This is a genomic window from Roseateles sp. (genome assembly GCF_047654785.1).
Classification (GTDB): domain Bacteria; phylum Pseudomonadota; class Gammaproteobacteria; order Burkholderiales; family Burkholderiaceae_C; genus Pelomonas.
The window spans coordinates 1-54993 of the sequence record NZ_JASGKQ010000001.1; the positions used below are offsets into that span (position 1 = coordinate 1).

52 protein-coding genes, 4 pseudogenes and 1 riboswitch (1 of these 57 only partly in view) are annotated in these 54993 nt (G+C 71.7%); of the genes and pseudogenes, 18 read left to right on the top strand and 38 right to left on the bottom strand.

What is annotated here, in order from left to right; translation table 11 throughout:
• On the top strand, nt 1-525 hold a 525-nt coding region (locus QM788_RS00005), incomplete at its 5' end, for an SDR family NAD(P)-dependent oxidoreductase (protein WP_415659444.1).
• A 173-nt stretch (nt 526-698) separates the two neighbouring features.
• On the opposite strand, the gene QM788_RS00010 is transcribed toward QM788_RS00005, so the two are convergent.
• Both QM788_RS00010 and QM788_RS00015 read right to left on the bottom strand, forming a co-directional pair.
• Entirely contained in the window at nt 699-1307 is a 609-nt protein-coding gene (locus tag QM788_RS00010; RefSeq protein ID WP_415660322.1) for a hypothetical protein, read from the bottom strand.
• A gap of 25 nt (nt 1308-1332) precedes the next feature.
• Nucleotides 1333-1968 (bottom strand): annotated as a pseudogene (locus tag QM788_RS00015) (hypothetical protein); the annotation flags it as partial.
• A gap of 294 nt (nt 1969-2262) precedes the next feature.
• Between QM788_RS00015 and QM788_RS00020 the strand changes: the two are divergent.
• Nucleotides 2263-2556, top strand: a pseudogene (locus tag QM788_RS00020) (efflux RND transporter permease subunit); the annotation flags it as partial.
• A 109-nt stretch (nt 2557-2665) separates the two neighbouring features.
• On the opposite strand, the gene QM788_RS00025 reads toward QM788_RS00020, so the two are convergent.
• From QM788_RS00025 to QM788_RS00050, 6 genes and pseudogenes are all read right to left on the bottom strand, one after another.
• A complete protein-coding gene (locus QM788_RS00025; protein WP_415659445.1) occupies nt 2666-4201 on the bottom strand; it encodes a TolC family protein in 1536 nt (511 codons plus the stop codon).
• Complete coding sequence (locus QM788_RS00030; RefSeq protein WP_415660323.1) at nt 4198-4899, bottom strand: hypothetical protein; 702 nt, start codon at nt 4897-4899, stop codon at nt 4198-4200. Before QM788_RS00030 ends, QM788_RS00025 begins: the two co-directional genes overlap by 4 nt.
• 55 nt (nt 4900-4954) lie before the next feature.
• A pseudogene (locus QM788_RS00035) lies at nt 4955-5311 on the bottom strand (FUSC family protein); the annotation flags it as partial.
• Nucleotides 5208-6149, bottom strand: coding sequence for a hypothetical protein (locus QM788_RS00040; RefSeq protein WP_415659446.1), 942 nt, complete (start codon nt 6147-6149; stop codon nt 5208-5210). The gene QM788_RS00040 and the pseudogene QM788_RS00035, both read right to left, overlap by 104 nt.
• Nucleotides 6133-7245, bottom strand: a complete 1113-nt coding sequence (gene mdtN / locus QM788_RS00045) for a multidrug transporter subunit MdtN (RefSeq protein WP_415659447.1) — start codon at nt 7243-7245, stop codon at nt 6133-6135. The genes QM788_RS00040 and mdtN overlap by 17 nt, the downstream gene beginning before the upstream one ends.
• Nucleotides 7187-7513, bottom strand: a complete 327-nt coding sequence (locus QM788_RS00050) for a YtcA family lipoprotein (protein WP_415659448.1) — start codon at nt 7511-7513, stop codon at nt 7187-7189. Before QM788_RS00050 ends, mdtN begins: the two co-directional genes overlap by 59 nt.
• Nucleotides 7514-8133: 620 nt before the next feature.
• Here QM788_RS00050 and QM788_RS00055 point away from each other — a divergent pair.
• Complete coding sequence (locus QM788_RS00055; protein ID WP_415659449.1) at nt 8134-9357, top strand: linear amide C-N hydrolase; 1224 nt, start codon at nt 8134-8136, stop codon at nt 9355-9357.
• Between the two features lie 45 nt (nt 9358-9402).
• On the opposite strand, the gene QM788_RS00060 is transcribed toward QM788_RS00055, so the two are convergent.
• The 3 genes from QM788_RS00060 to QM788_RS00070 form a co-directional block, all read right to left on the bottom strand.
• Nucleotides 9403-9789 (bottom strand): SH3 domain-containing protein, encoded by a 387-nt coding sequence (locus QM788_RS00060; RefSeq protein ID WP_415659450.1) that lies wholly within the window; start codon nt 9787-9789, stop codon nt 9403-9405.
• A gap of 98 nt (nt 9790-9887) precedes the next feature.
• The gene (gene mbfA, locus QM788_RS00065; RefSeq protein WP_415659451.1) at nt 9888-10844 is read right to left on the bottom strand and encodes an iron exporter MbfA; all 957 of its coding nucleotides are present in this window, start codon (nt 10842-10844) and stop codon (nt 9888-9890) included.
• Between the two features lie 304 nt (nt 10845-11148).
• Entirely contained in the window at nt 11149-12420 is a 1272-nt protein-coding gene (locus QM788_RS00070) for a D-amino acid dehydrogenase (RefSeq protein ID WP_415659452.1), read from the bottom strand.
• A 355-nt stretch (nt 12421-12775) separates the two neighbouring features.
• On the opposite strand from QM788_RS00070, the gene QM788_RS00075 reads away from it, so the two are divergent.
• Together QM788_RS00075 and QM788_RS00080 are read left to right on the top strand one after the other, a co-directional pair.
• Nucleotides 12776-13525 (top strand): MetQ/NlpA family ABC transporter substrate-binding protein, encoded by a 750-nt coding sequence (locus QM788_RS00075; protein WP_415660287.1) that lies wholly within the window; start codon nt 12776-12778, stop codon nt 13523-13525.
• A gap of 14 nt (nt 13526-13539) precedes the next feature.
• Nucleotides 13540-13938, top strand: a complete 399-nt coding sequence (locus QM788_RS00080) for a cupin domain-containing protein (protein WP_415659453.1) — start codon at nt 13540-13542, stop codon at nt 13936-13938.
• Nucleotides 13939-13981: 43 nt separating this feature from the next.
• Here QM788_RS00080 and QM788_RS00085 read toward each other — a convergent pair whose 3' ends face one another.
• From QM788_RS00085 to argS, 8 genes and pseudogenes are all read right to left on the bottom strand, one after another.
• Nucleotides 13982-14389 (bottom strand): SDR family NAD(P)-dependent oxidoreductase, encoded by a 408-nt coding sequence (locus QM788_RS00085; protein WP_415659454.1) that lies wholly within the window; start codon nt 14387-14389, stop codon nt 13982-13984.
• A 1399-nt stretch (nt 14390-15788) separates the two neighbouring features.
• Nucleotides 15789-16661: pseudogene (locus QM788_RS00090) on the bottom strand (filamentous hemagglutinin N-terminal domain-containing protein); the annotation flags it as partial.
• 194 nt (nt 16662-16855) lie between these two features.
• A complete protein-coding gene (locus QM788_RS00095; protein WP_415659455.1) occupies nt 16856-18349 on the bottom strand; it encodes an RNA polymerase factor sigma-54 in 1494 nt (497 codons plus the stop codon).
• A gap of 119 nt (nt 18350-18468) precedes the next feature.
• Nucleotides 18469-19230 carry an LPS export ABC transporter ATP-binding protein gene (gene lptB, locus QM788_RS00100; RefSeq protein ID WP_415659456.1) on the bottom strand — a complete coding sequence of 254 codons (762 nt, stop codon included), beginning with the start codon at nt 19228-19230 and terminating at the stop codon, nt 18469-18471.
• Nucleotides 19227-19859 carry a lipopolysaccharide transport periplasmic protein LptA gene (lptA, locus tag QM788_RS00105; protein ID WP_415659457.1) on the bottom strand — a complete coding sequence of 211 codons (633 nt, stop codon included), beginning with the start codon at nt 19857-19859 and terminating at the stop codon, nt 19227-19229. The genes lptB and lptA overlap by 4 nt, the downstream gene beginning before the upstream one ends.
• A gap of 32 nt (nt 19860-19891) precedes the next feature.
• Nucleotides 19892-20560, bottom strand: a complete 669-nt coding sequence (locus QM788_RS00110) for a thiol:disulfide interchange protein DsbA/DsbL (protein WP_415659458.1) — start codon at nt 20558-20560, stop codon at nt 19892-19894.
• 28 nt (nt 20561-20588) lie between these two features.
• Entirely contained in the window at nt 20589-21251 is a 663-nt protein-coding gene (locus tag QM788_RS00115; RefSeq protein ID WP_415659459.1) for an SPOR domain-containing protein, read from the bottom strand.
• The gene (gene argS, locus QM788_RS00120) at nt 21248-22981 is read right to left on the bottom strand and encodes an arginine--tRNA ligase (RefSeq protein ID WP_415659460.1); all 1734 of its coding nucleotides are present in this window, start codon (nt 22979-22981) and stop codon (nt 21248-21250) included. The genes QM788_RS00115 and argS overlap by 4 nt, the downstream gene beginning before the upstream one ends.
• A gap of 78 nt (nt 22982-23059) precedes the next feature.
• On the opposite strand from argS, the gene QM788_RS00125 reads away from it, so the two are divergent.
• Nucleotides 23060-24397: a serine/threonine-protein kinase gene (locus QM788_RS00125; RefSeq protein ID WP_415659461.1), complete on the top strand. Its 1338-nt coding sequence runs from the start codon at nt 23060-23062 to the stop codon at nt 24395-24397.
• Between the two features lie 119 nt (nt 24398-24516).
• Nucleotides 24517-24822, top strand: a complete 306-nt coding sequence (locus tag QM788_RS00130) for a PsiF family protein (protein WP_415659462.1) — start codon at nt 24517-24519, stop codon at nt 24820-24822.
• Nucleotides 24823-24968: 146 nt separating this feature from the next.
• Here the strand turns inward: QM788_RS00130 and QM788_RS00135 are convergent, their stop codons facing one another.
• The 9 genes from QM788_RS00135 to QM788_RS00175 form a co-directional block, all read right to left on the bottom strand.
• On the bottom strand, nt 24969-26009 hold the full coding sequence (locus QM788_RS00135) for a dipeptide ABC transporter ATP-binding protein (protein WP_415659463.1): 1041 nt from the start codon (nt 26007-26009) through the stop codon (nt 24969-24971).
• A complete protein-coding gene (locus QM788_RS00140) occupies nt 26002-26958 on the bottom strand; it encodes an ABC transporter ATP-binding protein (protein WP_415659464.1) in 957 nt (318 codons plus the stop codon). Before QM788_RS00140 ends, QM788_RS00135 begins: the two co-directional genes overlap by 8 nt.
• Entirely contained in the window at nt 26955-27848 is an 894-nt protein-coding gene (locus tag QM788_RS00145) for an ABC transporter permease subunit (RefSeq protein WP_415659465.1), read from the bottom strand. Before QM788_RS00145 ends, QM788_RS00140 begins: the two co-directional genes overlap by 4 nt.
• On the bottom strand, nt 27848-28861 hold the full coding sequence (locus QM788_RS00150; protein ID WP_415659466.1) for an ABC transporter permease: 1014 nt from the start codon (nt 28859-28861) through the stop codon (nt 27848-27850). Before QM788_RS00150 ends, QM788_RS00145 begins: the two co-directional genes overlap by 1 nt.
• Nucleotides 28861-29745: an N-acetylmuramoyl-L-alanine amidase gene (locus QM788_RS00155; protein WP_415659467.1), complete on the bottom strand. Its 885-nt coding sequence runs from the start codon at nt 29743-29745 to the stop codon at nt 28861-28863. Before QM788_RS00155 ends, QM788_RS00150 begins: the two co-directional genes overlap by 1 nt.
• Nucleotides 29746-29882: 137 nt before the next feature.
• Nucleotides 29883-30449 carry a DUF2894 domain-containing protein gene (locus QM788_RS00160; RefSeq protein ID WP_415659468.1) on the bottom strand — a complete coding sequence of 189 codons (567 nt, stop codon included), beginning with the start codon at nt 30447-30449 and terminating at the stop codon, nt 29883-29885.
• Between the two features lie 8 nt (nt 30450-30457).
• Nucleotides 30458-31111 (bottom strand): OmpA family protein, encoded by a 654-nt coding sequence (locus tag QM788_RS00165; protein ID WP_415659469.1) that lies wholly within the window; start codon nt 31109-31111, stop codon nt 30458-30460.
• Nucleotides 31104-33335, bottom strand: a complete 2232-nt coding sequence (locus tag QM788_RS00170) for a hypothetical protein (RefSeq protein ID WP_415659470.1) — start codon at nt 33333-33335, stop codon at nt 31104-31106. The genes QM788_RS00165 and QM788_RS00170 overlap by 8 nt, the downstream gene beginning before the upstream one ends.
• Complete coding sequence (locus QM788_RS00175) at nt 33332-34042, bottom strand: DUF3348 family protein (protein ID WP_415659471.1); 711 nt, start codon at nt 34040-34042, stop codon at nt 33332-33334. The genes QM788_RS00170 and QM788_RS00175 overlap by 4 nt, the downstream gene beginning before the upstream one ends.
• Nucleotides 34043-34166: 124 nt before the next feature.
• Between QM788_RS00175 and dmeF the strand changes: the two genes are divergently transcribed.
• Nucleotides 34167-35111 carry a CDF family Co(II)/Ni(II) efflux transporter DmeF gene (dmeF, locus tag QM788_RS00180; RefSeq protein ID WP_415659472.1) on the top strand — a complete coding sequence of 315 codons (945 nt, stop codon included), beginning with the start codon at nt 34167-34169 and terminating at the stop codon, nt 35109-35111.
• A gap of 69 nt (nt 35112-35180) precedes the next feature.
• Here dmeF and infA read toward each other — a convergent pair whose 3' ends face one another.
• Complete coding sequence (gene infA / locus QM788_RS00185; protein WP_415659473.1) at nt 35181-35453, bottom strand: translation initiation factor IF-1; 273 nt, start codon at nt 35451-35453, stop codon at nt 35181-35183.
• A gap of 307 nt (nt 35454-35760) precedes the next feature.
• Nucleotides 35761-36075 (bottom strand): quaternary ammonium compound efflux SMR transporter SugE, encoded by a 315-nt coding sequence (gene sugE, locus QM788_RS00190; RefSeq protein ID WP_415659474.1) that lies wholly within the window; start codon nt 36073-36075, stop codon nt 35761-35763.
• A gap of 224 nt (nt 36076-36299) precedes the next feature.
• On the opposite strand from sugE, the gene QM788_RS00195 reads away from it, so the two are divergent.
• Both QM788_RS00195 and QM788_RS00200 read left to right on the top strand, forming a co-directional pair.
• Nucleotides 36300-37823 carry an aldehyde dehydrogenase family protein gene (locus QM788_RS00195; protein WP_415659475.1) on the top strand — a complete coding sequence of 508 codons (1524 nt, stop codon included), beginning with the start codon at nt 36300-36302 and terminating at the stop codon, nt 37821-37823.
• A 59-nt stretch (nt 37824-37882) separates the two neighbouring features.
• The gene (locus QM788_RS00200) at nt 37883-38290 is read left to right on the top strand and encodes a DUF779 domain-containing protein (RefSeq protein ID WP_415659476.1); all 408 of its coding nucleotides are present in this window, start codon (nt 37883-37885) and stop codon (nt 38288-38290) included.
• Here QM788_RS00200 and QM788_RS00205 read toward each other — a convergent pair.
• From QM788_RS00205 to QM788_RS00220, 4 genes are read right to left on the bottom strand one after another with little or no spacing between them, the layout of a single operon-like run.
• Nucleotides 38266-39561 carry a glycoside hydrolase family 10 protein gene (locus QM788_RS00205; RefSeq protein WP_415659477.1) on the bottom strand — a complete coding sequence of 432 codons (1296 nt, stop codon included), beginning with the start codon at nt 39559-39561 and terminating at the stop codon, nt 38266-38268. The genes QM788_RS00200 and QM788_RS00205 overlap by 25 nt on opposite strands.
• A gap of 3 nt (nt 39562-39564) precedes the next feature.
• Complete coding sequence (locus tag QM788_RS00210) at nt 39565-40698, bottom strand: acyltransferase family protein (RefSeq protein ID WP_415659478.1); 1134 nt, start codon at nt 40696-40698, stop codon at nt 39565-39567.
• Nucleotides 40695-41975, bottom strand: a complete 1281-nt coding sequence (locus QM788_RS00215) for an MFS transporter (protein ID WP_415659479.1) — start codon at nt 41973-41975, stop codon at nt 40695-40697. The genes QM788_RS00210 and QM788_RS00215 overlap by 4 nt, the downstream gene beginning before the upstream one ends.
• Nucleotides 41972-42853 carry an N-acetylmuramic acid 6-phosphate etherase gene (locus QM788_RS00220; protein ID WP_415659480.1) on the bottom strand — a complete coding sequence of 294 codons (882 nt, stop codon included), beginning with the start codon at nt 42851-42853 and terminating at the stop codon, nt 41972-41974. The genes QM788_RS00215 and QM788_RS00220 overlap by 4 nt, the downstream gene beginning before the upstream one ends.
• 160 nt (nt 42854-43013) lie before the next feature.
• Here QM788_RS00220 and QM788_RS00225 point away from each other — a divergent pair, with 160 nt between their 5' ends.
• The 5 genes from QM788_RS00225 to QM788_RS00245 all read left to right on the top strand — a co-directional run bounded on the left by QM788_RS00225 (nt 43014) and on the right by QM788_RS00245 (nt 48069).
• Complete coding sequence (locus QM788_RS00225; RefSeq protein ID WP_415659481.1) at nt 43014-43562, top strand: peroxiredoxin; 549 nt, start codon at nt 43014-43016, stop codon at nt 43560-43562.
• 41 nt (nt 43563-43603) lie between these two features.
• Nucleotides 43604-43679: riboswitch (SAM riboswitch) on the top strand.
• Between the two features lie 47 nt (nt 43680-43726).
• The gene (gene metX / locus QM788_RS00230; RefSeq protein ID WP_415659482.1) at nt 43727-44866 is read left to right on the top strand and encodes a homoserine O-succinyltransferase MetX; all 1140 of its coding nucleotides are present in this window, start codon (nt 43727-43729) and stop codon (nt 44864-44866) included.
• On the top strand, nt 44863-45438 hold the full coding sequence (gene metW, locus QM788_RS00235; RefSeq protein WP_415659483.1) for a methionine biosynthesis protein MetW: 576 nt from the start codon (nt 44863-44865) through the stop codon (nt 45436-45438). Before metX ends, metW begins: the two co-directional genes overlap by 4 nt.
• A gap of 71 nt (nt 45439-45509) precedes the next feature.
• Nucleotides 45510-46985, top strand: a complete 1476-nt coding sequence (locus tag QM788_RS00240; protein WP_415659484.1) for a M20 family metallopeptidase — start codon at nt 45510-45512, stop codon at nt 46983-46985.
• Between the two features lie 136 nt (nt 46986-47121).
• The gene (locus QM788_RS00245) at nt 47122-48069 is read left to right on the top strand and encodes a LysR substrate-binding domain-containing protein (protein ID WP_415659485.1); all 948 of its coding nucleotides are present in this window, start codon (nt 47122-47124) and stop codon (nt 48067-48069) included.
• On the opposite strand, the gene QM788_RS00250 is transcribed toward QM788_RS00245, so the two are convergent.
• Nucleotides 48070-48630 carry a hypothetical protein gene (locus QM788_RS00250; protein WP_415659486.1) on the bottom strand — a complete coding sequence of 187 codons (561 nt, stop codon included), beginning with the start codon at nt 48628-48630 and terminating at the stop codon, nt 48070-48072.
• Nucleotides 48631-48818: 188 nt separating this feature from the next.
• Here QM788_RS00250 and QM788_RS00255 point away from each other — a divergent pair, with 188 nt between their 5' ends.
• Genes QM788_RS00255 through rsmA form a run of 3 tightly spaced genes read left to right on the top strand, consistent with a single transcriptional unit; the run spans nt 48819 to nt 53190 of the window.
• Entirely contained in the window at nt 48819-51077 is a 2259-nt protein-coding gene (locus QM788_RS00255) for an LPS-assembly protein LptD (protein WP_415659487.1), read from the top strand.
• Nucleotides 51074-52378, top strand: a complete 1305-nt coding sequence (locus QM788_RS00260; RefSeq protein ID WP_415659488.1) for a peptidylprolyl isomerase — start codon at nt 51074-51076, stop codon at nt 52376-52378. The genes QM788_RS00255 and QM788_RS00260 overlap by 4 nt, the downstream gene beginning before the upstream one ends.
• 41 nt (nt 52379-52419) lie before the next feature.
• Nucleotides 52420-53190 (top strand): 16S rRNA (adenine(1518)-N(6)/adenine(1519)-N(6))-dimethyltransferase RsmA, encoded by a 771-nt coding sequence (gene rsmA / locus QM788_RS00265; RefSeq protein WP_415659489.1) that lies wholly within the window; start codon nt 52420-52422, stop codon nt 53188-53190.
• A 275-nt stretch (nt 53191-53465) separates the two neighbouring features.
• Here rsmA and QM788_RS00270 read toward each other — a convergent pair whose 3' ends face one another.
• From QM788_RS00270 to QM788_RS00280, 3 genes are all read right to left on the bottom strand, one after another.
• Nucleotides 53466-53861: a barstar family protein gene (locus tag QM788_RS00270; RefSeq protein WP_415659490.1), complete on the bottom strand. Its 396-nt coding sequence runs from the start codon at nt 53859-53861 to the stop codon at nt 53466-53468.
• Nucleotides 53862-53917: 56 nt separating this feature from the next.
• Nucleotides 53918-54340, bottom strand: a complete 423-nt coding sequence (locus tag QM788_RS00275) for a ribonuclease domain-containing protein (RefSeq protein WP_415659491.1) — start codon at nt 54338-54340, stop codon at nt 53918-53920.
• A gap of 213 nt (nt 54341-54553) precedes the next feature.
• A protein-coding gene (locus QM788_RS00280; RefSeq protein WP_415659492.1) for an NADP-dependent malic enzyme crosses the window boundary here: on the bottom strand, nt 54554-54993 show its 3' end. It continues 1858 nt past the right edge of the window; only the last 440 of its 2298 coding nucleotides appear in the window; its start codon lies off the right edge, out of view — the gene reads right to left on this strand; its stop codon occupies nt 54554-54556.

The following is a 54993-nucleotide window of genomic DNA, read 5'->3' on the forward strand; positions in this document are numbered from 1 at the left end:
CCGCCTGCCCGACGGCCGAGGCTCAACACGCTGGTCAACAACGCCGGCATCTCGCCCAAGGGGCCGGAAGGGTCGCGGCTCGGCGTGCTCGAGTCCGACCGCGACACCTGGAACGCGGTGTTCAGCGTCAACATCTTCGCCGTCGCCCTGCTGGTGCGCGGCCTGATCGACGTGCTGTCGGAGGCACAGGGCGCGGTGGTCAACGTCACCTCCATCGCCGGCTCCCGCGTGCACCCCTACGCCGGCGCCGCCTACGCCTGCTCCAAGGCGGCGCTGCTCACCCTCACCCGCGAGATGGCGGCCGAGTTCGCGCCCCGCAACGTGCGCATCAACGCCATCAGCCCCGGCGAGATCGATACCGCCATCCTCTCCCCCGGCACCGTCGCCTTCGCCGAACGCGAGGTCCCGATGCGCCGCCTCGGACGCCCCGAGGAAGTCGCCGACGCCATCCAATTCCTGTGCGGACCCCAGGCGAGCTACGTCACCGGCTCGGAACTGCACATCAATGGCGGGCAGCACGTCTGAGCGTCACGAGGATTTGAGAAAAAAAGAAAGAGTGTTCTTTTTTGAAAAAAAGAACCAAAAAACTTTCATTCATTTAAAGTCATACGGCTGCACCACCTGGACTCCAAACGAATGAAGTCTTTTTGCTTCTTTTTCTTCAGAAAAAGAAGACTCTTCCTCCCCTCCACCCGCCCTCACTCCGGCGGGAAGCGCCGCAGGATGTAGAGCATCGTCATCATCCCCGGCAGCGCGCAGGCCATGGCCAGCATGTAGAACACCGGCCAGTCCACCGACGCGGCGATGAAGCCCGAGAAGCCCCCCACCGTGTGGGAGGCGAGGGCGGCGAGCGAGGTGAGCAGGGCGTACTGGGTCGCGGTGAAGGCGGTCGAGCAGAGGCCCGACAGGTAGCTGATGAAGGCGGCGGTCGCGAGGGCCTGCACGAACGCCTCGGTCATGACGGTGGTGAACAGCACCGCGTGGTCGCCGTGGGAGTAGGCGAGCCACACGTACATGCCCATCGCCCCCATCTGGGCGAGGCCGGTCGAGATCAGCGCGCGGGCCAGCCCGATCCGCGCCACCAGCCAGCCCCCCACGGCGATGCCGGCCATGGTGCAGGCGAGCGCGGGCACGCCGGTCGCCGCCGCCACCGCGGCGCGGTCGAAGCCGAGGGAGCGGTAGAACGGCGCGAGCATCACCCCGGCCATCGCCTCGCCGAGATTGAACAGCGCGACATAGGCAAGCACCACCCCCGCCCCCGGCCGGCCGAGGAACTCGCGTAGCGGCTCCAGCACGGCGGCCTTCACGCGGGCCGCGAGGCCGGTCGCGAAGTCTCGGGCGCGGGACGGTGACGGGCTCGGCGACGGCGAGCGTCACCGGGATGGCGAGGGCGAGCAGGCAGGCGACGACGAGGAACGACCCCTGCCAGCCGAGCCAGCCCGCCGCCGCGATGACCCCCGCCCCCGACACCAGCATCGCCACCCGGTAGCCCCAGACATAGGCGGCCAGCGCCGCGCCCTGGAGCCGCTGGGGGAAGGTCTCGATGCGCCAGGCGTCGATGGCGATGTCCTGGCTCGCCGAGAGGAAGGCGACGAGCGCCGCCGCCGCCATGGTGAGCGAGAGCGGACCGCCCCCGCTGAGGGCGAGCAGCGCCACCGCCCCGGCCAGCACCGGTTGGATCGCCAGCAGCCAGCCGCGCCGCCGGCCGAACCGGGCGAGGCCGAGGGGCGGCGTCATCTGGTCGAGCAGCGGCGCCCACAGGAACTTCAGCGTATAGGCGAGGCCGATATTGGCGGTGAGGCCGATGGCGGCGAGCGAAATCTCGCGCTCGGACAGCCACTGCCGCAGCGTGAACCCCGACAGCGACAACGGCAGGCCGGCGGCGAACCCGAACGCCATCATGTACCACAACCGGCGGTCCGACAGGAGGACGCGGGCGGGTCCTGGCGCGGCGACGGCATTCGACATGCGGCATCCTCTGCGGCGAGAGCCCACCCCTCCTGCGGCGCCGCGCCGCGCCGCGTCAACCGCGGAATGGCCTCCGCCCCGCCCCTGCCTTCATCCCCGCCCCTGGCAAGCCTCCCCCCCACGCCCCCGACAAGGACCACCGGACCGTCTCCTCGACGCGGCGGCGTGCTGCCCGGCCGGCTCAACGGCCCGATCCTCTACCGGATCGAGCAGGATATCCCGCTCTGGGGACGGCGCGACCTGCGCCGCAAGGTCGGCAGCGCCGAGGCGCTCGGCATGCGGGCGCGCCGCCGCGACGGACGGGCCATGACACGGGCCGATGTCCACGCCGCCATCATGGACGGCGCGGTGGAACGGGTGCGACCGAAAATGATGACGGTCACCGCCATCACCGCCGGATTGCTGCCGATCCTGTGGAGCACCGGCACGGGATCGGAAGTGATGCGGCGCATCGCCGTGCCGATGATCGGCGGCATGGCCTCGTCCACCGTGCTGACACTGGCGGTCATCCCGGTGCTGTACGCCCTGCTCAAGGATCGTGAACTGAGCAGGGGGAAACGAAAGGACACCGTTCTGGCGGAGGGATAGCGGGGCGGAGTCCCGGTCGGCGGGAAGACAGGGAAAAGTCTTCTTTTTCTGAAGAAAAAGAAGCAAAACAGTCATGGAAAGCTGTTGCGCCCGGACCTGGAAACCGCCCTCACCTCCCCATCCACGGCGCGGGAGCCTCGCGGGAGGTCATGTCGCCGAGCACGAAGGCGAGGTTGGCGGCCGCGACCAGGGAGGCCGCGTGCGCGTCCGCCTGTGCCTGCCGCGCGGTGAGGAGGGCGCTGTCGGCGGCGGTCGCGGCGGTGAGGGTGCCGACCCCGGATGTGTAGGCGTCGAGCGCCGCGTCATAGGTCACGGCGGCCGCCTTGACGAGGGCGGTCGCGGCGGTGTGGGCGGCGAGCGCCGAGCGCAACGTGTTCGCGCCGACGACGATCTCGCGCGCCGCCGTGTCGCGCACCTTGTCGAGGGTGGCCTCGCTCGCCGCCGCGAGTGATTCCGCGGTCCTGAGCCGCGCCGCCCGCAATCCGCCGTCGTAGAGCGGCACGGTCGCGCCGACCAGCACGCCGGCCGCCGAGGATTGCTGGCCGATGGTGGGCAGTCCCCCGGCGCTGAAATTGGTGTTGCCGCCCACCGCCACGGCGCTGAGAAACACCTTCGGCAGGAACTCGGCCTGCGCCGCGAAGATGCCGGCCTGGCTCGCCTTCAGGGCCGAGAAGCTCGCGAGCACATCGGGACGCTGGGCCAGCGCGGCGGTGATCAGCGCCTCGGTCGGCACGGCCACGGTGTCCGGCAACGGGCGTCCGCTCGCCTCGCGTATCTTGATCGTGGTCACCGGCGAGACCCCCATGGCGGCGAGGAGCGCCTGATAGGCATCGTGCCCGGCGCCCTGGGCCTGCACCAGGGCGAAACGAGCCTGCGCCACCTGCTGGTTGGCCTGGGCCAGTTCCACGGTGGTGCCGAGACCCTTGCGCATCCGCTCCTCGGCCGCGTCCTGGATCCTGCGGCTGTTGGCCAGGGCCTGCGCGGCGATGCGCTCGCGGCTGAGCGCCGCGCCGTGGAGGGCATAGGTCCGCGTCACGTCGAAGATGATTTTCTGATGCGCGGCGTTGAAGAGAATGTTCGCGGCCGTCGCGTTGTGCTGGGCCGCCGCGTGCAGCGCGCCGCGCTGGCCGAAATCGAACACCAGCCATTGCAGCGCCACCTGCGGGGAGATGCCCTCCAGGTCCGAGTCCACCTTGTTGATGGTGCCGATGGGCAGCGGCAGGGAGTTGGTGATTTTCTGATGCCCGCCGATCACGCTCGCCGAGATGAACGGCAGGTAGGTCGCCTCGACCATGCCGGCGGCGAGCGCCGCCTGGCGCGCCTGCTGCCAGGCGACACGGGTGAGCGGGTTGTTGGTCTGGGCGATGTCGATCAGTTCGGGAAGGCTGTAGGCCTTGTCACGCACGATGCCCGGCGTCGGGATCAGCACCGCGACCGCGCGATCGGCCGGCACCCGGAACCCGGGCGCGGCGGCGGTCCCTCCGGCCTCCGTGGCCGGCACCCAGGGGGTGGATGGGCTCTGGGGGGCGCTGTCGAGCGCGCTGAGCGCGCAGGCCGACAGCGCGGCGCAGGCCAGCGCGAACGCGCCGCCCCGCGCGAGGGAACGGGCGGCCCGCGCGCGGGGAGACACACGGCGGGCCGTCATGACCGCCCCGCCGCCAGGCGCTCAAGACGGCGCAGACGCGCGGCAAGGCCGCTGTCCGCCGCGTCCGCCCCCTCGCCATCCGCCCCCTCGCCATCCGCCCCCCCGCCATCCGCCCCCTCGCCATCAGCGTTGGCGGGAGGGGCCGGGGCGCCCGCCGGCCGGCCGGTCATCCGCCCGGCGAGGCGCGCGAGGCGCTCCGCCATGTCCTGCGTCCGCTCCTGGGAGACCATCAGCGCCGGCGGCATCGCCCGCGTCTCGGCGACGAGCGCCTCAAGCCGGACGATGCCGCGGGGGGACAGGCGCGACGCGGCCGGCTCGAGGGGCAGGACCCGCAACTGCTCGCGGGCGGTGGCCATCTCCGTCTCCACCACGGCCGCCTCGCCGATGGCCATGACGCGCGCGGAGGGCTCGAGCCGCGCCAGCCGCGCCAGGGCCGCGAGCGCGCGGGACAGGCGCTCGCGCACATCGACGACGACGCTCTTTGGCCAGATGCCGGTGAAGATCAGATAGACCACCAGATTGCCGAGCAGGATGCCGATCACTCGATCCCGCCCCGAATCCATGCTCAGGCTGCGCGAGAAGCCGTGGAGAATGGTGAGGAGGAAGGCGAGCCCGATCTGAACCCCGGCATAGGAGATGCGCGCGTTGCCCGAGGATACCCACGCCGCCGGCAGGATCCCGGCGAACACCAGCACCATGAGCCCGCCCACCGAGTCGAGATGTGGAATGACGAACAGGATCGGCGAGGATCCCCATCGCCGCGCCGACAAGGCAGCCGCAGATGCGCAATACCAGCTTGTGCACCGTCTCCCCGGTGGTGCCGAGGGCGGCGACGTAGCAGGTGATCATGGCGGTATGGATCCCCTGCCAGCCGATCAGCGAATAGATGAGGTAGCAGATCACCGCCGCGGCCGTCGTCTTCAGCGCGTAGCGTTGGTAATCGGGGTTGGTGAGGGCGTCGGCGGCGAGGAACGGCCGCGCCGCCGGCCTGGCGTCGGTGCCTCCATCAAGGCGCGCGAGACCGGCCAGCGCCGCGTGCGCGGCATCGAGCGCCGCGATGCCGGACGGCGGCGGGGGCGGAGAGGCGGCGGGCCGCCGCCCGGTGGCCACGGCGGCGGCGGCGGCGCGGCACTGGCGCGCGAGCGCCGCGCGGACCTCCTCCGTCACCTCGCCCGGCAGGGCGGCGATGGCGAGGAGCAGGCGATAGCTCGTCGCGGCGGCGCCGTTGAGCCAGGTCACGCGGGCGCGCGGCGCGGTGTGGAAGAGGCGCGCGAGCGTCACCTGCTTGTCGCTGTCCGCCGTGCCCTCGGCGAGCCGGTCGGCGAGGCTCCCCCGGGTGGGCAAGGATGCCCTCCAGCGCCTCGGCGCCGGCCGCGAGGCGACCCGCGATGGTGTCGCGGAGCAGGCGGTGCGGCCCGGTGCCGAGCAGCAGGTTGAAGACGATCATCAGCGCCATGGGCATGGACGTCATCTGCCACGCATAGAGCAGGCCCCGCGTCACCACCTCGCCCGCCGGCACGTCGTCCACCAGCGTCAGAATGAAGGCGATCACCAGCGCGATGATCGAGCCGATCTCGCCGAGCTGGGAGGCGGCGCCGAGGAAGACGAAAGCGAAGGAGGTCGCCGCGATCACCGCGATGCGGAGCAGGGGGTCGTCGGCGGTGACCTGGATCACCGGCGCGAGGGCCAGCACCACGATGCTGGCCAGCACGATGAGGCCAATGGCCTGGCCCACGCATTCCGCGCCGTCGGGCCGGGCGAGGAAGATCACAAGGTAGCAGCCGATCGCCGCTTCGGGAACCTTGTAGAGCATGGCGGCGCCCGCCACGAGCATGCACAGCAGGGCCACCCGCCAGGTCATGGCGAGGCGCCCCGGAAAGGGCATCAGGTCGGCCCGGACCTGCCGGATGGCCCACAGCCAGAGCGGAAGCTCAGCAGCGTGTGCCACGATGCACGGTCGCAGTGGCCGACGCGCCGATCCGCATCAGGTCATCCGGTGGGTCGATGAGGTGGATGCGGACGGGAAAGCGCTGCGCCACGCGCACCCAGTCGAGGGATTTGGGCACAATCGGCATGCCGCGCGGCAAGGTGATCGCCACGTCGGACATGACCCCCCAGCCGATGCCCTCCACCCGCCCCCGGATCGGCAGGACGCGGTCGGCGAGCACGTAGACGGTGGCGCAGTTGCCCACGGCGATGCCCGGCAGCTCGGTCTCCACGAAGGCGGCGGAGGCGAACCACGCGCCCGTATCGATCAGGGTGAAAATCGACTGTCCCGGCAGGACGTATTCCCCCGCCGCCGTCGACAGGCCCACCACCTTGCCGTCGAACGGCGCGCGGAAGGTGGTCTCGGCGAGGGCGCGCTCGGCGAGGGCGAGGGCGGCGCGGCGCGCCTCCACCAGGGCGGCGGCGGCGGCGGCGTCGCTCACCAGCACCCGGGCGGCCTCCTCCTGCAGGAGGGCCTGCCGCAGGCTCACCTCCGCGTCGCGTCGCGCCGTCGCGGCATCGTCGACCTGCTGGGCACTGACATAGCCCTTGGGCCTCAGCGCCTCCAGCCGGGCGAGGGTTTTCACCGCGAGGTCCTGGTTGGCGCGGGCGCGGCTGACCTGCTCGCGGGCGATGACGGCGTTGGAACGCTCGGCGGCGATCGTGCGCTCACGGTCGCTCAGGGCGGCCTCCGCGATCCGCAGGTCGGCCCTCGCCTGCTCGACCTGCAACCGGTAGGTGAGCGGATCGAGCGCGAACAGCGTCTCGCCCTGGCGCACCGTGCCGTTCTCCACGACGCCGAAGGAGGCGATGCGACCGGGCACCGCGGCGGCGATGTTCACCACATCCGCGGTGAGGACCGCGTCCTGGGAGAGCGGATTGAGCTCGGCGGTGCGCACATAGCGCCAGCCGAAGACGGCCACCGCGGCCACCGCGAGGAGGCTGACCGCGATCGCGAGCCCGCGTCGCGCGGGAGGGGGGGGGCTCGTCGTCCACGCGCTACCGCCCGAAGCCGAGGAGGGAGACCAGGAAGCCGATGGCGGCGGCGAGGCACACATAGACCGGCAGGCGGAGCGACAGCGCGTCGTCGATCCCCACGCGGATGAACACCACCCTCATGAGGATGGCGCCAAGAACCCCCGCGCCCGCGCAGGCCAGCCAGGAGGGGAAATAGGCGCCGAAGAGGGGAATGGCGGGCGCCCCGGCCGACATGCAGCCAGGCAGACAGGCGGTGGCGGCAGCCAGCCCCACCTTGCCGGGCGCTCCCCCCGGCACGCCCCGGCGCGCCACCTCAACCAGCGCCCCTGGGATGGCACGAGGGAACAACACCCGACGCCTCCATCTGAGCCTGTGCCCCCATGACGTGAGGACCAAAATATCCAGGCGCTCTTAACCAGGCAACAAACACCGTGCAATCCGCATTCAATAAAAGTGCTCAATTTTTATAGTTACTGAAAGGCACTCCAGAGTGGTAACCTGAGACGGACATGGCCTCGCTCTGCCCATTTACACCATTGATTTTATTATAAAATTTTTGAAACCACCTATCTCGGACCACCACTCTCAGAAAAATTTGCTCTGAGAGAAACGATCTGTTACCTTCGATGATCCTTAGTGTCCGTTTGAAAATTTACTCCAATGGCGTTGCAGGCTTGTGATCAAGCTACAATGAATGGCTGAAAACCGCCGCTCCAACCTCCAGGCGCCACAAGGACAAGGCCTGATCCACGCTATCCAATGAGTTTTCAAACGGGCACTTAAACCGTACGGTCGCGCGTGCCAACGTGCAATCAGAACATTGACCGGTCGAACCAACACGGTGTCCCCAGCCACCTTCCCTGGCCAGGGCCAGATCTCGGAGTCATTTGAAGTGAAACATCCGCTGCCGCCGCCCCACGGAATGCGGCAAGCCTCCCCTCCCCGCATGACCGGAAAGCACGCCTGACATGTGCACCTCCCTGATCTATCGCGACGCCGCCGGTAAACCCTATTTCGGCCGGACCCTTGAGCTCACCACCACCCTGCCCTACCAGGTGACCTACTTCCCGGCCGGGTTCGCCGTCACCTCCGAGATCGCGGGGCATCCGCCACTGGCGTATCGGGGGCGCCATCCCATCCTCGCGGTGACCACGCCCACCCACCTGCCGACGGCGCAGGCCCCCATTGAAGTGGCCGATCTGAAGGTACTTGAGGGAATGAACGACCAGGGGCTGACCTTCAGCCTGCTGTCCTACCCCGCGGCGGCAGGCCGGCAGGCAGCGGTGCCGGCGACGCAGCAGGTGCTCTCCGCCTCCGATCTCGGCACCTGGATCCTCGGGCAATTCGGCACGGTGGCCGAGGTGAAGGCGGCGCTGGCCACGCAGCCGGTGGCGCTGGTGCCGCTGCCCCTCCTCGGCGGCGTGGAATCCCCCTTCCACTACGTGGCGCATGACACGGCGGGGAAGGCGCTCGTCATCGAATTCCACCAGGGCCAGATGAACGTGTATGACAACCCCGTCGGGGTGATGACGAACGGTCCGCAATTCCCCTGGCACCTGACCAACCTGGACAACTACACCTTCCTCAGCAACGTCGATAAATCAACCGCCACTTTCGGAAGCTACACGGCGACACAGCCGGATTTCGGAATCGCCACGGCCGGGCTGCCCGCCTCCAGCACCTCGGTCGGCCGGTTCGTGCGCGCCACGTACCTACGCGCAGTACACCGAGAAGGCCGCCTCGCCCGACCTCGCCGTGCTGGCGCTCGCCCACATCATGAACACGTTCGACCGGCCGCGCGGCGCGAGCATCGCCTCCCCGCAGAGCGGCGCCCTGGAGGTGAAGGGACTGGAGGACCAGGGCGACCAACCCTACCAGACCGAATTCACCAACTGGACAAGCCTGTCCGACCTCGACCGCAAGCTGTTCTTCCTGCGCGACTACAACGGCCTCAACTTCACATCCTTCGACCTCACCGCCCTGACCGACGTGCCGGACCCCAGGGTGCTCGCGTTCACGCACCTGCCCCACGGCGCAGCGGACGCAACGCAGCAACTGAAGGATGCGCGCCCCGTCTAGAGGCTTTCAGGCTGACCGGAACCGAAGGCAGGACAGTGCCGATTCCCCTGCCTGCCTTGCCTTTGGCAACGGGCGGCCAGAATGAAGGAAGAGTTTTTTTCTTCAGAAAATGAAGAACTTCTTCCTTCCTCCCACCCAGCCAACGCCGCGGCCTCCCCCTACCGCCCGCCCGCCGGCGCGCCGCCCTCGCCGAGGAACCGGCCCGCCGCCCATCCCTCGACGTCGCCGAACGCGACCTTGCACCAGCGGTCGTTCCGGCTGGCCGCGCGCCGCGCGGGGGTCGCCGCCTCCCACTCCGCGAGGGTCGGCCCGCCCCGGCACCCGAGATTGCGCACGCCATCGGCGTCATGGGGAATTGTGCCGACCCGCCGCGCCGACGCGGCGGGTTCGGCCCGGACGTTCAGCGACGTGCCGGCGGCGACCCCGACAACCCGGAAGTAATCCGGCTCGCTCCGCGCCGGCCCCGCCATGGCGAGCACCAGCAGGGTGGCCAGCACCGCCCCGCGTGGCCCCATCCCCTTCATCCCGCCGCGCATCCCGCGCATCGCACCCTCCTTCCCGTCAAACCGCCCCCTTCATGCCAACGGCTGTCAGGAATGGAAACGGGCATGACACGCGGGCCGGCGATCCACGGCCCCGCCGGTCAACTGCTGCCGATCAGCACCCCGGTGGCGAACACCAGCGCGCCGCCGAACCCGACCTGCAGGGCGGCCGAGAGGGGCGGTGTCTCCATGTATTTCCACCGCACCCACGAGATGACCGCCAGTTCGACCACCACCACCCCCACCGCGACCGCCATCGCCGTCCAGAAGTCGGGAATGAGGAACGGCAGCGTGTGCCCGATGCCGCCGAGCGTCGTCATCAGGCCGCACACCACGCCACGGATCAGCGGCGCGCCCCGGCCGGTCAGGCTGCCGTTGTCCGACAGCGCCTCGGCGAATCCCATGGAGATGCCGGCGCCGATCGAGGCCGCCATGCCGACCACGAAGGCATCCCACGGCCGCCCGGTCGCGAACGCCGCGGCGAACACCGGGGCGAGCGTGGAGACCGACCCGTCCATCAACCCCGCCAGCCCGGGCTGGATGAAACGGAGCAGCAGGATGCGCCGCGCCGTCTCCGCCTCCCGCGCCTGCTCCGGCCCGGCCAGGGCCTTCTCGGTGAGATGCTCGGCGAGATCCTCATGCTTCCTCTCGGCGGTGGCGAGGTCACCCAGCAACGTGCGGATGGAGGCATCGGTGGCGCGCGCGGTGGCGCACCGATAGAACCGCGCCGAATTGTACTCCATCTCCTCGGCCTGCCGGCGCACCGCCGCGAGGTTCAGCGGCAGCATCTGCCAGATCGGCCGGCGCCGGTAGAAACCACGCACATGCGCGCGCGTGATCAGCGGGATGTGCTCGCCGAACTTGCGGCGGTACTGGTCGATGAGCCAGCGCCGGTGCTGGTCCTCCTCCGCCGCCATGGCGGTGAAGATGCCGGCGGTGGCGGGATAATCGGCGCGCAACCCCTCGGCGAAATCGAGATAGATGCGCCCGTCCTCCTCCTCGCTGCTGATGGCCAGGGCGAGAATCTCCCGCTCGCTCAGCTCGTCGAAATCACGCATGGGCATACCTCCGGTGACGCGGGATTGGCGGTCCCGACGACATGGATTTATACCGGTGCCCGCTGATTGGGACTCTCGCGAGAGCAGAAAAAGCAAGAATGTTCTTTTTTGAAAAAAAGAACCAAAAAACTTCTATCCGTTTAGAGTCATACGGTTGCAACACCTCGACTCCAAATGAATGAAGTCTTTTTGCTTCTTTTTCTTCAGAAAAAGAAGACTCTTTTACTTCCTGCCGTCATGCCACGCCTTCCCCCAGTCACATGGGGCTACCCAGCGCCACGCCTCGCCATCACCGGCATGATCGTCACCCCGTCCGCCTTCCCCCTCCGGGGGCGGCGTAGTCGGTGGCGCGGAGGGCGGGGGGCCGGCCGGCGACGAGGTCGGCGAGCAGCCGGCCGCTGCCCGCCGCCAGGGTGAAGCCGAGCGCGCCCTGTCCCACGTTGAGCATGAGGTTGGCGACCCGGCTCGGCCCGATCACCGGCAGGCCGGTGGGCGTGGCCGGGCGCAGCCCCGACCAGGGCTGCACGTCCTCGACATCGCAGAGTCCGGGGAAGGTGGCCTGCAGGGTGGCGATCAGCGCCGCCACCCGTCCTGGCCGCATTTCGGGGGTGCCGGCGGTGACCTCGGCGAAGCCGGCCACGCGCATGTGGCCGCCGATCGGGGCATAGACGGTCTTGCGCGCCGTGTCGGTGATGCTGCGCTCGGGAGGGGCGTGGCCGTCGCGCACGCGGGCCGAGATCGAATACCCGCGCACCGCCTGCACCGGCAGGGACAGCGCCGCCCACCGCCCAAGCCCGCGGCTGCCCGCCCCCGCCGCCAGCACGTAGAGATCGGCCTCCATCGGGCCGAGCGAGGTGCGCAGCGCCGCCACCCGCCCTCCCGTCATCGCCATACCCTCGACGCGCGTGCCGAGCGCGAAGGTCACGCCATGAGGGGCGGCGGCCAGCACGCGCTCCAGGCCGAGGCACAGCATGCGGCAGTCGCCCACCTCCTCGGAGGGGGTGTGGATGCCCCCCACCAGCCGCCCACGCAGGGAGGCGAGCGCCGGCTCCAGCGCCACGCACTCGGCCGCCGTCAGTGCTTCCTGGACGCAGCCCATGGTGGCCTGCAGGCGCATCTGCAGCTCGGCCTCCCGCTGCGCCGCGAGGGAGGACTGCACCACCAGCTTGCCGTTGCGGCGATGATGGAACGCGATGCCGGTGGCGCCGATCATCTCGTGCAGCATGTCACGGCTATGGAACGACAGCGCCAGCAGCTTGGCGGTGGCGATGGCGCCCGCCCCGGCGTTGCAGGCGCGCAGGAAGCGCAGCAGCCACGTCCACTGCGCCGGATCGGCGGAGGGCTGGAACCGCACCGGGCTGTTGGCGCGCAGCAGGTAGCCGGGCAGCCCCCGCAACACCGAGGGCGCCGCCATCGGCGCCACGTAGCTGTAGGAGAGCTGTCCCCCGTTGGCGAAGCTGGCGCCCCGGCCGACCTCGGTTTCCTGGTCCACCACGGTCACCGCGTGGCCGTCGCGCGCGAGGAACCAGGCGCTGGCGAGGCCGACGATCCCGGCACCGATGACGATGATGCGCATGGGCGGCAGGCTCCGGCGAAAGGCGCCGTATCAGGACACGATGGAAGGGCCGGGGCAAGACCCGGGGGGAAGGGCCGGGGCAAGGCTCGGGGAAGACTGTCCCCGCCTGCCCCAGGCCCGGCCCTCGATGTGTCCCTGTCCGGGCGGCGACCCGGGCGCGCCCTATAATCACTATTGAAAATAGTTTTATGAAATTTACATCATTCTTAATGGTGTTATCGTGAGAACCACGATGATTCACATGCCTTCCCCGTCACGCCGAGCGCGGATCAAGCCTCCGCCGGCACGGAGGCGGTGCTCATCCACGTGCCCCAAGAGGAGATTGACCGTGCTGAGATATTTCGTGCTGACGCTCATGCTGATGGCGTCAGTGGCCACCGCCCGGGCGGAAACGATCAAGGTGGCCGTGACCTCCGGCCCCCACGCCGAGGTCATGGCCGTGGCCGCCAAGGTCGCCGCGCGCAACGGGCTCGACGTGAAGATCGTCGAATTCTCCGACTACATCGTGCCCAACGCCGCGCTGGCGGCGGGGGACGTGCAGGCCAACAGCTTCCAGCATGTCCCGTTCCTGCAGGCGCAGATCGCCGCGCGGGGCTACAGGATCGTGCCGGTGGGCCGGACGGTGCTGTTCCCCATCGCGTTCTACTCGAAGAAATACAAGACGCTGAGCGACCTGCCGGATGGCGCGCTGATCTCGATCGGCAACGACCCGGCCAATGAGGCCCGCACGCTGATCCTGCTGGAAACGGCCGGGCTGATCCGCCTGCGCCCGGGCGCGGGTTTCGCCGCCACCCCCCTCGACATCACCGACAACCCCCACCGCTTCCGCTTCCATGAACTGGAGGCGGCCCAGCTCGTCCGCTCCCTCGATGATGTCGATGCCTCGGCGGTCAACGCCAATTACGCGATTCTCGCGGGACTGAACCCGCAGAATGATTCGCTGCTGCTCGAAAAGCCGCAGTCGCAATATGTCTGCCAGATCGTCGTGCGCGAGGCGGACAAGGACAAACCCTGGGTCCAGCGACTGGTCGCGGCCTATCAATCCCCGGAGGTCAAGGCGTTCATCGAGCAGCGCTTCCCGGGCGCTGGTTTCGCCGGCTGGTGACGAGGACTTTCCCGATGATCCGACTTTTGAGCGAAGAGCAAATCCCCACCCTGCGTGGGTCCGCCGTGGGATTCACCGGCACCGTCTGGCGCGACGAGATCGCGCGCGGCGGGCCACCCAACGATGTGCGCATCTACCGCGTCTCGTTCGAGCCGGGATCGCGCACCGCCTGGCACACGCACCCCTCCTGGCAGGTGCTGCACGTGCTCTCCGGCGTCGGCCGATTGCAGCGCCGCGGGGGGGAATTGCTGGTGCTCCGCCCCGGTGACACCGCCTGGATCGACGCGGAGGACGAGCACTGGCACGGCGCCGCGCCCGACCACAGCTTCGTCCATGTCGCAATTCACGAGGCCACGCCGCTGGATGTGGAAGTGACCTGGCTGGAACACGTGTCCGCAGAAGACTATCGCTAACTCATGACGGGATGGGGACACGCGCCGCGTCCCCATCCCGTCCTCATGGAGTGCCCGCGCCCGGATCGCCGGGGTTGGGCATCAGTCCCGCCGCGCCGAAGCCGCCATCGACATTCAGCGTGTGTCCCTGCACATAGCGGCTCTCGTCGGAGCACAGGAACACAACGGCATCGGCGACTTCCGCGGGCGTACCGTAGCGCCCGAGCGGAACCAGCCGGGTGTAGGCCGCGCGCGTTGCCTCATAATGCGCCTGGCGCGTCATCTCCGTCTCCACCCCGCCAGGGGCGACGGCGTTGACGTTGATGCCATATGGAGCGAACTCCACCGCCATCACCTTCGTCAGCGCCTCCAGTCCCGCCTTCGACGCGCCATAGGCCGCCCGCCCATATCCGCCGCGCTGGCCGGAAATGGAGAGGATGTTGACGATCCGCCCGCCACCCCGCCGCGCCATCCGCCGCGCGCAGGACTGTCATCTGGGCGGTGGTGCGCGCACGGCTGTTGGTGATCGTGGTCGTCGGGCATGTGTTGTTGCAGCCGCCCAGCGGCGAGATGGCCGGGCCAACGGTGTTGTCCCAGAAGCTGTCGATGAGGGTGACCGTCTTACCGCTCGCTGACTTGATGCCGACAAAGGCTCCCGAGCCCGACTTGGCGACAGTGCCCACGTGGTAGCTGCGCTCGATGGTGGCGTTGGCACTCAAGAGGCCAATGAATCCGCCACCTTGCAATTGGTTGGACGAATGCACTATGTTGATGCGCGTATAGGAATCGGCCACATGCAAGGGTCCCCTGAGTTCGCCGATCAAGCCGCCTGCCGGCTGGCCGGATATCGTTGTGCCCTGGACCGAGCTGCGCGCGATGCTGACAGTGCCCGAGGTTTCCACGAAGCCGATCAGCCCACCGGAGTAGTAGCCCCCCGAGACACTCAGATTGGAGACGGCGACGCCAGAAATCGATACCGGGCCCGTCGCCTTCCCAATCAAGGCGGCCGCCCCAAACATGCCACTGCCGTTGACGGTCACGTTGTCCAGGTGCAGGTCGCGCACCGTCAGGCTGCTCCGGCTGCCACCGAAGAAGGCGGCATAGTTCTGGCCCGACGAGCCCGTGATGCTGAAGTCGCTGATCGTGTGCCCCAGCCCCGTGAACACCGTGGGCGTGTTGTTGCCGGCCACGGTGTTCGTGAAGTTGGTGTTGGCGGCATTCATGTCCGCCCCCAGCGCCAGGTACGCGGTCACGGTGCTGGTGTTCAACGCGCCGATCAGGTTGGCGGTCGAGGTGTTGCCCAGCGCGCCCAGGCTGGTCACCACGGTGTAGGTGTTGGTGTTACCGCCCGAGCCCAGCTTCGTGGAGAAATTCTGCCCGGCCTGCAGCGATACCTGCGCGTTCACGTAGTAGTCCGAGGTCTTGCCGCCGACCACGCCGTCGCTCGCCAGCTGCCCGTATTCCAGTGCCAGTTTGCCGCTGGCACCCGTGGCGGTGATGGCCTTGTTGACGTAGATGTTGCGCCCGGCCTTCAGCGTCAGCGTGTTGTTGCTGCTCCAGCTGACCGCCTCGTTGACGAAGATGTCGCCATTGCCGTTGGCGTTGACGTTGGTGGCGCTCTCTACGGTGATGCTGTTGTTGGCCAGTTGCGCCGCCAGCGTTGCACCGCTGATGTCGCCGCTGCTGGCGATGGTGTAGTCGTTCGGGTCGATCAGCCACTGGCCGGTGCGGCCCTGCGCGGCCGCCGTGGTGATGCGCGCGCCGTCGGCGACCTTGACCTTGGCGGCGCTGGTTTCGATGAAGCCGCCGTTGCCTGCATCGGGCGCCGAGGCGTCCAGCGTGCCGCTGACCGTGGTGGTGCCGCTGTCCATGTCGCCCAGCAGCACGATCTTGCCTTCACGCTCTGCGATGGTGCGCGCACGGATCTCGCCCGTGTGGTTGACCATGCCGTCCAGCAGCCCTTCGGCGGCCTTGGCCGTCAGCAGCACCTGGCCGCCATCGGCCAGGATCGCGCCGCCGTTGGCGACCAGGCTGTCCAGCGCGCCTTGTTCGAGGGTGACGCCGACCAGCGAGCTGCCGTTGAAGTTCAGCGTGACCTGGTTGCCCGCGGCCAGTGCGACGTGGCCCAGCTTGGCCGAGATCACGCCGTCGTTGCGCACCTGCTGGCCGATCAGCGCCACGTAGCCGCCGTCGGCCGCGTTGAGCGTGCCTTCGTTGACGACGCTACCGGCGCCGCTGCCGCTGAAGCTGGCCTTGCCGGCCATGAAGTCCGCATCGCTCAGGTCGCGCGTGGAGGCCACGAGGCCGGCGGTATCGACGCGCGCGCCCTTGCCGAACAGCACGCCGTTGGGGTTGAGTACGAAGACCTGGCCATTGGCCTTCAGCGCACCGTCGATGACCGAAGCCTGCGTGCCCGTCACGCGGTTCAACACCACGGCCTGCGCGTTGGGCTGCACGAAGTTGACGCTGGCGTCGCGCCCGATGGAGAAGTTCTGCCAGTTGATCGCGGCGCGCTGGCTGCCCTGGGTCACCGTCATCGCGCTGCCCTGCTGCGCGATGGCGGCACTGCCCGCGGTGACCTGCCCGCCGGTGGGCAGCGTGCCCGGGCCGGCCGCGAAGGCCGCGCTCGCGGCGGCGACCAGGCCGGCCGCGCCGGCGGCCTTGCCGCAGCTGCGCGCGGTCTCCGCGACGGCGACGAAGGCGCCCAGGCGCCGGTTCCAGACTTTGCGGTAGATGTGGTTCATACGGGCTGCAAGACGGTGAGGAAGCACGCGGCGCCACCCCCACCTGGGCGGTGGCGCGCGCGTGTGGATGGGTCTATGCAGCCAGTATTGGGGTGGCGTCTCCGGCCTGCCCGCCCGTATTGCGCAATCGGCCCCTGCTGCCGCGCTGGAGCGGCGGGAATGCGTGAGGAGTTAACGGCGCGCGGCGGGCGCCGTTACAACGCCTTGCGCAGGTTGGCCGGCGCGATCTTCATGCCTTCGCGGTACTTGGCCACCGTGCGCCGCGCGCACTGGATGCCCTGTTCCTCCAGCATGGCCGCGAGCGCGCTGTCGGAGAGCGGCTTCTTCGCGTCCTCGGCGGCGACGAACTGCTTGATCAGCGCCCGCACCGCGGTGCTGGAGGCCTCGCCGCCGGCCTCGGTGGAGAGCCCGGAGCCGAAGAAGTACTTCAGCTCGAAGGTGCCCCAGCTCGTGGCCATGTACTTGGCGGTCGTCACGCGCGAGATGGTGGACTCGTGCAGGCCCAGCTCGTCGGCGATTTCGCGCAGCACCAGCGGCTTCATCGCCAGCTCGCCGTGCGTGAAGAAGCCGCGCTGGCGTTCGACGATGGCCTGGCTGACGCGCAGGATGGTGTCGAAGCGCTGCTGGATGTTCTTGATGAACCAGCGCGCCTCCTGCAGCTGCCCGCCCAGCGGCGAGTTGCTGATGCCGCCGCGCGTGGCGCGCAGCGCGTTGGCGTACAGCTCGTTGATGCGCAGCTTGGGCGCGACCTCGGGGTTGAGCATGACGCGGAACTCGCGGCCGCTGCGGCGCACGATGACGTCGGGCACGATGGCCGCCGCCGCGCCGGCCGCGAAGCGGCGGCCGGGCTTGGGCTCCAGCTGCGTGATCAGGCCCTGCGCCTCGCGCAGCAGGGCCTCGTCGGCGCCGGTCTCGGCCATCAGGCGGCGCATGTCGCGGCGCGCCAGCAGTTCCAGGTGGCGCTGGCAGATCAGCACGGCGAGGGCCTGGGCGGCGCTGGCGGGCTGGGTGCGCAGCTGCAGCACCAGGCATTCGGACAGGTCGCGCGCGCCGGTGCCGGCGGGCTCCAGGCTCTGCAGCAGCTTGTGCGCGATGCGCAGCCGGTCCAGCAGTTCCTCGCGCGCCTCCGCGTCGGCGCCGAAGGCGGCGGCGATCTCCTCCAGCGGGTCTTCGAGGTAGCCGTCCTCGTTCAGCGACTCGATGAGCACCTGCACGGCGGCGCGGTCCTCGGCGGACAGCGTCAGGCCGGCGAGCTGCCCGGCGAGGTGCTGGGCCAGCGTGGTTTCGGCGAACTCCTGGCTCTCGCGCTCGCCGTCGTCGTCGCCCGCGCCGCTGCCGCTGCCGGAGGGCAGCTCGCGGATGCCGTCGAAGTCGTCGCGCTCGGTGCCGTTCTCCCAGTCCTCGCGCTCGGTGCCGCCGAAGTCCTCGCCGCTGAGCTCCGGCGCGTCGCCGCCCTCCGACTCGCCGGCGGACGCCTCCGTGCCGGCCTCGGCCGGCGCGTTGGCGGCCAGCTCGGGCGTGCTGACGGTGAATTCCTCCTCCGTCTCGAGCAGCGGGTTGCTGGCCAGCATCTGCTCGACTTCCTGGTGCAGCTCCAGCGTGGAGAGCTGCAGCAGCCGGATGGACTGCTGCAGCTGGGGCGTCAGCGCGAGGTGCTGGCTGAGGCGAACCTGCAGCGTCTGCTTCATGGCGCGGCGCCGTGGTGGCGACCCTGCGGGCCGAGCGCCGGGCCGCTCCCAAGCCGGCCCGCGCTGGCGATGTGCGAGCGGCTCGATGCCGCGAGGATGTGCGAGGGGCTCACCATCCTCTACATCCGGAAGTTCTCGCCGAGATAGACCTTGCGCACGTCGGCGTTGGCCACGATCTCGTCGGGCGTGCCCTCGGCCAGCACGGCGCCCTCGCTGATGATGTAGGCGCGGTCGCAGATGCCCAGGGTCTCGCGGACGTTGTGGTCCGTGATCAGCACGCCGATGCCGCGCGCCTTCAGGAAGCCGATGATGCGCTGGATCTCCAGCACGGCGATCGGGTCCACGCCGGCGAACGGCTCGTCCAGCAGGATGAAGCGCGGCTGCGTCGCCAGCGCGCGGGCGATCTCGACGCGGCGCCGCTCGCCGCCGGACAGCGCCGGCGCGGGACTGTCGCGCAGGCCCTCGATGGACAGGTCGTGCAGCAGGCCGTTGAGCAGCTCGTCGATGCGCGCCCGGGGCAGCGAGCGGCCGCGCTCGTCCTGCTGCAGCTCCAGCACCGCGCGGATGTTCTGCTCGACGGTGAGCTTGCGGAAGATGGACGCCTCCTGCGGCAGGTAGCTCAGGCCCAGCCGCGCGCGCTGGTGGATGGGCAGGCGCTGCACCTCGGCGCCGTCGATGCGGATGACGCCCGCGTCCGAGCGCACCAGGCCCACCAGCATGTAGAAGCTGGTGGTCTTGCCGGCGCCGTTGGGGCCCAGCAGGCCCACCACCTCGCCGCAGTCCACGCGCACGTGGACGTCCTTGACGACCTTGCGGACGCCGTAGGTCTTGGCCAGGCCCTCGGCTTCGAGCCGGCTGCCGCAGGACGCGCCGCTGCTCATGAGGACTTGCGCGGCGGCGTCAGCGTGGTGGAGGGCTGCAGCGGCAGCGGCGCCGGCGCGGAGGCCGGCGCGTCGCCCGGCTGCGCGCGCGGCATCATGACGATGCGGGTGCGGCCGTTCGGGTTCGGCGAGGCGCTGCCGCCCTCCAGCGTGAACACCTCGGTGCGGCTGTTGTAGACGATGACGGCGCCCGTCACCTCCTCGGCCACCGCCGCGCCGCGCGTGCGGCGCACGTTGGCGTTGCCGATGAAGCGCACGGTCTCGGTCTTGGTGTCGTATTCGAGCTGGTCGGCCACGCCGGCGATGGCCTCGCCGGGCAGGTCGCGCGCCTGGCGGAAGCTGACCGGCTTGCCGGGCAGGCCGGTGGCGTGGGCCAGGTGGTAGCCGTCGCGCGTCTCGCGCACGTCCACCTTCTCGGCGCGCAGCATCAGGCTGCCCTGCGTGATGATGACGTTGCCCAGCAGCTCGGTGCGCTGGTTGACGCCGTCCAGCCGCCCCTCCTTGTCGGCCGTGAAGACCATGGGCTGGGCCCGATCGCCCTTCTCCGCGTGGGCGGCAAGGGCGGCGAGCGCGAGAAGCAGGGGCGGGAGGAGGCGCGGAGGCATGGCGGCACGGAAGTTGCAGGCCATTCTAGGCGCCTGCTGTGCCCGACCGCGCGGCTTCAAGCCTTGGTGCGCGCGCGGTTGATCAGGAAGTCGGTGACCTGCAGCGCGCGCTGGCCCAGCTCGTGCTCGGGCAGGCGCTGGCCGCCGGAGGCCATGCTGGGCGCCGTCAGGAAGCGGCCGCCCACGCCGATGCAGGGCACGCCGTCGATGCGGTAGGCCTCGGACAGCTTCTCGGCCTGGGTGCATTTGGTCTGCACGCCGAAGGAGTTGTAGGCGTCCTGGTACTTGGCCGGGTCCACGCCGACGCCCAGGCCGGCGAGGAACTTGGCCTGGCTCTTGGCGTCGTCCAGCGGCAGGCCCTGCTGGTGCATGGCGGCGAAGATGGCCGGGCGGGTCGCGGCTTCCTTGCCCAGGGCTTCCAGCGCGTAGAACATGCGCTGGTGGCTCCTGACGTTGGCGCGGAAGGCGACGTGGACCTTGCGGAAGGCCACGTCGGCGGGCAGTTGCCGGGTCCAGGCCTCGACCTGCGGCTCGAAGGCGTAGCAGTGCGGGCAGCCGTACCAGAAGAACTCGACCACCTCGATCTTGCCGGCCTGCGCGGGCAGCGGCTGGGACAGCGCGGTGTAGTGGCGGCCTTCGACGGGGCCGCCCTGGGCGTGGGCGGTGCCCAGGGTGCCGGCGAGCGGCGTGGCGGCGAGCAGGGCGGAGAAATCGCGGCGCTTCATGGCGGCAGTCATCCTTGAGTGCGGGAGGTCAGCGTTGTACACGAACGAGGTTGGCCTCGAAGCCCGCCCCTTCGATCTTGCGTTGCAGGTCTTCGGCGCCCTCGCGGGTGTCCACGGGGCCGAGGCGCACGCGGTAGAGGGTGCGGCCGTTCTGCTCGCGCTCCATCGTCTTGGCCGTGAAGCCCTGGATGGCGAGCTTGGCTTTCTGCGTCTCGGCGTCCTCGGGGCGGGTGTAGGCGCCGGCCTGGACGAAGTAGACGTAGGACTCGGCGGCCGACGCCGCGGCCGCGGCCTTGGGCGCGGCGGAGGCTGCGGAGGCGGCCGGCCTGGGCGGCGGCGGCGCGGGGGGCGTGGCCGTGGCGGCCGGCGCGGGGAGGGTTGCGGCGCTGGCGGCCGGCGGCGGCGCGGTCACCACCGGCGCGGCGTTGACGACGCCGCTGGCGCTGCGCGCGGTGCGCCCGGCCAGCGGGGCGTTGGGGTCCCAGTTGCGGTTGCGTTCGGCCTCGGCGGCGTCCTGCTCGGCGGTGCGCTGCGGCACCTTGTTGACGAAGGGGATGGGCGCCTTGGTGATGTAGAGCGCCACGCCCAGCGCGACGGCCAGGCCCACCAGCAGGCCGATGATGAGGCCGAGGACGAAGCCGCCCTTCTGGTTCTGGCGCTGGTGGCGGGTGGATTTGGCGGCGGCGGTCATGCGGTCTCCGGGAGGGGTTCGGCGGCAGGGTCGGGGAGGTCGCGGCTCATCTGCTCGGGCGCGGTCACGCCCAGCATGCCGAGCGCGTTGGCCAGCACCTGGCGGGTGGCGGCCAGCAGCGCGACGCGGGCGCGGCTGAGTTCGGGCGCCTGGCCCAGCACGCGCTCGGCGGCGTAGTAGGCGTGGTAGGCGGCGGCGAGGTCGCGGGCGTAGAAGGCCACGTCGTGCGGCGCCAGGCCGGTGGCGGCGCCGGACAGCATGTCGGGGTAGGCGGCGAGCTTGAGCATCAGCGCCTCTTCCGTCGGCGCGGCCAGCAGGCCGAGGTCGGCGCCGGCGATGGCGCCCGGGTCGCCGCCCATCTCGGCGGCCCAGCGGCGGATGACGGAGCAGATGCGCGCATGCGCGTACTGCACGTAGAACACCGGGTTCTCGTCGTTGGCCTTCAGCGCCAGGTCGATGTCGAAGACGAACTCGGTGTCGGCCTTGCGGCTGATCAGGAAGAAGCGCACCGCGTCGCGGCTGGTCCAGTCCACCAGGTCGCGCAGCGTCACGTAGGAGCCGGCGCGCTTGGAGATCTTGACCTCCTGGCCGCCCTTCATCACGGTGACCATCTTGTGCAGCACGTAGTCGGGGAAGCCCTGGGGGATGCCCAGGCCCTGCGCCTGCAGGCCGCCGCGCACGCGGGCGATGGTGCCGTGGTGGTCGCTGCCCTGGATGTTGATGCACTGCGTGTAGCCGCGCTCGAACTTGTTGACGTGGTAGGCCACGTCGGGCACGAAGTAGGTGTAGCCGCCCTCGCGCTTGCGCATCACGCGGTCCTTGTCGTCGCCGTAGTCGGTGGACTTGAACCACAGCGCGCCGTCCTGCTCGTAGGCCTTGCCGTTGGCGACGATGCGCTCGACGGCCTTCTCCAGCTGGCCGCCCTGGTAGACGCTGCTCTCCAGGAAGTAGTTGTCGAACTTGAGCCCGAAGGCCTGCAGGTCCAGGTCCTGCTCGTGGCGCAGGTAGGCGACGGCGAACTGGCGGATGCCGTCCAGGTCGTCCACGTCGCCGGATGCGGTGAATTCGCGGTCGTCGGCCCGGACCGTCTCGCGCCGCAGGAAGGCGTCGGCGATGTCCTGGATGTAGTCGCCGTTGTAGGCGGCCTCGGGCCATCCGGCGTCGCCGGGCTTGACGCCCTTCAGGCGCAGCTGCGTGGAGTGGGCGAGCGTGGCGATCTGCGCGCCCGCGTCGTTGTAATAGAACTCGCGGGTCACGTCGTGGCCCTGGCTCTGGAACAGCGCGCAGATCGCGTCGCCCAGCGCGGCCTGGCGCGCATGGCCCACGTGCAGCGGGCCGGTGGGGTTGGCGGAGACGAACTCCACCATCACGTGCCGGCCGGTCGCGGCGCGGTGGCCGAACGCCGCGCCGACGGCCAGCACCTCGGCGACCACGGCCTGCTTGGCCGCGGGCTTCAGCCGGATGTTGATGAAGCCCGGGCCGGCGATCTCCAGCGACTGCACCCACTGCTGGAAGGCGGGCCGGGCCTGCAGCGCGGCGACCAGGCGGGTGGCCAGTTCGCGCGGGTTGGCCTTCAAGGGCTTGGCCAGCTGCATCGCGGCGGTGCAGGCGAAGTCGCCGTGGGCGGCCTGCTTGGGGGATTCGAAGGCGGCGACGGCGTTCGAGCCGGGGGCGATTTCCTGGAGGGAGTCGGCGAGTGCGGCGAGCAGCGCCTGCTTGGCTTGGATCATGGCGGCGATTTTAGGAGGCGGGGGCGCCCGGCCCGAACGCCGGGCGGCGCGGCGGCGCCGGCATGCGCGGCCCGTATCATGCCGCGCGTGACGGACGACCTCCCCTCCCACATCGGCCGTTACCAGGTGCTGCGCCGCCTGGGCGAAGGGGCCACCAGCGAGGTGTTCCTGGCGCGCGACCCCTTCCAGGGCCAGGACGTCGCCATCAAGCGCCTGCGCGCCTGGGCGCCGCCGGCCGGCGCGCCCGCCGGCGACATCGCCCACCGCTTCTTCAGCGCCGAGGCCGCGCTGGCCGGGCGGCTGGACCACCCGAACGTGGTGGCCATCCTGGACGCGGTGGCGTCCGCCGAGTCGCCCTACCTCGTCATGGAGTACGTGCCCGGCGTCACGCTCAAGCACTTCTGCCGCAGCGACCGGCTGCTGCCGCTGGACCAGATCGTCGAGCTGGGCTTCAAGTGCGCGATGGCGCTGGGCTACGTCTACCGCCAGGGGCTGATCCACCGCGACGTGAAGCCCGCCAACCTGCTGGCCGTGCTGGACGCCAGCGGGCAGGTGGTGGACGTGAAGGTCAGCGACTTCGGCTCCGCGCTCAACCTGCACGCCGACGCGACGCAGATCCACCGCGTCGGCTCGCTGGCCTACATGCCGCCGGAGCAGATCGACGGCGGCGACGTGGACTGCCGCGCCGACATGTACGCGCTGGGCGCGGTGCTCTACCACCTGATCGGCGGTCGCCCGCCGTTCGATGCGCCGCACCAGATGGCGCTGATGCACCAGATCTACCACCAGGCGCCGCTGCCGCTGGCCGGCCAGCGCGAGGGCGTGACGGCGGCGCTGGACGCCGTGGTGCAGCGCGCGCTGGCCAAGGCGCCGCAGGAGCGCTTCGCCGACTGGGACGGCTTCGCGCAGGCGCTCTCGGCGCTGGTGGCCGGCCAGCAGGTGCCGCTGAACCGGCTCGGCGAGGTGCGCGACTCCGAGCGCTTCAACCTGCTGCGGGCGCTGGAGTTCTTCGCGGACTTCGGCGACGTGCAGCTGTGGGAGGTGGTGCGCCGCGCGCGCTGGCGGCGCTACCCGGTCGGGCATGCGCTGTTCAAGCGCGGCCAGGAGGGCAACAGCTTCCACATCGTCGCGCAGGGCGAGGTGGAGGTGTTCCGCGACGGCCGGCTGGTGGCCACGCTGGGCACCGGCACCTCGGTCGGCGAGATGGCCTACCTGGCGCCCAACCCCGACCTGCGCCGCCACAGCACGGACATCCGCGTCAGCCGGGAATGCACCACCATCTGCTTCACGCCGGAGATGCTGGGCCAGCTCAGCCCGGCCTGCCAGCACCGCTTCGACCGCGCGTTCATCCGCGTGCTGGTGCGCCGCCTGCATGCCGCGCACGAGGCGCTGGCGCACCCGCGGCGCATCCTGTGACCGCGCGCGTGGCTGTCAACGGCCGGCCGGCAGGCTGCGTTGGGGGCGGGCCGTCTTGGCAAAGACCGGAGGCCATGCTTGAATGCCCTGGCCCGTTCAACCCCTGAAGGAGGATGCCCATGAAGTCGATGACCCCGCTGTTCGCCGCTGCCCTGTTCGCCGTGGCGCTGGGCGCCCAGGCCGCAGACAAGGCGCCCACGGCGCAGCAGACCAAGATGAAGACCTGCAACGCCGAGGCCAAGGGCAAGAAGGGCGACGAGCGCAAGGCCTTCATGAAGGAGTGCCTGTCCGGCGGCGCCGCGGCCGCCGAGCCCGGCAGCCCGGCCTGCGAGAAGTCCGCCGCCGACAAGAAGCTGCACGGCGCCGCCGCCAGGAGCCACGTCAAGAAGTGCATGGCCGACGCGGCCGCCTCGGCGCCGCAGTGACGCGCTGAACGCGCGCGACGGGGGCAGCCTGCGGGCTGCCCTTTTTGCGCCCGCCGCATGATGAGGCGCGCGTGCGACCAGCTCAGACGGGCGACACGGTGTGTCGCTTTTTCGGCGAGCGCGGGAACGTCAGGTTCGCCGCGGCGCTACACCACGTGGCAGGCCACCTGCCGCCCGTCCACCGCGCGCAGCGCCGGCACCTCGTCGGCGCAGCGCGGCTGCGCCAGCGGGCAGCGCTTGTGGAAGCTGCAGCCGCTCGGCGGGTTCAGCGGGCTGGGCAGTTCGCCGTGGATGACGATGCGCTCGCGCCGGTCGGCCGCGCGCAGCGCGGGCGTGGCGCTCATCAGCGCGCGCGTGTAGGGGTGCAGCGGGGCGGCGAACAGCGTCTTCTTGGCCCCCACCTCCACGGCCGCGCCCAGGTACATCACCATCACCTCGTCGGCCACGTGCTCGACGACGCTGAGGTTGTGCGAGATGAACACGTAGCCGGTGCCGAACTCGTCCTGCAGGTCCATGAACAGGTTCAGGATCTGCGCCTGGATGGACACGTCCAGCGCGCTGACCGGCTCGTCGGCGACGACGATGCCGGGGTTCAGGATCATGGCCCGCGCGATCGCGATGCGCTGGCGCTGGCCGCCCGAGAACATGTGCGGGTAGCGGCGCAGGTGCTCGGGGCGCAGGCCTACCTTGGCGGCCAGCCGCTCGACGCGCTCGCGGCGCTCGGCGGCCGTGAGCGGCGTGTTGATCAGCAGCGGCTCGGCCAGCGTCGTCGCGATGGTCTTGCGCGGGTTCAGCGACGCGAACGGGTTCTGGAACACCATCTGCACGTCGCGGCGCAGCGCCTTCAGCGTGGCCGCGTCGGCGTGCGCGGCGTCGGTGCCGCGGATCTTCAGCGCGCCCTGCGTCGGCGGCTCGATCAGCGTCAGCTGCCGCGCCAGCGTGCTCTTGCCGCAGCCGGACTCGCCGACCACGGCCAGCGTCTTCCGGGCGCCGAGCGTGAAGCTGACGCCGTTCAGCGCCTTCACCGTCGCCTTGGGTTTGAACAGGCCGCGGCTGACCTCGTAGTGCCGCGCGAGGCCGTGCGCTTCGAGCAGCAAGCCGGGCGCCGGGCCGCCCCAAGCCGGCGGCGCCCCCTCGGGGGGTAGCGTCGCCGCAGGCGATGCGTGGGGGCTGAAGTCCTCAGGCATGGGCCGCCTCCTCGACGGGGAAGAAGCAGCGCACGCCGGCCGCCAGCGCCGGCCGCTCGGCGTGGCAGCGCGCCTGCACGCGCGGGCAGCGCGGGCTCAGCAGGCAGCCCTGCGGCCGGTCCAGCGCGCCGGGCACGATGCCGGGCAGGGCCGAGAGCCGCCGGGCGCCCTTGTTGTGTTCGGGAATGGCGGCCAGCAGCGCCCGCGTGTACGGGTGGCGCGGCGCGTCGAACAGGCCGGGCACCGGGCCGGTCTCGACCACCTGGCCGGCGTACATCACGGCCACGCGCTGCGCCATCTCGGCGACCACGGCCAGGTCGTGCGTGATCATGATCAGCCCCATGCCCTGCTCGCGCTGCAGCTTCAGCAGCAGCGCCATGATCTGCGCCTGGATGGTCACGTCCAGCGCGGTCGTCGGCTCGTCGGCGATCAGCAGCTTCGGGCCGCAGGCGATGGCCATCGCGATCATCACGCGCTGGTTCATGCCGCCGGAGAGCTGGTGCGGGTAGGCGTTGGCGCGGTTGGCGGCGTCGGGGATCTCGACCTGCTCCAGCAGCTCGACGACGCGCTGCCGCGCGGCGCGGCCGGTCAGCCCGAGGTGGACCTTCAGCACCTCGGCGATCTGCGCGCCGACGGTGTAGCTCGGGTTCAGGCTGGTCAGCGCGTCCTGGAAGACCATCGCCACGTCGCGGCCGATCAGCGCGCGGCGCTCGCGGGCGGAGAGCGCCAGCAGGTCGCGGCCCTGGAACTCGACGGCGTCGGCCGTCACCTTGCCGGGCGCGTCGATCAGCCCCATCAGCGCCAGCATCGTGACGGACTTGCCCGAGCCCGACTCGCCGACGATGCCCAGCAGTTCGCCCGCGTCCAGCGACAGGTCCACGCCGTCCACGGCGGGGAAGTGGCCGAAGCGCACGCGCAGGTTGCGGATGTCCAGAAGGCTCATGCTCATGCGACCTTCTTCAGCTTCGGGTCCAGCGCATCGCGCAGCCCGTCGCCCATCAGGTTGATGGCCAGCACCGTCACGAGGATGGTCAGCCCCGGCAGCGTGACGACCCAGGGCGCCCGCGTGATGTAGTCCCGCGCGGCGGACAGCATCGTGCCCCACTCCGGCGTCGGCGCCTGCACGCCCAGGCCGAGGAAGCCCAGGCCCGCCGTCTCCAGGATGGCGGAGGAGAAGCTCAGCGTCGCGTTGACGATCAGCGGCGCCATGCAGTTGGGCAGCACCGTGATGAACATCAGCCGCCACACGCCCGCGCCGGCCACGCGGCTGGCGGTGACGTAGTCGCGCCCGGTCTCGGACAGCGCGGCCGCGCGCGTCAGCCGCACATAGCCGGGCAGCGCGCCGATGGCGATGGCGATGACGGTGTTGACCAGGCCTGGCCCGAGGATGGTGATGACGCAGATGGCCAGCAGCAGCGAGGGCAGCGCCAGCACGATGTCCATCACGCGCATGATGGCCGGCGACAGCCAGCGCTGGAAGAACGCCGCCAGCAGCCCCAGCAGCACGCCCGGCACCAGCGACATCGCCACCGCCGCCAGCGCCAGCCCCAGCGACACGCGGGCGCCGTGCAGCAGCCGGCTCAGCATGTCGCGGCCCAGTTCGTCGGTGCCCAGCAGGAAGCGCGCGTTGCCGCCCTCGGCCCAGACGGGCGGGGTCAGCATGTGGTCGCGGTACTGTTCGATGGGGTCGTGCGGCGCGATCCACGGCGCCAGCAGGCCCGACGCGGCGATCAGCACGAACACCACCAGCGCGATGAACGCGCCGCGGTTGGCGGTGAAGCCCGCCCAGAACTCGCGCAGCGGGCCGGGCGGTTGCTTCTCGATCGGCACGGCGGCCATCAATGCCCCCCGCCCCGGATGCGCGGGTTCACCACGCCGTACAGCAGGTCCACCGCCAGGTTCACGACGATGAAGGTCAGCGCCGAGATCAGGATGCCGGCCTGCACGACGGGATAGTCGCGCCGCGCGATGGAGTCGATCAGCCACTTGCCGATGCCCGGCCACGAGAAGATGGTCTCGGTCAGCACCGCGCCGGCCAGCAGGCTGCCGGTCTGCAGGCCGACGACGGTCAGCACCGGGATCAGCGCGTTGCGCAGCGCATGCACCACCACCACGCGCGTCGGCGACAGGCCCTTGGCCCGCGCGGTGCGCACATAGTCCTCGCGCAGCACCTCCAGCATCGACGAGCGCGTCATGCGCGCCACCACCGCCAGCGTGCTGGTGCCCAGCACCAGCGCCGGCAGCACCAGGTGCAGCAGCGCGGACCGGAACGCGCCTTCCTCGTCCGACAGCGCCGCGTCGATCAGCATGAAGCCGGTCACGCGCTCGGGGTCGTACTCGATGCCGATGCGGCCGCTCACCGGCGTCCAGCCCAGCTGCACCGAGAAGAACATGATGAGGATCAACCCCCACCAGAACACCGGCATCGAATAGCCCACGGTGGCCGTGCCCATGACGCCCTGGTCCAGCAGCGAGCCGCGCCGCAGGCCCGCGCTGACGCCCAGCAGCAGGCCGAATCCGACAGCGAACACCAGCGCCGCGGCGGCCAGCTCCACGGTGGCGGGGAAGCGCGCCTCGAACTCGGCGCTGACCGGCTCGCGGCTCACCAGGCTCTGGCCCAGGTCGCCGTGCAGCAGCTTGCCGACGTAGTCCGCGTACTGCACCGGCAGCGGCTGGTCCAGCCCCATGCGCTTGACCAGCGCGGCGTGGGCCTCCGGGTCCAGCCGGCGCTCGCCCATCATCACCTCGATGGGGTCGCCGGGCACCAGCCGGATCAGGCCGAACGCGACCAGCGTGATGCCGATCAGCGTCGGCACCAGCGCGGCCAGGCGTTTGAGCAGGAAGCCCAGCATCACCAGCGCGAGGTGTAGGGCCGGGCCTCGGCAACCCCGGTGCCGGCCACGCGCATCAGGCCGGGCGTGGCGGCCACCTCGATCAGCGCGGCGGTCTCGGCGTCCACGGTGCCGGAGATGTCGCGCGGGCGGTACTTCATCTGGAAGGTGGCGACGACGTCCCGCGTCGCCGGGTCCATCTGCCCCGAGCGCGGCACGCCGTAGCCGATGCGCGCCAGCCGCTCCTGCAGCCAGGCCACGTCGCGCGGCGCCACCTCGTGCTCCAGCGTCTTCAGCAGCACGGCGGGGCCGTCGGGCCAGGGGATCAGCCCGGCGTCGGCCAGCTGCTTCCACGGGAAGCTGGGGCCGGGGTCCTGCTTGCGGCCCGGCGCGATGTCGGCGTGGCCGATGATGCGCTCCGGCCGCACGTGGTGGCGCTGCTGGATGTCGCGCACCAGCGCGATCACCTCGTCGATCTGCGCCTGCGGGAACGGCGCGTAGACGCGGCCGGCCGGGCCGTCCACCCAGCCCGGGTTGACGATCTCGATGCCGATGGACGACGAGTTCAGGTTCTGGTGCCCGGCCCAGAAGCTGGCGCCGGCATGCCAGGCGCGGCGGTTCTCGTCGACCAGGGCGTAGCTGACGGGCGGCTCGTCGCGCACCAGGTAGTGGGCCGACACCTGGCCGCCGGTGGTCAGCACCTTCAGCGACTTCTCCCAGTCCAGCACCGTGTAGTGCAGCACGATGAAGAGGCTGCGGCTGTCCTGGTTCTGCGAGGTGTGGCTGCGGTCGATGTGCGGCGCGCGCATGGCCGGGGCCGGCGTGGCGGGCGCGGGCGGCGCGACGCTGGCGCAGGCGCCGAGCAGCAGGGCCAGGGAGGCGGCGGCGAGGGTGGGGAGCTTCATGCGGCGGGCGGGCTGTGCTGGCCCGGATTGTTGCAGCGGGCCTGCCCGGCGCGTTTGCGGGTGAGCCCGCAGCGGCCATGCACGACGCCGCAGCGGGTATGCCGGCAGGTGATGGCCCGCACGGCGGTCGGCGAGGCTCAGCGGCGCCGGGCGGGCGGCTTCTTCGCCGCCGCCGGCCGGGCCGCGCGGGCGGGCTTCTCGGCCTCGGCCGCGGCCTGCAGCGGCGCCAGCGCGGCCAGGCCGTCGAGCTGGGCCAGCAGGCGCTGCAGGTAGGCGGGCGACAGGCCCTCGAGCCGCTGCAGCGCGCGCGTCACCAGCACCTGGCTGTGCAGCGGCCCGAGGTGCTCGGGGATGGGCGCGGCCACCTCGGCCATGCGGCGCGTCAGGCGCAGCGCGCTCCAGGTGCGCTGGTGCGCCCGCACGGTGCGCAGCTCGGGGCCGGCGCCGGCCTGCAGCGCCGCGAGCAGCGCGGCCAGCCCGGCCCGCGCCGCCTGCGGACCGGGGCGCGCGGCCGGCGGCGCGGGCAGTGGCGCGGGCGATGGCGCGGCCTGCGCGCGCCGCAGCAGCGCCTGCACCAGCCGCTCCCGCAGCGCGCCCGGCGGCAGGGCGGCGGCGCGCCGCGCCAGCGCCTCCAGCACGCGGCGGCGCACCGGGTCGGCGTCCTGCGCCCGGGCCCAGGCCAGCGGATCGTCCCGTGCGTCCATCAGATCCATCAGGGGGCGGACGCGGCCACGCGCCGGGGCCGCGGCGTGGGCGCGATTTCGACGCGCCGGTTCAGCGCGCGGCCGGCCGCGTCGCCGTTGGAGGCCACCGGCCGCTGCGGCCCGAACGCGGCGGCGAACACCGCATCCGGCGGCAGCCCCTCGGCCATCAGCGCCCGCGCGACGTTCAGCGCGCGCTGGGCCGACAGCTCCCAGTTGTCCGCGAACTTCGGCGCCCCCCGGCCCGCCACCAGGCCGCGGTCGTCGGTGAAGCCGCTGACCATCAGCACCTCGTCGCGCTGCGCGAGGTAGGTGCGCAGCGGCGTGGCCAGGCTCTTCAGCAGCGCGCGGCCGTCGGCGTGCAGCTGGTCGGAGCCGGTGGCGAACAGCACCGCGCCGCTGATGCCGATGCGCCCCTCGACCAGCGTGATGCGGCCGTCGGCGAGCGGGCCGGCCAGCGCGCGCTCCAGCGCCTCGCGGCGGGCCTGCTCGGCCTGGCGCTGCTGCACCTCGGCTTCGAGCCGGCCGGCCAGGTCCAGCTGGCCCACCAGCGCCGCGGCCAGTACCAGCACGAAGGCGCCCAGCACCCCGGCCATCAGGTCGCCGAACGCGGCCCAGGCCGGCGCGCCCAGGTCGTCCTGCTCGATCTCCAGCGGCTCATCCATGCGCGGCGGCCCCCTGCAGCGCGTCCAGCACCTGCTTCTGCGAGCCCAGGCACAGGTCGATGACCTCGCGCGCCTGCGCCACGTAGTAGCCCAGCTGCTCGTCGCTGCGCGCCATCGCGCCGCCCAGCCGCTCCTCCAGCGCCGCCAGGTGCTGCACCAGCTGCGCGTTCGCGCCCTGGAACTGCTCGACGGCCGCGCCGAAGCCCTCGCCCAGGCTGCCCATCTCGGCGGCGCTGGCGGCGAGGGTGGTGGCGGCGTCGGCGAGCGTCCGGCCGGTGGCGTCGGCCTGGTACGCGAAGCGCTCGCCCAGCGTCTCGAGCTGCGCGGCGGAGCGGTCCAGCAGCGCGGTCACCTGCGCGGCGGTGCCGGCCGTCAGCGCCTGCACCTGGGACGACGCGCCGGCCGTCAGCGCGTCGATGGCCCGGCGCTGCTCGCCCGCGGCCTGCTGCAGCGCGGCCAGCAGCGCGGCGACGGTCTGCATCAGCTCGGCGCGCTCGGCCAGCGCGGCGCGGTCCTGGGCCTGGCTCTGGGCCAACTGCTCGCGCAGCGCGGCGACCACCTCGACCGCCGCGCGCGGCGCCTCGCCGGCCGCCTTCAGCAGTGCGCCGGCCTCGCCCAGCGCCGCCTGCGCCTGCGCCTGGCCCTGGGCGACGAGCTCGCGCGTGTGCGCCAGCAGGCCGTCGGCCAGCTGCTGCTGCCGCGCGGCCTGCGCCTCGCCGGCCGCCTGCAGCGCGTCGCGCCAGGCGGCCAGGCGGCCGGCGTCGTCCGCCGCGTGGGCGGCCTGCAGCTGGCCGTGCGCGCCGGCCAGCGCGGCGACGGCGGCCTCGGTCTGCGCGGCGAAGCCGGCGGCCAGCCCGGCCACCGCGTCCTGCGCGCGCTGGCCGCTGGCGGCGAGCAGCTGCTGCGCCGTGTCGCGCTGCCGGGCCAGCGCCTCGGCGTCGGCGCGGGCCTCGGCGCGGCGCCGGGCGTCCTGCTCGGCCCGCGCGGCATCGGCCTCGGCCTGCGCGGCCTGCTGGCGCGCGGCGGCGGCGGCCAGCGCGTCCAGCAGCGCCTGCGCCTGGTCGGCCCAGCGCTCGCCCAGGCGCTGCACGGCCTGCTGGCTGGCCGCGTCGGCGTCGGCCAGCAGCCGCAGCGCCGCCTCGCGCTGCTGCGCCAGGCCGGCGGCCTGGGCCTCGGCGGCGGCGCCGTGCTGTTGCGCGATCTGCGCGGCGCCGGCCTCGAAGCGGCGGCCCAGCGCGTCGAGCTGCGCGCCCACCTGCGCGCCCACGCGCTCGTGCAGCGCGGCGGCCTCGCGGGCGATGCCGGCCATCGCGGCCTCGGCGGCGGGCTGCAGCGCGGCGCCGGCCAGGCGGGCGCTCTCGGCCAGGCTGGTGCGCAGCGTGCCGTCCACGCTGGCGGCCAGCGCCTGGTAGGCGGCCTGCGTGTCGGTGTGGAAGCGCGATTGCGCCGCCTGGTGGGCGTCGGCGAAGCGGGTGTGCTGCGCGGCGAGCTCGTCGGCCATCTGCCGGCCGAACTGCTGCAGCTGCTGCACCAGCGCCTGCTGGTGCTGCTGCGCGGCCGCCAGCGCGGCGGCGTCGGCGGCCTGCTGCGCCTGCGCGCGGCGGTGCGCGGCGGTCAGCGGGCGCAGACGGCCCAGCAGCGCCGCGTCGAGCCGGCCGCCGAGGGCGGCGCGCTCGCGGCGGGCCAGCGCCACCATCAGCCCCAGCATCGCCGAGCCCGCCACGCCGGCCACGCTGGCGCTGAAGGCCAGGCCCAGGCCGTGCACGGGGGCGCCCAGCGCGCTGCGCAGCGCCGCGAGGTCGGCGGTCTGGCCCAGCGCGCTGGCGGTGCCGCCCAGCGTGATGACCAGGCCGATGAAGGTGCCCAGCATGCCCAGCAGCACCAGCAGGCCGGCCAGCGCGGGCGCCAGGCCCGGACCGGGCAGCGCCGGGCGCAGGCCTTCCAGGCGCTGCTGCACGGCGGCGCGCAGCGCCTCGGGCAGCGTGGCGACCCAGGCGTCGCCGCCGTCGGCGGTGGGCTCGGCGGCCAGGGCCGCGGCCAGGCCGCGGCTGTCGCGGCGGAAGGCGCGCAGCTCCAGCGCGCCGAGCGCGAAGAAGGCGGCGATCAGCAGCGTCATCGCCAGCGCGACCGGGTGGTGGCGCGACGCGGCCAGCGCGGCCCCGGCGATGCCCGCGAGGCCGGCCGCGAGGGCGAGGGGGTAGAGGGCGTTCAGGAATCGGTTCATCGGGCAGCGTCGTCGTGCAGGGCGTCGATCAGGCCCAGCACCGGTTGGAGTCGAAGGTCCAGCTCGGCCCGCAGCGCGCGCTGCAGGTCGGCCCAGAAGCGCTCGCGCCAGCGGCGCGGGTCGGCCGCGGCGTGCCGCTCGGCGCGGCGGGTCAGCAGCGCGGGCAGGGCGGCCAGCCGCTGCCGGCCGGGGTCGGCGAGCGCGCGGTCGAACACCGCGTCCAGCGCCGCCAGCTGCGCCAGCGCGGGCGAGGCCTCGGCCACGCGGCCGCGCAGCCGCTCGCGCAGCGTGGCCACGCGCGCGGCGATGGCGCGCTGCTGCTGCGCATGGTGCAGCCGGTAGGGCGCGAGCAGGTCGGCCAGCGGCGCGGGCCGCTCGGGCAGCGGCTCGGCGGCGTCGCGCGCCAGCTCGGCGTCGTCGAAGGCGGCGTGCAGGTCGGCCAGCACGCGCGCCAGCGCGGCCTGCGCCCAGTCCTGCGCGGCGCGGCGGTCGCCGCCGGCGGGGGCGTCCGGCAGCGGCGCGGCCAGCACCTGCGACAGCCCGATGGCGTCCGCCCAGCCCAGCCAGCCGCCCAGCCGCTCCGTCACGGCCGGCGCGGCGGCCGGCGGCGGCACGCCCCACTGCAGCAGCAGGCGCGCCAGGGGCTCCGGCGCCGGGTGCGAAGGCCCGGGCGCCCGGCCGGCCGGCGGTGCGTCTGCTGTGGTCATGGAAGGGGGTGGCGCCTGGGCGAGCAAAAAGGGCGAGATTTTAGTAAAGCCCCTTGCCGGCGGGGCTTTTGCCGGCCGCCGCCCACAATGCCGGCCACGCCCGCAACCCCGGAAGCCCCCCGCGATGCACACCCACGACCTCGCCGCCTGGCAGCACGAGCATGTGTTCGACACCGGCAACGGCGCCGCCGAGCGCGGCACGCGGCGGGTGATGTGGATCACCGTGGCCATGATGGGGCTGGAGATCGCCGCCGGCTGGTTCTACAACTCGATGGCGCTGCTGGCCGACGGGCTGCACATGAGCAGCCACGCCGTGGCCATCGGCCTGAGCGCCTTCGCCTATGCCGCCGCGCGCCGCCATGCGCGCGACCCGCGCTATGCCTTCGGCACCTGGAAGATCGAAGTGCTGGGCGGCTTTGCCAGCGCGATCTTCCTGCTTGGCGTGGTGGCGCTGATGGTGTACGGCTCCGTCGAGCGGCTGCTCCACCCCGAGCCCATCCACTACCGGGAGGCGATGGCCATCGCGGTGCTGGGGCTGGTGGTGAACCTCGTCTGCGCGCGGATGCTGGGCCAGGCCCACGACCATGGGCATGGCCATCACCACGATCATCACCACGGCCACGCCGGCCACCATGACGACCTCAACCTCAAGTCCGCCTACCTGCACGTGGTGGCCGATGCCGCCACGTCCGTGGCCGCCATCGCCGCGCTGCTGGGCGGCTGGTGGCTGGGCTGGACGTGGCTGGACCCGGTCATGGGCATCGTCGGCGCGGTCGTCGTGGCCCTCTGGGCCAAGGGCCTGCTCGCCGAAACGGCCAAAGTGCTGCTGGACCGCGAGATGGACCACCCCGTCGTCGACGAGATCCGCGAGGTGATCGCCGGGCAGGGCGCCGCCAGCGAGACCGTCATCGCCGACCTGCACGTCTGGCGCGTGGGCCGTGCCAGCTATGCCTGCGCGCTCAGCCTCGTCACGCACGATGCGCAGCTCACGCCGGCGCAGGTGCGCGGCTGGTTGGCCGTCCACGAGGAAATCGCGCACGCCACCATCGAGATCCACCGCTGTTCCTAGAAAGGCATCGGCCGCCAGGGCGAACCGTGGCGGCCGAGAGGGGCCGCCGCGGCGGCGGCAGCCGGGAATTCAGCGGCGCGGGCCGCCCTGGCCGCCGGGCGTGGCCCCGGGGCCGGTGCGGCGCTCCAGGTGGCGGAAGGTGATGCGGCCCTTGCTCAGGTCGTAGGGCGACATCTCCAGCGACACGTTGTCGCCCGCCAGGATGCGGATGTGGTGCTTGCGCATCTTGCCGCCCGTGTAGGCGATGACCTCGTGGCCGTTGGTCAGCGTCACGCGGAAGCGCGAGTCCGGCAGCACCTCGTGCACGACGCCGTGCATCTCGATCAGTTCTTCCTTGGCCATGTGGAACTCCTTTGAATTGGCGATGTGGGGCCGCCACCCACGGCCGGCGCCTGGCGCGCGGCCCGCCCGCATCCGGGGCGAAAAAACAGCGAACACCGCCCGGCCCCATGCCGTGCGGCGACAGAAACACCCAAGAACACTCAGCGGGGGTTGATGCTGAAGCGAGCCGCTCGCGGGAGGGGGCCAGGAGGTGGCCGGCGGGGCTGCAGATAAGACCTGGCGAACACGGTCTTGCGCGAATCCATGCCGCACAGGCTAGCACGCCTGTCAAGCCCCCCGGCCGGCGGGCGGGGCCGGCGGCGGGTTTTCAGGCGCTCAGCTTCAGGCCCACGATGCCGGCCAGGATCAGCCCGATGCAGGCCAGCCGGGCGACGGTGGCGGGCTCGCCGAACAGCAGCATGCCCAGCGCCATGGTGCCGACGGCGCCGATGCCGGTCCACACGGCGTAGGCCGTGCCCACGGGCAGCGTGCGCATGGCCACGCCCAGCAGCGTGACGCTGACGACCATGGCCGCCACCGTGGCCGCGGTGGGCCAGGGGCGGGAGAAGCCTTCGGTGTATTTCAGGCCGATGGCCCAGCCGACCTCGAACAGGCCGGCGATGACGAGGACCAGCCATGCCATGGCCCGGCTCCTGGCGCGTCGTGCGCGCAACGGCCCGGGGCGTCCCGGGCGGGGAGAACGGTCGGCCGGGGCGTCCCGGCCGGCGGCTTCCCGGATGGAAGCGCGCCGGCAGTGTAGGACCCCGTGCGGGCTGGGGCCGATGTTCCGCCGGCCGGGGAACTGCTACACACTGGAGCGGCCCCGCTTCGGCGGGCCCACCCCGATACGGAAACCAGGAGACAGACATGACCGTTTACGCCGCCCCCGGCGCCGCCGGCGCCAAGATCGCCTACCAGCCCCGCTACGACAACTTCATCGGCGGCCAGTTCGTGCCGCCGGTGGAGGGGCAGTATTTCGACGTGGTCTCGCCGATCAACGGCAAGGTCTACACGCAGGCCGCGCGCTCGACCGCCGCCGACATCGACAAGGCGCTGGACGCCGCCCATGCCGCCGCCGCCGGCTGGGCCGCCACGCCGCCGGCCGCGCGCGCGAACATCCTGCTGAAGATCGCCGACCGCCTCGAGCAGAACCTGGAGCTGCTGGCCTACGCCGAGACGGTGGACAACGGCAAGCCCATCCGCGAGACGCTGAACGCCGACATCCCGCTGGCGGTGGACCATTTCCGCTACTTCGCCGGCTGCGTGCGCGCGCAGGAGGGCGCGCTCAGCGAGATCGACGGCAACACCATCGCCTACCACTTCCACGAGCCGCTGGGCGTGGTCGGCCAGATCATCCCGTGGAACTTCCCGCTGCTGATGGCCGCGTGGAAGCTGGCGCCCGCGCTGGGCGCCGGCAACTGCGTGGTGCTCAAGCCCGCGGAGAGCACGCCCATCAGCATCCTGCTGATGGCCGAACTGGTCGCCGACCTGCTGCCGCCGGGCGTGCTGAACATCGTCAACGGCTTCGGCCGCGAGGCGGGCATGCCGCTGGCCAGCAGCAGGCGCATCGGCAAGATCGCGTTCACCGGCTCCACGGCCACCGGCAAGGTCATCGCGCAGGCGGCGGCCACCAACCTGATCCCGGCCACGCTGGAGCTGGGTGGCAAGAGCCCCAATGTGTTCTTCGAGGACGTGATGGCGGCCGACGACGCCTTCCTCGACAAGGCCATCGAGGGCCTGGTGCTGTTCGCGTTCAACCAGGGCGAGGTCTGCACCTGCCCGAGCCGCGCGCTGATCCAGGAGAGCATCTACGACCGCTTCATGGAGCGCGCGTTGAAGCGCGTCGCCGCCATCAAGCAGGGCAACCCGCTGGACACCGACACCATGCTCGGCGCGCAGGCCAGCCAGATGCAGATGGACAAGATCCAGACCTACCTGGCGCTGGGCAAGGAGGAGGGCGCCAAGGTGCTGATCGGTGGCGAGCGCGCCAACCTGGGCGGCGACCTGGCGGGCGGCTACTACATCCAGCCGACGCTGTTCCAGGGCCACAACCAGATGCGCATCTTCCGCGAGGAGATCTTCGGCCCGGTGCTGGCCGTGACCACCTTCAAGGACGAGGCCGAGGCGCTGCGGATCGCCAACGACACGCCCTACGGCCTGGGCGCCGGCGTCTGGAGCCGCGATGGCAGCCGCGCCTACCGCATGGGCCGCGGCATCCAGGCCGGCCGGGTGTGGACGAATTGCTACCACGCCTACCCGGCGCACGCGGCCTTCGGCGGCTACAAGGAGTCCGGCATCGGCCGCGAGACGCACAAGGCCATGCTGGACCACTACCAGCAGACCAAGAACCTGCTGGTCAGCTACAGCCCGAACGCGCTGGGCTTCTTCTGATCGCGGCCCGGGAGGGCGGCTTCGGCCGCCTTCCCGCGCCGTGGCGCGAAAGGCTTGCCATGACCGACCTCATCCCCCGCGTGCAGGCCACCGAGGCCGCGCTGGCGCTGATCGCACAGCTGCGCGATCAGCACGGCGAGCTGCTGTTCTACCAGTCGCATGGCTGCTGCGCCGGCAGCGCACCGATGTGCTTCACGGTGCGCGAGCTCGGGCTTGCCGCCGACGACCGCCTGCTGGGCCGGGTGGGCGATGGCGGCGGCGTGCCGGTCTACGCCAGCCCGCCCCAGTGCGACTACCTGGCCGGCCTGCAGATGACGCTGGACGTGGCGCCGGGCAACAGCGGCAGCTTCGGCCTAGAGGACGGCTCGGGCCGGCACTTCGTCGCGCAGTTCCGGCTGTGGACCGACGACGAGCTGCCGCGGCTGGCGCCGATCACGCCCGCTCAGGGGACGGTGCCGCCGGCCTGAACGGCCTGGGCGGCATAGGGCCCGGCGCGCAGCGCGTCGGCGATGCCCTTGCGGTTCTGCTGCAGCGCCGCCATGCTGAAGTGGACGTGGCCGCTGCCCGGCGACACGCGGCGGATGGTGGCGATCTGCGCCAGCACCTCGCCCGGCTGCCAGCTCTGCGGCGTGTCGTTGATGCGGCTGGTGAACAGGCCCGGGTGGATGGGCCGGTCCAGCGGGTTCAGCGCGCGCCAGGCCTGCAGCAGCGGCTCGAAGGCCTGCGCCGTCTGCGCCTGCGGCCAGTACAGCTGCGGCGCGAGGTAGTCCAGCCAGCCCTCGCGCAGCCACAGCTCGACGTCGGCGTAGAGCTTGTCGTACTGGCTGAAGCCGGTGATGCCGGCCGGCCGCAGGCCGGGCCGGGGCAGGCCGAAGGGGCTGATGCCCACGCGCGTGCCGGGGCGGACTTCGTGGGCCAGCGCGTACAGGCGCTGCACCAGGGTGTTGACGTTGTAGCGGCGCCAGTCCGCGCGCGCCAGCGTGCCGCCGCCGGCCAGGTACTGGCGCCAGCTGGGCTCGTCCGGGAAGTCCAGCTCCTGCCGGGTGGCCGGGTCCGTGACCGGGTAGGGGTAGAAGTAGTCGTCGATGTGGATGCCGTCCACGGCGTAGCGGCCCAGGCAGTCGCGCACGACGGCCAGCGTGTGCTCGGCGGCCGCGGGCTCGCCGGGGTCCATCCAGAGCTGGTCGCCGTAGCGCTTCACCCAGTCGGGCCGGGTGCGGCTGACATGGGTGTCGGCCACCGGCGACTTGGCGGAGCTGTGCCGCGCGCGGTAGGGGTTGAACCAGGCGTGCAGCTCCAGCCCGCGCGCGCGGCACTCGGCCAGCCAGACGGCCAGCGGGTCGTAGCCGGGGTGGCGGCCCTGCACGCCGGTGAGCACTTCGCTCCACGGCTCCAGGCGGGACTCGTACAGCGCGTCGGTGCCGGTGCGCACCTGCAGGATCAGCGCGTTCAGGCCCACGCTGGCGGCGGTGTCGCACAGCGCGCGGATCTCGGCCTGCTGCTGTTCGGCGGGCAGGCCCGGCTTGCTGGGCCAGTCGATGTTGGCGACGGTGGCGATCCACGCGGCCCGCCACTCGCGCGGCGGCGCGGGCGGCAGCGTGCCGGCGGCGGGGGCGGACGCGGCGGCGGGCGGCGCCGCCAGCGCGGCCTCGCCGGGCGACGGCGGGGCCGGCATGGGGGTGGCGCAGGCCGCCAGCAGCGGGGCGGTGGCCAGGCTCAGCAGGTCGCGGCGTTTCATGGGTCAGACCTTCACGAACCAGTGTTTGCGGTACATCGCCCAGGCCACCGCATACATCGCCAGCACGAAGGCGATGGCGTGCAGCAGCGAGGCGTTCTCGGGCGCGAGGCCGAGGTCGAGCAGCGGCTGGTACAGGTGCCGGCCCAGGCTGCGGCCGTCGCCGAGCTTCACCGTGTGCAGCAGCTTGGCCAGCAGCCCGGACAGCGCGAACAGGAACAGCGCGTTCATGCCGAACACCACCAGCGGGTGCAGCAGCCGCGCCCAGCGCGCGCGGGCCAGCGGCTGCGGCATCGCGTCCAGCAGCCAGTGGAAGACGGCGAACACCACCAGCGCCCAGCCGGCCATCGTGAACACGAACGACGGCGTCCACAGCGACTTGTTGATGGGCATCAGCCACGCGTCCAGCACCTGGCCCAGCCACAGCGCGGCCAGGCCCCACAGCATCCAGGCCATGGTCTTCTCGTGGGCCTGGCGGCGCGACGCGAGCACATAGCCCGCCAGCACGCCCAGCAGCTGCGACGACACCGCCGGCAGCGTGGAGAGCAGCCCCTCGGGGTCCCAGGTCTTCGCCTGTTTCCACAGGTGGCCGTCCAGCAGCAGCCGGTCCAGCCACGCGCCCGCGTCCCGGCCGGGCTCCAGCACGCCGACGTGGACGACGCCGTCGGCGTCCGGCACCGGCAGGCCCAGCTGCACCAGCGTGTAGGCGGCCATCAGCCCCACCGCCCACAGCGCGACGCCGCGCGCGCCGCACCACAGCACGATGGGCGCGGCCGCCAGCGTGCACAGGCCCAGGCGCTGCAGCACGCCGGGCAGGCGCACGGTGGCGAGGTCGAAGGCGGGGATCAGGTTGAGCAGCAGGCCGAGGGCGACGATCACCAGCGCCCGGCGCCAGGTGGCCAGCAGCAGCGCGCGCTTGTCGGCGCCGGCCTGCGCGCGGCGCGCGAGGCTGATCGTCATCGCCATGCCGCTGATGAAGACGAAGAACGGGAACACCCAGTCCGTGAACGTCCAGCCATGCCATTTCGCATGCAGCAGCGGCGCGTAGACGTGGTTCCAGTCGCCCGGGTTGTTCACCAGCAGCATCGCCGCGATCGCGAAGCCGCGGAAGGCGTCGAGCGACAGCACCCGCTCCCTCATGTCGCCTCCTTGCGGCCGAAGCCGTCCGGCACCCTGATCAGCGCCGCCATCACGAAGCTCGGCACCGTGGCCACCAGCACCCAGGCGAAGAACGGCACATAGCCGACCTGCTCCTGCAGCCAGCCGCTCCACATGCCGGGGATCATCATGCCCAGCGCCATGAAGCCGGTGCAGATCGCGTAGTGCGCCGTCTTCTGCGGCCCCTCGGCGACCAGGATCATGTACATCAGGTAGGCCGTGAAACCGAGGCCGTAGCCGAACTGCTCCACCGCCAGCGCCGCGCTGATGACGGCCAGGCTGGTCGGGTGCGCCAGCGCCAGCAGCAGGAAGGCCACGTTGGGCAGGTGCATGGCCAGCACCAGCGGCCACAGGGCCTTCTTCAATCCCACCCGGGAGATGATCCAGCCGCCCGCCAGGCCGCCCAGCGTCAGCGCCGTCAGGCCCACGGTGCCGTAGGCGATGCCCACGGCCTTGGTGGACAGGCCCAGCCCCCCCTGCGCCACCGGGTCCAGCAGGAAGGGCGACGCGAGCTTGAGCAGCTGCGCCTCCGGGAAGCGGTACAGCAGCAGAAAGCCCAGCACGACGGCGATGCCGGGCTTCCTGAAGAAGCTGGCGAACACCGCGAAGAACTCCGCCACCAGGCCGCGCGCGGCCGCGCCGCCCACGCCGGGGCGGTCGGCCTCGGGCCGCGGCAGCACCAGCGCATGCCAGGCCGCCAGCGCCAGGAACAGCCCGCCCAGCAGCCAGAACACCCAACGCCAGGCCTGCACCACGCTGCCGCTGCGTTCCGCCAGCTCGCCGGCCAGGTAGACCAGCCCGCCCTGGCCGCCGATGTTGGCCAGCCGGTAGAAGGTGGAGCGCACGCCGACGAAGGCGGCCTGGCTGTGCTGCGGCAGCGCCAGCATGTAGTAGCCGTCGGCGGCGATGTCGTGCGAGGCGGATGCGAACGCCATCAACCAGAACACCGCCAGCGTCATCTGGAAGGCCCGGTCGGCGGGGATGGCCAGCGCCACGCCGGCCAGCGCCGCGCCGACGAAGAACTGCAGCACCGTCACCCACGCGCGCTTGGTGCCGAACAGCTCGGCCAGCGGCGACCACAGCGGCTTGAGCACCCAGGGCAGGTAGAGCCAACTGGTGTAGAGCGCGATGTCGGTGTTGGAGACGCCGAGGTTCTTGTACATGACGACCGACAGGGTCATCACGACGACGTAGGGGATGCCCTGGCCGAAGTAGAGCGTGGGGATCCACGCCCACGGGGAGCGCTGCGCAGGGCTCACGCGGCGAGCGCCCGGGCCACGCTGCCGTCGGCCGCCTCCAGCAGCGCGCGCGCTTCGTCCGGGCCCACGCCGCGCTTGAGCATGACCAGCGCCGTCTTCACGTGGTGGTCGCAGGCGCCGAGCGCCGCCTGCGCGTCGGCCTCGGGGGCGCCGGAGGCGCGCACCGTCAGCGCCAGCGCGCGCTTGACCAGCTTGGCGTTGGTGGCCTTCAGGTCCACCATCAGGTTGCCGTACACCTTGTTCAGCCGCACCATCAGCGCCGACGAGAAGGTGTTCAGCGCGATCTTCTGCGAGGTGCCCGCCTTCAGCCGCGTGCTGCCGGAGATGACCTCGGCGCCGGTGTCCAGCACGATGCCGATCTCGGCCTGGCTGCTGACCGGCGCGCCCGGGTTGTTGGCGAAGCCGATGGTCAGCGCGCCGGCCGCGCGGGCGGCCTCCATCGCGCCCAGCACATAGGGCGTGCCGCCGGAGGCGGCCAGCAGCAGCGCCACGTCGTGCGGGCCGGGCCGCAGCGCGGCGAGGTCCGCGGCGCCCTGCGCGCGGTCGTCCTCGGCGCCCTCGACGGCCGCGAACATCGCGCCCTGGCCGCCCGCGATCACCGCCACCGCGCGCTCGCGCGGCCACGAGAACGTCGGGTACAGCTCCACGCTGTCCAGCACGCCGAGGCGGCCGGAGGTGCCGGCCCCCGCGTACAGCAGCCGGCCGCCGGCGCGGATGCGCGGCAGCGCGGCGTCCACCGCGGCGGCGAGCTGCGGCGCGGCGGCCTTCACGGCGGCGACGGCGGCGTTCTGGTCGTCGATGAAGGCCTCCAGCAGCGCTGGCGTGGCGTAGCGGTCCAGGTCGGGGTGGCGGGTGCTCGGGGTTTCGGTGTTCAGCATGGTGGATGGCGCGGATCGGGCTGCCGCACTCTAGCGGCTGGCGCGCGGCACTGGCGAATGCCGCCCCGGACCGCGACCATAACGGCAGGTGATCCAGGCCCGGCCTTGGGGCACACTGCGGCCGGCCACCCCACCGCGCCACCCCTCTGCTGGAGCCGCCATGTCCCCGTCCCGCCTGCGGCCGCTGGCCGCCGCCGCCACCGTGCTGGCCCTGCTGCTGCCGGCGTCCGCGCATGCCGTGCTCGCCGTCGGCGCCGCCGCGCCCGACTTCACCGCCGACGCCGCCGTCGGCGGCCGGCCCTTCAGGTTCCGGCTGGCCGAGGCGCTGAAGCAGGGCCCGGTGGTGCTGTACTTCTACCCCAAGGCCTTCACGCGCGGCTGCACGGTGGAGGCGCACCTGTTCGCGGAGGCGGCGGAACGGTTCCAGGCCGTCGGCGCCACCGTGATCGGCATGTCCAACGACGACATCGACACGCTCAAGCGCTTCAGCGTCGAGGCCTGCCGCAGCAAGTTCGCGGTCGCGGCCGACGCGGGCGGCCAGGTCATCAGGGACTACGACGTGGCGCTGCGCCTGGTGCCCGGCACCATGGCCGACCGCGTGTCCTACCTGATCGCGCCGGACGGCCGCATCGCCGCCGTCCACGCCAGCCTGGACCCCGACGGCCACATCGACGCGATGCTCCAGGCCGCCCGGCGGCTGCAGAAGTAGCGGCGCAGGCCGGCGGGGCGGCGCGATGCCGCTAGACTTGCGGCCCATCAAGCGCCGATTTGTTCCGGATTGCGGGCGCTCTACAAATGCCGCTAAACAGGACGCTCGCACCAACCGGCGTCCCGCGACAGTGGCGCCGGTTTCGTTTTTTCTGGAGTGAGGCCATGACGGGCCGCAGCGTCGGCGAGGTATCGCCGCAGAGTTTCCATTTCGACCAGCCGCTGCCGCTGCGCAGCGGCGCCAGCCTGCCGGCCTACGACCTGATGGTCGAGACCTACGGCCGGCTCGACGCCGCGCGCAGCAACGCGGTGCTGGTGTGCCATGCGCTGAACGCCAGCCACCACGTGGCCGGCACCTACGCGGGCCAGCCGCGCAGCGAGGGCTGGTGGGACAACCTCATCGGCCCGGGCAAGCCGCTGGACACGGACCGCTTCTTCGTCGTCTGCGTCAACAACCTGGGCTCGTGCTTCGGCTCGACGGGGCCGATGCACCTGAACCCGGCAACCGGCCGGGCCTGGGGCGCGGACTTCCCCGTCGTCACCGTGCAGGACTGGGTGGACGCGCAGGCCCGCGTCGTCGAGCGCCTGGGCATTGGCAGGCTGGCGGCGGTGCTGGGCGGCTCGCTCGGCGGCATGCAGGCGCTGGACTGGGCGCTGCGCTACCCCGAGCGGCTGGGCCACTGCATCGCCATCGCCACGGCGCCCAACCTGTCGGCGCAGAACATCGCCTTCAACGAGGTGGCGCGGCGCGCCATCGTCACCGACCCCGACTTCCACGGCGGCCACTACTACGAGCACGGCGTGGTGCCCAAGCGCGGCCTGCGCGTGGCGCGCATGATCGGCCACATCACCTACCTGTCCGACGACGTGATGGCCGCGAAGTTCGGCCGCGAACTGAAGAGCGGCGCTTTAGGCTACTCCACGCAGGACGTCGAGTTCCAGATCGAGAGCTACCTGCGCCACCAGGGCGACAAGTTCAGCGACTACTTCGACGCCAACACCTACCTGCTGATCACCCGCGCGCTGGATTACTTCGACCCCGCGGCGGCGCATGGCGGCGACCTGGCGCGCGCCTTCGCCGCGGCGCGGGCGAAGTTCCTCGTCGCCAGCTTCACGACCGACTGGCGCTTCTCGCCCGACCGCTCGCGCGAGATCGTCAAGGCGCTGCTCGACAACCGGCTGGACGTCAGCTACGCCGAGATCGACGCGCCGCACGGCCACGACGCCTTCCTGCTCGACGACCCGCGCTACCACGGCGTGCTGCGCGCCTATTTCGAGCGCATTGCCAGCGAGGTGGCGCCATGAGTTTCGACCCTGCCATCGCCGCGCTGGTGCCGCCCGGCTCGCGCGTGCTCGACCTCGGCTGCGGCACCGGCGAGCTGCTGGAGCACCTCATCCGGCACAAGGGCTGCACCGGCTACGGCGTGGAACTGGACGACGCCAACCTGCTGGCCTGCGTGAAGCGCGGCGTCAACGTCATCCAGCGCAACCTGGAGGAGGGCCTGTCCATCTTCGAGGACCAGAGCTTCGACGTCGTGCTGCAGCTGGAGACGCTGCAGCACCTGCGCAATGCCGAGGCCATGCTGAAGGAGACAGCGCGCGTCGGCAAGATCGGCATCGTCAGCTTCCCCAACTTCGCGCACTGGCCCAACCGGCTGCAGGTGCTGACGGGCCGCATGCCCGTCACGCGCGCGCTGCCCTACGAGTGGTACGACACGCCCAACATCCGCGTCGGCACCTTCGCCGACTTCGGCGTGCTGGCGCGCAAGAACCGGCTGCGCATCCTGGACAGCTTCGGCCTGCAGGGCGGCGAGGTCGTGCGCACGCTGCCCAACCTGCGGGCCAGCGTGGCGGTGTTCAAGTTCGAGCGGGAGTGAGCGCGGGGGCCGCGCGGGCGGCCCGAGGCCTAAACTGCCCGGCTGCGCCACAAGCGCCCAAGGAGCACGCCATGAATGCACGCGACCCCCACCTGCCCCTGCAAGCCGACGAGGCCACCGCGCTGGGCGCCTTCGCCGAACGCGTGTGGGACGAGGAAATCGTCCCCGCGCTGACCGACTACATCGCCATCCCGGCCAAGAGCCCGATGTTCGACGCCGACTGGGCGGCGAACGGCCACATCGAGAAGGTGCTGACCACGGCCGCCGCCTGGGTGGAGGGCAAGAAGGTCGCGGGCCTGACGCTGGAGGTGGTGCGCATCCCCGGCCGCACGCCGGTGATCTTCTTCGAGGTGCCCGCGACCAAGGCCGGCTGCACCGACACCGTCCTGCTGTACGGCCACCTGGACAAGCAGCCCGAGTTCAGCGGCTGGCGCAGCGACCTCGGTCCCTGGACGCCCAAGTACGAGAACGGCCTGCTCTACGGCCGCGGCGGCGCGGACGACGGCTACGCGGTCTACGCGTCGCTGACGGCCATCATGGCGCTGGACAGCCAAGGCATCCCGCGCCCGCGCTGCGTCGGCCTGATCGAGACGTGTGAAGAGAGCGGCTCCTTCGACCTGCCGGCCTACATCGACCTGCTGAAGGCGCGCCTGGGCAACGTGTCGCTCGTCGTCTGCCTGGACTCCGGCGCCGGCAACTACGACCAGCTCTGGCTGACCACCTCGCTGCGCGGCATGGTGTCGGGCGTGCTGAAGGTGGAGGTGCTGGCCGAGGGCATCCACAGCGGCGACGGCTCGGGCGTCGTGCCGTCGAGCTTCCGCATCCTGCGCCAGGTGCTGGACCGGCTGGAGGACAGCCGGACCGGCCGCTTGCTGCCCGAGAGCTTCCACTGCGAGATCCCCGGCGCGCGGCTGGACCAGGCGCGGGCGACCGCCGCCATCCTGAAGGACGAGGTCTACAAGCGCATGCCCTGGGCCTGCGGCGCGGACGGCGGCCCGGTGCTGCCGGTGACCCGCGACCCGGTCGAGGTGCTGCTCAACCGCACCTGGCGGCCGACGCTGTCGGTGACCGGCGTGGACGGCTTCCCGGAGCTGAAGAACGCCGGCAACGTGCTGCGGCCCTACACCGCGTTCAAGCTGTCGCTGCGCCTGCCGCCGCTGATCGACGGCAACGCCGCCGCGCTGCAGCTCAAGGCGCTGCTGGAGGACAACGCGCCCTACAACGCCAAGGTCACGTTCACCCCTGACGGCCGCGCCGGCGCCTACGGCGCGACCGGCTGGAACACGCCCGAGCTGTCGCCCTGGCTCAGCCGGGCGCTCGACGACGCCAGCCAGGCCCACTTCGGCGCGCCGGTCGGCTACATCGGCCAGGGCGGCACCATCCCGCTGATGAGCATGCTGCAGAAGGGCTTCCCGGCCGCGCAGATGATGGTCTGCGGCGTGCTGGGTCCGAAGAGCAACGCGCACGGGCCGAACGAGTTCCTGCACGTGCCCTACGGCAAGCGGCTGACCGCCGCGGTCGCGCAAGTGATGGCCGCGCATCCGTGACCCACCCCCTACGCGCTTCGCGCGCCCCCTCAAGGGGGCAACCCGCGCCGACCGGCAAAGCCGGATCGGCGGGGTTCGCTGGGAAAGGCACGCCGTCGCGGCATGCGGAGCACCGCCCGGCGGATTGCCTCAGCGCATGGATCAGTTAAGGGCGATCAAGGTCTTCGTCCGCGTCATCGACGAGGGCAGCTTCGCCGCCGCCGCGCGGGCGCTGGACCTGGCGCCCGCGGTCGTCACCCGCCTGATCGCCGAGCTGGAGGAGCACCTCGGCACGCGGCTGCTGAACCGCACGACGCGGCGGCTGTCGCTGACCGAGATCGGCGAGGCCTACCTGGAGCGCGCCCGGCGCATCCTGGCCGACGTGGACGAGGCGGCCGCGCTGGCCGCGTCGGCCACGCAGGAGGTGCGCGGCCTGCTGCGCGTGCTGTGCCCGCCGGCCTTCGCGGTCCACCAGCTCGCCAAGCACCTGCCGGCCTTCCACCGCGCCCACCCGCTGGTGACGGTGGAGATCACCTCGCCCGGCCCGGTGGAAACCGTGGGCGACGGCTACGACCTGACCATCTTCCTGACCCGCAGCCCGCTGGACGGCGACTTCGTCGCCCGGCGGCTGGCGCGCAGCGAATTCATCATGTGCGCCTCGCCCGACTACCTGGACCGGCGCGGCCGGCCGCAGCATCCGCGCGAGCTGAAGGCGCATGACGCGCTGCTGCGGCCCACGCCGTCGCTGATGCGCGGCCTGACGCTGCAGCGCGGCGACGGCGGCGAGGAGATCACGCTGCCCATCGCGCCGTTGCGCGCCGTGCTGGCGACCGCGCACATGGACACCAACTACGCCGCCGCGCTGCACGGCCTGGGCATCGCCGGGCTGCCCAGCTTCATGGTCGAGGAGGCGCTGCTGGAGCAGGCGCTGGAGCGCGTGATGCCGCAATGGCGGCTGTTCAGCACCACGCTGTGGGCCGGCATGCCGACGCGCAAGTACGTGCCGGCGCGCACGCGCGCCTTCCTGGATTTCCTGCTGGAGATCTTCGGCGGCGAGGACGAAGACCCCTGGCTGGTCGCCGCCGGCTGCGCGACCCGGCCGTGATCAGCGCAGGCTGAAGCCCAGCTCGAAGAGCGCCGGGTGGCGCAGCTCCATCGCCCGTTTCAGCGGCGCGAAGGCGATGTAGCGGCTGGCCGTGCCGGCGACGTAGGCCAGCAGCCGGCGCTCCTCGGCATGGCCCTCGGGCAGACCCGCCAGTTGCGCCAGGTGCTGGCGCAGCGCGCTCCACTCCAGCCGCCGCCAGTACTCGCCGAAGTCGGCCGCCAGGGCCTCGTCCAGCTGCCCGGCCGCGCGGCAGGCCTCCCAGTGGCGCACGGCCCAGTCGATCTGCTGCGCCTCGTCCCAGGCCAGCTCGGCCGGGCGCAGCAGCGCCGCGAGGGCGTCGGTGGCGCTGCCCTGCGGCGCGTCGTCGACCAGGCGCTGCAGCACGGCGTCCAGGCCGGTGTCGGCGATGCGGGCCAGCCCGGCGCGCAGCGCGGCGGCGTCCGGCGCCACCGGCGCGGGCGGCTGCTCGCGCAGTGCGGCGCAGGCGGCGCGCAGCAGGCGGTCGGTGTCGGCCGGCGCGGCCTGGACGGCGGCGATCAGGGAGGCGGTCTGGGGAATCATGGAAAGGCCCTCGTGGATAATGAAATTCTAAGAAGCCGGCCTCGGCGACCCTCCCGTCCTCGCGTCTCCTGCCGTCCGTGCCGCGCCCGCATCGCCCCCCCCGTCCCGCCCCGCTGCCCCCGCTGATCGCCCTGGCCCTGTGTGCCTGGGGCGGGGCGCATGCGCAGCAGGCCGCGCCCGAGGATTCGATGCCGCTGCTGCGTAGCAGCCGTGTGCTGGGCACCCCGGCCCGGCCGGCGCTGGTCATCAGCGCCCGCGAGGTGACGGCCCAGACCGACCAGCAGGCCGACGCCCGCGGCGGCGTAGAGCTGCGCCAGGGCGCGGTGACGGTCAACGCCGACCAGCTCCATTACCGCGTCGTCGACGATTTCGCGCGGGCCGAGGGCAACGTCCGCATCGACCACAACGGCAACGTCTTCACCGGCCCGCTGCTGCAGCTGTACGTGTCCCGCTTCGAGGGCGAGTTCCTGACGCCCAGCTTCTCGCTGGCCGCCACCGGCGGCGCGGGCAAGGCCCAGGTCGTCAGGTTCCAGGACAGCGAGCACCTCAGCGCCACCGAGGGCCGCTACAGCAGCTGCCCGGCCGTCGAGGACCAGGAGCCGGCCTGGCAGATCTCCGCCAGGCAGCTGCGCCTGGACCTGGCCGCCAACGAGGGCGAGGCCGAGGGCGCGGTGCTGCGCTTCCTGGGCGTGCCCATCCTGGCGGCGCCGTCGCTGAGCTTCCCGCTCAGCTCGGCGCGCAAGTCCGGCTGGCTGCCGCCCAACATCTTCCTGGACAACCGCAGCGGCCTGGAGCTGGGCGTTCCGTACTACTGGAACATCGCCCCGCAGCGCGACGCGACGGTGACGCCGTTCATGATGACCCGCCGGGGCGCCGGCGCCGATGCCGAGTTCCGCTACCTGGAGCCCGGCCACGCCGGCCGCATCAACGTGGACCTGCTGCCCAACGACCGCGTGTTCGGCCGGTCGCGCTGGAGCCTCAAGCTGCACAACGACGGGCAACTGGGCGACTGGCGCTACCGCTTCAACAGCGAGCGGGTCTCGGACGACGACTACTGGAAGGACCTGTCCCGCCGCGTCGAGAGCCAGACGCCGCGGCTGCTGGCCAGCGACTTCGTGCTGAACCGGCAGCGCGAGCTCTCCTGGGGCGTCATCGACACCTATGCCCGCGTGCAGCGCTGGCAGACGCTGCAGGGCGCGGACGCGCTGGCCCATTTCGACTCGCCCTACCAGCGCAGCCCGCAGGTCGGCATCCGCGTGACGACGGCGGCCGACGAGGCGGTGCTGGACAGCTTCCGCCCCTGGGGCCGCAAGGCGCGGCTGGAGGGCTCGCTGGAGCTGGAATACAACCGCTTCGACCTGCCCGGCTCGGCGCTGCCGGGCCAGCCGCGCGGCGGGCAGCGCGTGCATGCGCTGGGCCACCTGGCCGCGCCGGTGGGCGGCGAGGCCTGGTGGTTCATCCCGCGGCTGTCGTTCAACGCCGCGGCCTACGACCTGGAGCGCCCGCTGGACGACGGCCGCACCCGCATGAGCCGCGTCATTCCGACCTTCAGCATCGACCACGGCTGGGTCTTCGAGCGCGACACCCGGCTGTTCGGCCGCGCGATGCGCCAGAGCCTGGAGCCGCGCGTGCTGTACGTGAACACGCCGTTCCGCGACCAACTCGCGCTGCCCAACTTCGACGCCGCGCCCAAGGACTTCAACTTCGACTCCATCTACACCGACAACGAGTTCTCGGGCGTGGACCGGGTGTCGGACCTGCACGCCGTCAGCGTCGGCGCCACCAGCCGCTGGGTCAGCGCGGCCCGGGGCGAGGAGATCCTGCGCGTCGGCGCGGTGCAGCGCTTCCTGTTCCGCGACCAGCGCATCACGCCGGACGGCCAGCCCGTCAAGCAGCGCTTCTCCGACCTGCTGCTGGCCGCCGCCGCGCACCTGGACGAGCGCTGGTGGGCCGACGGCACGCTGGAGTTCAACCCGGAAGCCAGGCGCTCGGTGCGCACCGTCATGCGCGCGCGCTACTCGCCCGGGCCGTTCAAGACCGTCAGCGTCGCCTACCGGCTGGCGCGCGGGCAGAGCGAGCAGGTCGAACTGGCCTGGCAGTGGCCGCTGTACGGCCAGCCCGTCACCCGGCGCGGCGCCGACAGCCGGGCCGCCGACTGCGGCGGCGCCTGGTACGGCGCGGGCCGCGTGCAGTACTCGCTGCGCGACAAGCGCCTGACCGACTCCGTGGCCGGCCTGGAATACGACGCCGGCTGCTGGGTGCTGCGCTTCGGGCTGGAGCGACTGTCCACCGGCCGCGCCGAAACCAACACCCGCTTGATGCTGCAGCTGGAGCTGGTGGGCCTGTCCCAGCTCGGCTCGAACGCCCTCAAGGTCTTGACGGACAATGTGCCCGGTTACCGCAGGCTGAGCTCCGACCGCTCGCCGAGTTCAGACTTCCTACCATGATCCATCGCCTCGTTCCCCTCGTTCTGGCCCTGGCAGCCTGCCACGCCACGGCCCAGACGCCGCCGCCCACGCTGCAGCCGGGGGACTACATCGCCGCGGTCGTCAACCAGGACGTCGTGGCCGCCAGCGAGGTGGTGCAGCGCACGGAGCGGCTGCGCGCCGAGGCCCGCCAGCGCGGCGAGGTGATGCCCGAGACGGCCGGCCTGCACAAGCAGGCGCTGGAGGCGCTGATCGAGGACCGCGTGCTCGTCACCTACGCCCGCGAGAACGGCGCCAGGATCGACGAGGCCGAGCTGGACCGCGTGGTGGCCAACGTGGCCGCGCAGAACAAGCTGTCCATGGCCCAGCTGCGCGAGCGGCTGAAGGCCGACGGCACCGACTACAAGGCCTTCCGCGAGAACCTGCGCGACCAGATGATGACCGAGCGGGTGCGCGAGCGCGAGGTGCAGGGCCGCATCAAGGTGACCGACGCCGAGATCGACGCTTACCTCGACAAGAAGCGCGCCGCGCTGGACCAGGGCGGCCAGATCAACCTGGCGCAGGTGCTGGTGCCGGTGCCCGAGGGCGCGCCGGAGGCCGTCGTCGCCGAGAAGCGCGCGCGCGCCGAGGCCGCGCTGGCCCGCATCAAGGGCGGCGAGGACTTCGCCGCCGTCGCCCGCGACGTCTCCGAGGACAGCAACAAGGCGCGCGGCGGCGAGATCGGCCTGCGCCCGGCGGACCGGCTGCCCGACCTCTTCGTCACGGCCGTCAAGGACCTGAAGGCCGGCCAGGTCGCGCCCGGGCTGCTGCGCAGCGGCGCGGGCTTCCACATCCTGAAGGTCGTCGAGCGCCAGGGCGGCGCGTCGCTGACCCAGGCGCTGCAGACCCATGCCCGCCACATCCTGCTGCGCCCCTCGGCCCAGCTGACGGCGGAAGTGGCCGCGCGCCGCCTGGCCGAGTACAAGCGCCAGATCGAGACCGGCCAGGCCACCTTCGAGCAGATCGCCCGGGCCAACTCCGAGGACGGCAGCGCGGAAGCCGGCGGCGACCTGGGCTGGATGGGCGCGGGCGGCTTCGTGCCCGAGTTCGAGGAGGCGATGAACGCGCTGCCGCTGAACGGCATCTCCGGGCCCGTCATGTCGCGCTTCGGCGTGCACCTGATCCAGGTGCTGGAGCGCCGCACGGTCGAGGTCGAGATGAAGCAGCTGCGCGACCAGGCCCGCGCCGCGCTGCGCGAGCAGAAGTACGACGAGGCCTACCAGGAGTGGGTCAAGGACCTGCGCGCCAAGGCCTTCGTCGAAGTCCGGGAATGGCAGGACTGACCCACCGGCTGCCGGTCGGCGCGGCGGCCACGGGGTAATCCATGAAATCACACATCCCCAGGAAGCGCTTCGGCCAGCATTTCCTGACCGACAAAGCGCTGATCGACGGGATCATCGACCTGATCGACCCCCGGGCCGGCGAGACCCTGGTCGAGATCGGCCCCGGCCTGGGCGCGCTGACGCTGCCGCTGCTGGCGCGCCACCGGCCGCTGACCGTCATCGAGCTGGACCGCGACCTGGCCGCGCGGCTGCGCCAGCGCGGCGACGTCGAGGTCGTCGAGAGCGACGTGCTGAAGGTCGATTTCCGCGTGCTCGCCGCCGCCAAGGGCGCGAAGCTGCGCGTCGTCGGCAACCTGCCGTACAACATCTCCACGCCCATCCTGTTCCACCTGCTGGACGCGGTGGACGCCGTGGTGGACCAGCACTTCATGCTGCAGAAGGAGGTGGTGGACCGCATGGCCGCCGCACCGGGCGGCAAGGACTACGGGCGCCTGAGCGTGATGCTGCAGTGGCGCTACGGCATCGAATCGGTGCTGGACGTGCCGCCCGAGGCCTTCGACCCGCCGCCGCGCGTGGACTCGGCCATCGTGCGCATGCGGCCGCTGGCCCAGCCCCCCGCGCTGGACCCGGCGCTGCTGGGCGCGCTGGTGACCAGCGCCTTCTCGCAGCGCCGCAAGCTGCTGCGCCACAGCCTGGGCCGCTGGCTGGCCGAGCGCGGCTACGCCGGGGCCTTCGACCTGCAACGCCGGGCCGAGGAAGTGCCGGTCGGCGAATTCGTCGCGCTGGCGCTGGAAATGAAGAAGCCCGCCTGAAAAGGCGGGCTTCTTCTCCTCCAGCAGCTGCAGCGGAACCGGCTTTGCCGGGCCGCTAGCAGCGCCCCCTCGGGGGGCCGGCGTCAGCCGGTACGGGGGGGCTCGTCACGCCGCGTTCAGCCACATGGACGTATCGAAGGCGCTGCACATCATCGGCATGTTGACGCCGAAGTTGGGGTTGCCAATCGCAGACTTCGCGCTTTTCGGCGCGGGCTTTTCAACCACCGGGGCCACCTCAGCAGCCCGCTCCCATGACCCGTTTTCTTGGGAGCGGGCTACTGAAAAGAATAGAAACACCGGAAGGGGATGCGCCGGTCGGCCCAGTAGTCGGCCGTGTCGCGGAAGACGTCGAGCAGCTGCTCGCGCGCCTCGCGGTCGAAGCGCACGTTGTCGGGCAGCTGTTCCAGCACGACGACGAAGCCCGGCTGCGTGCCGGCCTTGTGGACGAGGTCGGTCATGCAGTCATGCAGCGCGTCCAGGTTCTTGCCGAAATGCGCGGGGAACAAAAAGGCCTGCGCGATGCCGTCCAGCACGTCCTGCTTGGACTGCGCCTCCGACAGGTTGGCATACAGGAAATGCTGGCCCGCTTCCTGGGCGGCCTGCATCAAGTCCTCGACCCGGTAGGCCCGGATGGCCTGCACGATATTGGGACGGACGGTCTGCAAAAGCATGGTCGCGTTCCTCCTTTCAAGTCACAAAACTGCCAAAACTCGCGTTCGCCCGACCATCACCGGCCAGCCTGGGCGCGGACGCGCTTGAAGCTGGCGTAGTGATCGTCGGTGTAGTAACAGACTTCGGGCGACGTGGGGGGCCTCCCGCCACAAACAAGGCGGCGGGCGCCCCGGTTGCGTGCGCCGGGGGTCTTGACCGTGTACTCGCGGTAGAAGCCGCGCGCCTTGCGGGGCAGCTGTCGCTCGCGGTTGCCGAACACCACGCCGTCCTTGCCATAGGGAAACGGGCCGCCGGCGTGGACGAGCCGGTGCGTTTCCTGGGCCTGGGCGGGCAGCTCGCTCAGCGGAATTTCAGCCAGAGCGGGCGTTGCGGTGGGGGGCGCTTCCCGGGCGTGCGCGCCGCCGGCCAGGCCGGACAGCAGCAGGGCGGTGGTGACCGCCGAGGCGCCGGAGCGCGCCAGCCACGAGAGCAAAGACACGGGTTTACCCCTGTTTCGAAACCGCAATGGTATCGAATCGACCTCGAAAGCTCAAGCCGGCCTCCCGCACCCAGGCCAGGTAGGGGTGCATGTGAGCTTGCGCTCACATGCTGGCAAGCGCTTGTTTCTTATGGGGCTTTGCGGTGCCGCTGGAGGAATTTGTTGGTGTGAAAACTTCTGTCAACGAGGGTGCGAACCGGCGGCAGCCGGCATTCAGTTCCGGGCGGCGTTGGCGTCGGCGACGGTCAGCGCCGTCATGTTGACGATGCGGCGCACGGTGGCCGAGGGGGTCAGCACGTGGACCGGCTTGGCCGCGCCGAGCAGCACCGGGCCGACGGCGATGCCGCCGCCGGCGGCGGTCTTCAGCAGGTTGTAGGAGATGTTGGCGGCGTCGATGTTGGGCAGCACCAGCAGGTTGGCTTCGCCGGTCAGCGGGCTGTGCGGCATCAGCTGCTTGCGGTAGGGCGCGTCCAGCGCGGTGTCGCCGTGCATCTCGCCGTCCACCTCCAGCCAGGGCGCGAGCTGCTGCAGCAGCGCCAGCGTGTCGCGCATCTTCACGGCCGAGGGCTGGTTGCTGGTGCCGAAGTTGCTGTGCGACAGCAGCGCGGCCTTCGGGGTCAGGCCGAAGCGGCACATCTCATGTGCGGCCATGA

What these genes read in the sequence shown, in the direction of transcription:
- QM788_RS00245 (WP_415659485.1), top strand. Translation starts at nt 47,122, where the DNA reads ATGGATCAGTTAAGGGCGATCAAGGTCTTCGTCCGCGTCATCGACGAG.
- QM788_RS00025 (WP_415659445.1), bottom strand. Translation starts at nt 4,201, where the DNA reads ATGACGGCCCGCCGTGTGTCTCCCCGCGCGCGGGCCGCCCGTTCCCTC.
- QM788_RS00220 (WP_415659480.1), bottom strand. Translation starts at nt 42,853, where the DNA reads ATGCTGAACACCGAAACCCCGAGCACCCGCCACCCCGACCTGGACCGC.
- QM788_RS00130 (WP_415659462.1), top strand. Translation starts at nt 24,517, where the DNA reads ATGAAGTCGATGACCCCGCTGTTCGCCGCTGCCCTGTTCGCCGTGGCG.
- metW (WP_415659483.1), top strand. Translation starts at nt 44,863, where the DNA reads ATGAGTTTCGACCCTGCCATCGCCGCGCTGGTGCCGCCCGGCTCGCGC.
- infA (WP_415659473.1), bottom strand. Translation starts at nt 35,453, where the DNA reads ATGGCCAAGGAAGAACTGATCGAGATGCACGGCGTCGTGCACGAGGTG.
- QM788_RS00270 (WP_415659490.1), bottom strand. Translation starts at nt 53,861, where the DNA reads ATGCTTTTGCAGACCGTCCGTCCCAATATCGTGCAGGCCATCCGGGCC.
- QM788_RS00110 (WP_415659458.1), bottom strand. Translation starts at nt 20,560, where the DNA reads ATGAAGCGCCGCGATTTCTCCGCCCTGCTCGCCGCCACGCCGCTCGCC.
- QM788_RS00160 (WP_415659468.1), bottom strand. Translation starts at nt 30,449, where the DNA reads ATGGACGCACGGGACGATCCGCTGGCCTGGGCCCGGGCGCAGGACGCC.
- QM788_RS00200 (WP_415659476.1), top strand. Translation starts at nt 37,883, where the DNA reads ATGACCGACCTCATCCCCCGCGTGCAGGCCACCGAGGCCGCGCTGGCG.
- QM788_RS00140 (WP_415659464.1), bottom strand. Translation starts at nt 26,958, where the DNA reads ATGAGCATGAGCCTTCTGGACATCCGCAACCTGCGCGTGCGCTTCGGC.
- QM788_RS00240 (WP_415659484.1), top strand. Translation starts at nt 45,510, where the DNA reads ATGAATGCACGCGACCCCCACCTGCCCCTGCAAGCCGACGAGGCCACC.
- QM788_RS00070 (WP_415659452.1), bottom strand. Translation starts at nt 12,420, where the DNA reads ATGCGCATCATCGTCATCGGTGCCGGGATCGTCGGCCTCGCCAGCGCC.
- QM788_RS00075 (WP_415660287.1), top strand. Translation starts at nt 12,776, where the DNA reads ATGCTGATGGCGTCAGTGGCCACCGCCCGGGCGGAAACGATCAAGGTG.
- QM788_RS00155 (WP_415659467.1), bottom strand. Translation starts at nt 29,745, where the DNA reads ATGAAGCTCCCCACCCTCGCCGCCGCCTCCCTGGCCCTGCTGCTCGGC.
- QM788_RS00250 (WP_415659486.1), bottom strand. Translation starts at nt 48,630, where the DNA reads ATGATTCCCCAGACCGCCTCCCTGATCGCCGCCGTCCAGGCCGCGCCG.
- QM788_RS00030 (WP_415660323.1), bottom strand. Translation starts at nt 4,899, where the DNA reads ATGGTGCTGGTGTTCGCCGGGATCCTGCCGGCGGCGTGGGTATCCTCG.
- sugE (WP_415659474.1), bottom strand. Translation starts at nt 36,075, where the DNA reads ATGGCATGGCTGGTCCTCGTCATCGCCGGCCTGTTCGAGGTCGGCTGG.
- QM788_RS00150 (WP_415659466.1), bottom strand. Translation starts at nt 28,861, where the DNA reads ATGCTGGGCTTCCTGCTCAAACGCCTGGCCGCGCTGGTGCCGACGCTG.
- mdtN (WP_415659447.1), bottom strand. Translation starts at nt 7,245, where the DNA reads ATGTGTGCCTCGCCGCCGCCATCGGCTTCCTGGTCTCCCTCCTCGGCT.
- QM788_RS00060 (WP_415659450.1), bottom strand. Translation starts at nt 9,789, where the DNA reads ATGCGCGGGATGCGCGGCGGGATGAAGGGGATGGGGCCACGCGGGGCG.
- QM788_RS00255 (WP_415659487.1), top strand. Translation starts at nt 48,819, where the DNA reads ATGCCGCTGCTGCGTAGCAGCCGTGTGCTGGGCACCCCGGCCCGGCCG.
- dmeF (WP_415659472.1), top strand. Translation starts at nt 34,167, where the DNA reads ATGCACACCCACGACCTCGCCGCCTGGCAGCACGAGCATGTGTTCGAC.
- QM788_RS00135 (WP_415659463.1), bottom strand. Translation starts at nt 26,009, where the DNA reads ATGCCTGAGGACTTCAGCCCCCACGCATCGCCTGCGGCGACGCTACCC.
- QM788_RS00165 (WP_415659469.1), bottom strand. Translation starts at nt 31,111, where the DNA reads ATGGATGAGCCGCTGGAGATCGAGCAGGACGACCTGGGCGCGCCGGCC.
- QM788_RS00080 (WP_415659453.1), top strand. Translation starts at nt 13,540, where the DNA reads ATGATCCGACTTTTGAGCGAAGAGCAAATCCCCACCCTGCGTGGGTCC.
- argS (WP_415659460.1), bottom strand. Translation starts at nt 22,981, where the DNA reads ATGATCCAAGCCAAGCAGGCGCTGCTCGCCGCACTCGCCGACTCCCTC.
- QM788_RS00195 (WP_415659475.1), top strand. Translation starts at nt 36,300, where the DNA reads ATGACCGTTTACGCCGCCCCCGGCGCCGCCGGCGCCAAGATCGCCTAC.
- QM788_RS00205 (WP_415659477.1), bottom strand. Translation starts at nt 39,561, where the DNA reads ATGAAACGCCGCGACCTGCTGAGCCTGGCCACCGCCCCGCTGCTGGCG.
- QM788_RS00170 (WP_415659470.1), bottom strand. Translation starts at nt 33,335, where the DNA reads ATGAACCGATTCCTGAACGCCCTCTACCCCCTCGCCCTCGCGGCCGGC.
- QM788_RS00125 (WP_415659461.1), top strand. Translation starts at nt 23,060, where the DNA reads ATGCCGCGCGTGACGGACGACCTCCCCTCCCACATCGGCCGTTACCAG.
- QM788_RS00175 (WP_415659471.1), bottom strand. Translation starts at nt 34,042, where the DNA reads ATGACCACAGCAGACGCACCGCCGGCCGGCCGGGCGCCCGGGCCTTCG.
- QM788_RS00095 (WP_415659455.1), bottom strand. Translation starts at nt 18,349, where the DNA reads ATGAAGCAGACGCTGCAGGTTCGCCTCAGCCAGCACCTCGCGCTGACG.
- mbfA (WP_415659451.1), bottom strand. Translation starts at nt 10,844, where the DNA reads ATGCGTGATTTCGACGAGCTGAGCGAGCGGGAGATTCTCGCCCTGGCC.
- metX (WP_415659482.1), top strand. Translation starts at nt 43,727, where the DNA reads ATGACGGGCCGCAGCGTCGGCGAGGTATCGCCGCAGAGTTTCCATTTC.
- QM788_RS00055 (WP_415659449.1), top strand. Translation starts at nt 8,134, where the DNA reads ATGTGCACCTCCCTGATCTATCGCGACGCCGCCGGTAAACCCTATTTC.
- QM788_RS00085 (WP_415659454.1), bottom strand. Translation starts at nt 14,389, where the DNA reads ATGGCGCGGCGGGGTGGCGGGCGGATCGTCAACATCCTCTCCATTTCC.
- QM788_RS00115 (WP_415659459.1), bottom strand. Translation starts at nt 21,251, where the DNA reads ATGACCGCCGCCGCCAAATCCACCCGCCACCAGCGCCAGAACCAGAAG.
- QM788_RS00225 (WP_415659481.1), top strand. Translation starts at nt 43,014, where the DNA reads ATGTCCCCGTCCCGCCTGCGGCCGCTGGCCGCCGCCGCCACCGTGCTG.
- lptB (WP_415659456.1), bottom strand. Translation starts at nt 19,230, where the DNA reads ATGAGCAGCGGCGCGTCCTGCGGCAGCCGGCTCGAAGCCGAGGGCCTG.
- QM788_RS00260 (WP_415659488.1), top strand. Translation starts at nt 51,074, where the DNA reads ATGATCCATCGCCTCGTTCCCCTCGTTCTGGCCCTGGCAGCCTGCCAC.
- rsmA (WP_415659489.1), top strand. Translation starts at nt 52,420, where the DNA reads ATGAAATCACACATCCCCAGGAAGCGCTTCGGCCAGCATTTCCTGACC.
- QM788_RS00210 (WP_415659478.1), bottom strand. Translation starts at nt 40,698, where the DNA reads ATGAGGGAGCGGGTGCTGTCGCTCGACGCCTTCCGCGGCTTCGCGATC.
- lptA (WP_415659457.1), bottom strand. Translation starts at nt 19,859, where the DNA reads ATGGCCTGCAACTTCCGTGCCGCCATGCCTCCGCGCCTCCTCCCGCCC.
- QM788_RS00145 (WP_415659465.1), bottom strand. Translation starts at nt 27,848, where the DNA reads ATGGCCGCCGTGCCGATCGAGAAGCAACCGCCCGGCCCGCTGCGCGAG.